Source organism: Verrucomicrobiia bacterium (assembly GCA_035495615.1).
GTDB lineage: Bacteria > Omnitrophota > Omnitrophia > Omnitrophales > Aquincolibacteriaceae > DATJFP01.
The window spans coordinates 1-57,148 of the sequence record DATJFP010000078.1; the positions used below are offsets into that span (position 1 = coordinate 1).

A 57,148-nucleotide genomic window follows, 5' to 3' on the forward strand; every position below is an offset into this window, starting at 1 on the left:
GATGATGGACTGATACTTGGAATCGCGCGGGATTTCCGCGCCCAAACTGAGAAACACGTCGTGCGTGAAGCCCGAGCAGTCCCGGCCGTTGTACTGCCCGCCCCATCCGTAGCGCGCACCCAGCAGCTTGAAAGCCTGGCGGATGATGTTAGCCTGGCTGAAAGCCGGAAACTTGGCCGACACGTCCGCCTGAGGATCAAGATAAGCCTTTTCGAGGGAAACCGCGCCGTCGGATTTACGGAACGGCATCCAGACCGTGCGCGGGGTCAGCTTCGCGCGTGGAAGGACAGTGCCCATGCTCGCGCGGCCGACCGAAGCCGTAAGCTCCGGGTCGGAATAAATTCTCACGCTCTCGCCCGTCACCACAAAATAGTCCGTCGACTTCACATATTCTTTCATCTCGCCGCGCGAAGGAAACAGCGCGATGTCTTTGGCGTGCACCCACCCGCGCGAGTAAGGCGCCTGCAGGTAATACCACTGGCCGTCGGGAGACGTGTGCAGGATGCCGACGGGCGTCCAGGTCTTGATCTGCGTGAACTGGAGCTGGTCGAATTCAATGTCGCCCAATTCCTCGAGCATTTTCACATCGGTCGGCACCGCGCGGACGGACGCGGGCCTGACCGCGACGCCCCATTTCAATTTCACGCGGCTGGGCACGGTTTCCCAGGCCATGACGGGCTTCACTTTCTGTTCAAAAAATTCTTTGGGAATGCGCTGATCATCCACCCCGAACAGAAGGCGGTTGCTGACGGTATTGTAGGTGGATTCCAGGGCCTCGCTGACTTCCGCCCCCCGCCGCGAAGCATCCAGCTTGAAAACGTTTTTGCGTTCCTGAATGGCGTCTTCGATTTCCTCGTTGAATTCGCTGAGTTCCGCGGGCGTCTTGATGGGCGTTTCCGCATTCGGGATGCGCTTGATCCAGTAGTCGGGATTGAGCTGTTCGGGCGTGACGCTGGTCAGCATCAGCGGGCCTTTGGGAAGCGGAGGCAGTTCTTCTTCCGCGCGGCCCAGAGGAGCCATGAGCAGGACGGCCGTCAAAAGAGACAAAGCCTTGAGCGTACGGCGGTTTTTGGTCAAAAATAATTTCATGCGATTTAAGTAAACCCTTTTCCGGGGGTTATCAGAAGCGAGGGAGGCTTCTCAGCGAAAGGAACCCCATTTTACAACGGCTCGCGCGCGGCTGCAATGTCGCGCTTCGATTTTTTTACGCGGCTTTTACTTCCCGCCCGCAGACGCGCCGCTTTCCGGGCGCATACTCGCCTCTATTGAAAGGGGCTCTATGAACATAATGTATCGTTTACTTTACCGCATTCTTGAAGTTCTCGACGGCACCTGGATGAGCTGCGTGCGTTTTTTTCCCCGCAGGCCTTCGGCCAGGATCAAACGGGAGCTTCGCAGGAAAATCATCGCGGCCTGGGAACTTGGATCGGTTTGACGGGCCGGCGGCGGATTTCTTCAAAACGGAAAAGGCGGATTACGCGACCGCGGCGTCCGGCCCGAGCGGGATGCCCATGCTCCCTCCGAACGCAAGCGGGCGGGAAACATTACGAATGCGGAAGCGGTCCCGGGCGGGATCCATGCTTTTACGGTAGTAGACGATTTTTTTGATGCCGGGATTTTCGCGGAGGCAGTATTTCACGAGCCGGCGCACGGCAATGGGAATCTTTCCCTCGGAAGCCACGAACGGAATATAGAGGATGTCCCCTTCCTCTTTTTCCGGCATCTTGTCTTTGCCTTTCTCGTCCCATGCCTTGATCCGGTACGCGCCGAGCACGGCGTTCAGCTGGGACCCCTTCACCGAGCAATAAAGCCAGCGGCGGCGGTGCATATAAAGAAGCGTGCTCATCCACTGGGCAGGCAAAAGATGCGGGCAGGCTTCGGAAGAAAGCACAAGCTCGTAGATTTTGGACAGAAGCTCGTTCTCGGTCATACCGCTCCTTGGGGAAGGCCCGGGTTAATGATAAGTAACGGCGAAAGTTCCCCGGGATAAAGGAAATTTTTACGGGACGGGCGGTCCCTGGCGGGCGGCCTGCTCTAAGTCCTTGGCCAGTTTGGCATAAAGGCCTCCGAGACGGACCAGTTCCTCGTGCGTTCCCCGCTCCACGATGCGGCCCTGGTCCAGGACGAGGATCAGGTCCGCGTTCCGGATGGTGCTGAGGCGGTGGGCAATGGCGATCACGGTCTTGTCGCGCAGCACATGTTCCACGGCTTTTTCCAGGCACTGCTCGGTCACGGAATCCACGGCGCTTGTTGCTTCGTCCAGGATCACGAATTCTCCGGCGCCGGCGACAGCCCTCGCAAAGCAAAGCAGCTGCCCCTGGCCCGAGGAAAGATTCTTTCCATTTTCCGCCACGTGAAAATCGTATTGGCCCGGCAGCCGCCCGATGAACGAGTCCGCGTAAACGTAATGCGCCGCGGACACAATATCGTCCGCACCGATGCCGTGCCGGTCCAGCCCGATGTTGAAGGCCACGGTCTCTTCGAACAGATGCGCGTCCTGCGTCATGATCGCGATTCTCCGGCGCACGCGCGGCGGCGCAACCTGGGCCAGCTCCGCGCCGTTTAGCCGGATCGAGCCTTCGTAACCTTCATACATCTTGCCCAGCAGCCGGATGATCGTGGATTTTCCGGAACCGGTCGGCCCCACGATCGCAATCCTCTGCCCTTTGCGAAGCGTGAACGAAATGCCGTCCAGGACGTCCGGCCCCTGCTTGCGGTAGCGGAAGCGCACGTTCTCGAAGCTCAGCTCGCGGAACGCATCGCCCGGATCGGCCTGGCCGTGACGCGGCTCGGACGGCACCGCATAAGTCTGATCCATGTGCTCGAGCGCGGCGAACGACTTCTGGAGCACCGTGAGATGCCCCGCGAAATCGCGGATCGGCGCGAACGCGCGGTCGACAGAATTCATGAACGCGATCAAAACGCCTACCGTCACGCTGCCCGCGGCAATGCCTTTCGCACCCGCCCACAGGATCAGGACCAGCGCAAAATTGGTCAACCCTTCCACGCCGGAAGCCACGCTGACTTCCGCGAAATTGGCGAGCCGCTGCGCGTTGTAGTAGCGGTGGTTTTTCTGCGCGTAGCGTTCCGCGGCCCGGGCTTCGGCCGTGTAAAGCTGCAGCGTTTTCACGCCTTTCAGGCATTCCTGCAAAAAACCGGTGGATTCGGCCAGCGCCGCGCGCGCGCTGAGATAAATCGCGCGCAGTTTGATCTGCACCCAGCGGATCAGGAAAAATGACGGGACCAGGACCGCGAGCAGGACCAGCGTGAGCGATCCCGCGATGTGGAAGAGAAAAAGAAGCAGCGCCGTGATCTTCAGGACATCCGTCAGCACCCCGACCATGCCGACGCTCAGCGATTCGCCGATGGAATCCGTGTCCGTCGTGAGCCGCGTCAGGATGGCGCCGACCGGATGATGGTCGAAAAAAACGCGCGGCAGGCGAAGCACGTGCCGGTAAAGATCGCTGCGCAGGAAATAAATGCCCGTCTGCCCCACGGCTTGATAGATATAGGCGCACGAGCCGTCCACGGCATAGCTCAAGGCCCAGACGCCCAGCATGGCCGCAACGAGCGCCGGCATTTTTTCCCAGTGCCCAGCCATGAGGCAGGTGTCCACGAACGTCATGAGAAGCCACGGGCCGAGCACCGCGGCCGCGATCGACAGGGGCAGCAGGCCGAACGTGATTTTGACCCACAGGAGTCTCGGCCGCAGCGCGCGCAAGGCCTTCGAAAGGAGCAGGAGTTTCTTTTTCATGTTTCCTCCGCCCCGCCGGGCACGCCCGGCTCCGCGGGTTCCGCGGTCGCTTCTTTCGGAAATTCTTCTTCCCTTTCGGGCGCCGCGTTCTGCAAAAGCCACGTGTCGCGGTAAAAGCCTCCGCGGCGCAGCAGCTCTTCATGCGTTCCCTGGTCCGCGATTTTTCCGTCTTCCAGCACGAGGATGAGGTCCGCTTTTTCGAGCGCCTTCACGCGGTGCGAGACAAGGAGAAGGCTCTGGATGTGCCGCTTTTGATAAATCGTCTCCAGAAGCCGCCGCTCGGTTTCATAATCCACAGCCGAGAGCATGTTATCCAGGATCAGCAGCGAGCACGGCGCAAGCAGCGCGCGGGCCAGGGCCATTCTCTGTTTTTGCCCGCCGGAGAGCATGATGCCTTTTTCGCCCACGAGCGTTTTCTCCTGCTGCGGAAAATGCCTGACTTCATTTTCCAGGGCGCATTCCCGAAAAATCCGCCACAGCTCGTCGTCCCCCAGATGCGCGCCGGAAAGAAATTCCACGTTGTCGCGGACGGTTTCCGAAAAAAGAAAAGGTTCCTGCGTGACGGTCCTGATCTTCGAGCGGAGTTTCGCGAGGTCCATGACCGCCGCGTCTTCCCCGTCCACGAAAATGCGGCCGGGGCCCGGATCGAGGTACCCGTTCAGGCAATTGACGAGCGTCGTCTTTCCCGCGCCGATGCGGCCGAGAATCCCCACGACCTTGCCCGGCGGGGCCTTGAAGGAAACGCCGCGCAGGATCTCACCGTCCGCCCCCGGATACGCGTAATGAAGGTCGCGCACTTCCAGTCCGGGCTCAGGCTTTGCCGGCGCCGCAATGGCGGCCGCTCGGGCCGGAGCGCCTTCGCTCCGGCACTGAGAAGACCCTCCGCGCTCGAAGCGCGGAGCTCGGGCCGGCGGCTTTTCGCTCAGGATCGTCTCGATGCTTTCCAGGCCCAGGATGCCCTGCTGCAGCATGTTCGTCATCCAGTTGAGGCCCATGAGCGGCGCCATGATGAGCGCGATGTAGGCGAGGTAGGCCGTAAGATCGCCGACCGAAAACTCCCCGCGCAGGACCATGCGCGCGCCGAGCGCGAGCACCAGGATTTTCAGCAGGGATTCGAGGCTGCCCAGGAGAGGCCCGAGAAAGCAGTTCCACACCGACATCTTGAGGCCGGTCGTGAGCCAGCCGAGATTGTGCGTTTTAAATTTGCGGCGTGCCCACCGGGCCATGGAAAAGTTTTTGATCACTTCGACCGCGGACAACGACGACGCGCTGAAGGCCGAGAGGTCGCGCATGTGCGCCATCTGCCGGCGTGAAAGGATGCGGACATGCTCCATGCCGGTCCGGTAAACCGCGAACACGACGGCCGCAGCAAACGCGGCCCAGAGCGTGAGCCGGGGCGACAAGCGCCACATCTGGGCCGGGGCCAGGGAAAATGACGACAGGAGATTCACGACCTGGAAAACGCCGAAGCCGCACAAGAGGCGTACGCCGGTGATATCGTTGTTGATCCGGGAGATGACCGCGCCGGAGGAATTGCGGTCGTAATAATTTTTGTCCAGGGAGAGGAGTTTTTCGAGCAGGTCCCCTTTCATCCGGCGCTCGATTTCGCGCGCGGCATTGTAAAAAAGGAACCGGGAAAAGATGCGGGCCGCGGCCATGCCCGCGGCAAGCGCCGCCATCACGGCCAGGTAACGGCGAAGCCGCGAAAAATCCGCGCCGCCGGACGTGATCAGGTCGACACTCAGCTTGATGTAATGCGGCAGCGTCACCGCAATCCAGTTCGTGCCGAGCGTGGCCAGCGCCGCCAAAAGATACTCGGCCTTATGCTGGCCCAGATAATGAAAGAGAAGCCTCATGCGGCGGGTCGCCATGACAGGTCACGCCTCTTCGGGCGGCTTGACGTGGCGGAAGGCCCGATACATGAGAACGTCGTAGACGACCTTGATCGAGGACCCGATGTAGATGCACGCGGGCAGGCTGAGCGCCTTGATCACCGGCGCGGCCACCATGGATGAAAAAGCCCAGGCCAGGTTCCGCGCCAGCGTGGCCGATCCCGCGGCCAGCGTGCGCTCCTCTTCCTTGACGATGGCCACGATATAAGACTGGCGCGTGGGCAGGTCCATTTCTACGAGGGCCTCACGCAGCAGGAACAAGATCACGGCAATCGGAAGCGTCGGTGAAAGCGGCACGAGCATGAGAATGAGACTCGAAGGCAAATGCGTGAAGACCATGGTGTTGACGAGACCGATCCTCTTCGCGAGCCAGGCCGCGCCCAGATGCGAAATCCCGTTGGCCAGGCGCGCCGCGAGAAAGAAAGGGCCGAGGAACGCTTCCGAAACGCCGAAGCGCTGGAAAAACCAGTAACTCAGAAGCGCCGTGCTCAAAAATCCGCCGCCGAAACTGTCCAGACCCGAGATCAAGGCGAACTGGCGGATCAAAGGACGCGACTCCGCGGAAATCTTGCCCTGAGTAATCGCCTTGGCCGCCTGCTCCGGCGCGGACTGCACATGCCCCAATTCCACCCGGCGCGGGATCAAAAGGACGAGCACGCCGGAAAGAAAAACCAGCGCGCCGTAAAAAATCCACGTGGCCTGATACGAACCCAGCAGCGAGAATCCGGCCCTTTCCCGCAGGAGCGCAGGAATGATGCCGAGAAAAGCACCCACGGCATTGCCGGAATCCACGACCAGGCTATACCACGCAAGCGTCTGGGTCCTGTGCCGCGAGTCTGTCACCTGCGCGAGCATGATCTGGTCGAGGGTCATGCTGGCCCCGCGGTCGCGGCCCATGCCGTTCACCATGCCGATGAAAAAGGCCGTGAAGAGGACGGCTTCCGACCTCGAAAGCGCCGCGGCAAGGCCTCCCGCGGCCATGAGCAGCCCGACAAAGGCAACCGAAATTCTTCTTCCGAAGCGGTCCCCGGCAAAAGTCACGATAAACGTGGCCGCGGCGCAGCCGCAAAGCCCGAGCGAAACCGCGAACGCGATCTGGAAAGGAGTGAACCCGGCTTGGGCGAGATAAACGGAAAGAATGACGCTGGAAAGGCTGATGGCCACCGCCCGCAGTCCCGCGGCCCCGAGAATGAGGAAACAAGCCGGGCCCATCAGACGGGGTCCGGAAGGCGGGAAGCGTCGAGCCCTTCGTAAAATTGGCGCACGGCACTGTCGGCAATTATTGAGCGGGCTTCCCATCCGCTCAGGCTCACGCCGCTGCCGTTGCGCGCGCGGCTGAGCGCCACGTAAGCCTGTCCCGGTTCCCACAGCGATTTCAAATCCACGTGCACGCGGTCGAGCGTGGTGCCCTGGATTTTGTGGATCGTGCTGGCGTAGGCAAGGTTCACGGGGAAATTATGCGCGAACGCGACTTCGTGGCCGTCTTCGTCCTGGATGCTGAACGTAAATTTGTTGATCTCCATGCGCCGGCCGCGCACCTGCACGCACAACGTCTCGTCGGTCATGTCCACGACATGCCCGACCGTGCCGTTGATGAAACGCTGCTTGGGATCGTTGACGCGCAGCATGACGAGCGCGCCTTCTTTCAGCTCCAAACTGGGCGGGATCGGCGCTTCTTTCATGAGCCGTTCCATGTAAGGCTGCGCTCCGCCGTATTCGGTATCGTAAAGGCGGGCCGCGAGCGGAATCTCCGCGAGCTTGGCCTTATTGAAAGCCTCGGTCTGGACGCGGCGCGGAAAAAGATGAGGCACGTCGCTTTCGAGCTCCTCTTCCATGGTGAGCCGGCCGTTCAGGAAAGCCTCGGTCTTTTCGGTCAAGGCGCCCCAGCGGATTTCTTCGAGCACTTCGAGAAATGCCGCGTCGCGCGTTCTTTTCACTTCGCGCAGCACCACGGTCTGAAACACGGACCGCTCCCAGGCCGGTCCCTGGAACCCCCACATCCGCTCGGCTCCCCGGCTGATCGGCGGAAGCTGCGCGAAATCCCCCACGGCGATGATGCGGATGCCGCCCCAGGGCTCCTGCGACTGCCGCACGGCGCGCGCAACGGCTTCGGCCGTGTCAAGGGTCTCGGACGAGAGCATGGAAATTTCATCGATGATCAGCGTGCGGGCGTCCCGGAGCCTTTTCTTGAGCCGGCTGTTTCGGACGGCCTTGTCGAACACGGCTTTGGGCCCGCCCTGCATGATGCCCAGGCCGAAGAAGCTGTGAAACGTGCGTCCGCCGACGAGAATGGCCGCGGCGCCGGTGCTGGCAATGACCGGAACGTCGTCCTCGGTGTGGGCCAGATATTCGCGGATCAGGAAGCTTTTGCCCGTGCCCGCGCCTCCGGTGATGAAGATATTGGCGCACGAATCCGTCAGCAGGCGCAGGCCGTGCTGCTGCGAAGGCGTCAATTCATGAGGAGAAGGTTCGGGGGCGGCTTTATGCGTCATTAACGGGAAAAGTTTTTTGTGATATGTTGGTATGGGAAATGGCCGTGACTATCTTATACGAGGCCCCATGAAAGTAAAATCAAAAATCCAGCCGGTCCTGATCATCCACGGCGGCGCGGGCTCGAGCCCGGGCGGCCACCGCAGCGCGGAACTGCGCAAGAAAATAAGGCGCGTGCTTTCGGCCGCGCACAAAAAGCTTTTGGCTTCCAGCGCCGTCGAAGCCGTGACTTACGCGGTCAGGCTCCTGGAAGACGATCCGGCTTTCAATGCCGGCACGGGTTCTGTACTCCAATCTGACGGCAAGGCGCGCCTGACCGCGTCGGTCATGGACGGCGAACGCCTCGTCTTCGCCGCGGTCATCAACGTCGAAAACATGAAGAACCCCGTCCTGATTGCGCGCAAGCTCCTGGAAGAAGAGTCCCGCATCCTCTCGGGCCCGGGCGCGTTTCGGTTCGCGCGCAAAAAAGGATTCAAAAAGCACGACCCGCGCACGCCGCTTTCGATCCGGGCTTGGCGCAAGAAGAAAGCCCTGGGATGCGACACGGTCGGGGCCTGCGCGCTGGACGCCTCGGGCCGCCTGGCCAGCGCGACGTCGACGGGCGGACGCGGCATGGAATTTCCCGGCCGCGTCAGCGACAGCGGCATGCCCGCGGCGAATTACGCGACCGCGGATGGCGCGGTATCCGCGACCGGGCACGGCGAGGAAATCGTGGACGAGGCTTTGGCCGCCAGGATCATCCAGCGGGTGCAGGACGGCATGACCCTGGAACGCGCCTTCGCCAAGACGTTTGCCGAAGTGCGGCGCCGGAAAAAACGCATGGGCGCCATTGGACTCGACAAGCGGGGACGAATCGCGCATCGGACTTCGACGCCGAGCCTGATCTATGGCTGGAAAAAAGGCGGGACGATCAAGACCTTCTAGACGGGCTCCGGAAAGTTCAGGCTGCGGGCCATCTTGAAAAAGACAGGCTGCTGCTGGACGAAAGTGGCTTCTTTGCCGCTGAACGTCACTGAGTAAATCTGCTCATTGCGCACCATCACGTAATTCAAATACATCATGCGCGTTTTGCCTTCCATCTGCTTCCGGAACTTGCCCTTCAGCGTGTAAAGGCAGTATTTGGTCCGGGCCCCGTCGATCTCGGTAAAGCCCTGAAGACGCATGTTCACGGAACCGTACATGGGCGAAAACAAGTCTTCCCATTTGAGGTCTTCGGTTTCCATGCCCGCCCCATCCCGGACGGAGATGTTCACGCTTGCGCCTGAGGTGTATTCCGAAAAAGACGCGGCAACGCCTTCGTATTGGGGAATCTTCGGGGCCCAGCCTTCGGGCACCTCGATCACGAAGCGGCGGTCCGGGTCTTGATAAGGTTCTGCGAGCGGCGCGCGCATTGCCGAGAAAAAAACCGCGATGCCGCAAAGAAGGGCGAAAACCTCAGGTCGTTTCATTTTTCTTTCTTTCTGGGAGCGGCAAAGGCTCCGGAGATTTTTCAACGGCTACTTTGTACTGCGAACGGATCTTGGCCTGGATCTTCAGCGCAGCCTTGGAATGGGCGTCCGACTTGACCATGTCTCCCAGCGCGATGTAAATCCGCGCCAGGTACAAATGCGCGGTCTCGCTTTCGGGGTTCTTCTGCAGCCCTCTCTCGAAATAATCGGCCGCTTCCTTCAGGCGCCGGCGGTCGGTAAAAAAACGGCCCGCCCAAAAATAAGCCTCCGCCTGTTCCGGGAAGGCTTTCGGCATTTCCGCGTAAATTTTTTCCGCATTCGCCCAATCCTGCTGGGCCTCGAACCCCGACGCTTCGTGCTGCATTTCCTGAAGTGTCTTGGCCTGGGCGAGAGCCGGGCCGCTGAGCGCGGCCGCCAGGAACAAGGCGAAGATTTGGGAAGTTGCGGGTCTCATGAGGTGCTTCCGAAAAAAAACTCGGGGAAGATTGCTCTTCCCCGAGTTTCAAAAACTTAGGTTAGGCCGCCTTGTATTCGAAATTGGCGGTCGCGTCGCCGCTTTCGGTGACCGTGATTTCCTGGGTCTGCGTTCCGTATTTTTCATGCCAGGCCTCGATCGTATACTTGCCCGGGGGCAGGTCCTTGATCGTGAACGAGCCGTCGTCGCCGGTCACGCCGAAATACGGGTGCGGCAGAACGCCGACATAAGCGCGCATCCAGGGATGCACGTCGCACTTGATTTTCACCATGATTTCGGGCGTCGTGAATTTCTTTTTGACTTTCATGCCCTTGATCGGCATGCCGAGGTTAAACTCTTTCTCCGCCGTCGGCATCGCGTGCACGTTGTGCAGCGTGCTGTCGCTGTTGATGATTTCGAAGTCCTGATTGACCTGAGCTCCCATGACATGCGGCGTGTAAAGGCATCCGCTCTGGTCGAATTTCACGGGCTCTTTCGGCGTTTCGAAGGTCTTGCCTTCGAGGCCCGTCTTCACGTACACGAACACGTTCTTCAGAGTATTGTTGGAATTCACGATGACTTCGGGGTTCGTGACCGGCGTCGGATGAGCGCTCATGCACGTCGGGTCCGCGTTCATTTTGATGACGTCTGCGGCGGGCGCGGTTCCGGAAAAGTTCACGCTTCCGGTAAGATTGGCCGCCATGGCCTGCGAAGGCAGGATGATGAGGCCGAGAATGACGAAGGCTGACAAAAACGTTTTCATTTTATCCTCCATGGGTTCAGTCCAGTATCATAGCCGTAACCAAAAAAATAGCAAGCCGCCGGGATGTCGGGGTTTTCCCCGAAACTAGCCCTGGGAGGCCGCGGCCGCCGCCTGCGTGACCTTTTGCGCCTCTTCAGGCGTAAACTGCCAGAGGTAGTCCCGGATGGCCTCGATCTGTTTGACGGCGTCGCCCTCGAAAATATTCGGGATCGGCGATTGCCCGTCCGCGAAGAAGGTCGGCATCATCGTGCCCTCAAGAAGGGCCTGGGGGTCTTTGAGCCACTCAGGAACCCAGTCGGCCTGGAGGCGGTGCTTGGCCATGGTGAGGTCCGGCGCCAGGAACGAGGCGGTAAGCCCCGGTTCGGGATTGGATTTGTGGCATTTGATGCACTGCAGGGTCGTGAAAAGCTGACGGCCCGCGTCGATTTTTTCGGGCGTGGATTCCACGGCTTCCGATTTATAGGAAATCTGGGCCTTGTCCAGATTGTGGAAATATTCCACAAGCGTATTGAGCTTGGCCTCGTCGAAGCCGAACGTCGGCATCCGGTATTTCAACCAGGGGCGGATGGTCGTGGGGTTCTGGATGAAATGGTAGAGCCACTCGCCCTGCACTTTTTTGCCCTCTCCTTTCAGGATCGGCGGCGCGTTGCCCGGATCCTCGGCGAGCGTGCGCAAAAGGCCGTCTTTCCCGTCGAGCGTGTGGCAGCCGTTGCAGTTGAAGCGCGCGACAATAAGCCGCCCCTCTTCCACTTTTTTCTCGTTGAGGTCGAGGTTCTTCTTCATGTCCATGGGGATATATGCCTTCTGCAGGCTGAGCAGAAACGTCGTGAGCGCGTCGGCCTGTTCGTCCGTGAAATCGAAATTCGGCATGCGCAGTTTTTCATGGTAGGTTTTGACCTTGCCCTGGTCGAAAAAGCGCGGGTCTTTCATTTTCTGGAAGAACCAGGCCTCGCGCGTGTGCGGCAGGTCGGAAAGCGCGAAGTCCAGCTTCTTGATTTCCTTGGAGCCTTCTTCAGTCAGGTCTGTCCCGATGCGCTTGGCGTCTTCAAAGCCCTTGATGTCGTGGCAACCCATGCAGCCCTGATGGCTGATGCTCTGCTTGCCCACGTATTCGAGTTTTTCTTCGGCGCTCATCTTGTCGAGCGAGGCGCGCGCTTCCTGCTGGCGCATGCGGCCGGTCATGAAGGCCATGGCGAGCGTATCCACGACTTCGGGCGACACGCGCGGCGGCGTGATGCCTTCGAACTTTTCGTTCTTGTCCGCGAGCAGGAAGGCGGTCAGGTCCGCGGCTTCCTGGTCGGAAAGACGCAGGTTCGGCATGCGCGTGTCCGGCCAGTAATGCTTGGGATTTTTCAGCCAGGTGTAAAGCCAGTCGGCCTTGACCTTGCTGCCCAGCCCGACCAGCTCGGGGCCATGCTCGCCGCCCTTGATCTCCCCTTTGGAATGGCAGCCCATGCAGCCCACTTCCTGGAAAATCTTTTTGCCGTTTTCCGCGTCACCCTGCACCGGCGGCGGCGTGAGATCAACCGGGTCGGAATTCTTCGTGAGGTATGCGGCAATGCCCGCGATCGCGGCATTGCTCTTTTCCACACTCTCTTTGTCGGAAGTGTTGCTGAGGTGGAAGATGCGCGGCATCTTGGTAGAAGCCCGGAATTCTTTCGGATTCTGCAGCCAGCGCACGATCCAGTCGGACTCGACCTTGCTTTGGATGTGCGTGAGGTTCGGGCCGACCTTCCATTCGCCGTGCTGCATGTTGTCGACTTTGTGGCAGGCATAGCAGCCGTTCGTCTGGGCCAGGCGCCGCCCCTCGTTCAGCTTGTCGGCGCCGGGGATCGCGAGCTCGCCCTGATGGCATTTGGTGCAGGACGCCTGCACATGATTGAGCGGCAGCATCTTGTCCGCCCAATGATGCATCTCGTGCCAGTGGTATTTCTTTTTCCAGGCCTTGGCCTGGTCTTCGTTTTGGGGCGTATGCGCGGAAGTCGTAAAATTTGCGGAATGCCCGCTGCCGCCGTGGCAGATGGTGCAGCCGATCGTTTCCATGGGATGGGGGGAATTCTGGCCCAGATAAAGGTCGAGGTTCGGATGCGTGCGGAAAGGCTGCGGCGCATCTTCAAAGCCTTTCTGGTCGATGCCCAGGTGGCAGCTCACGCAGCGGTCGACTTTGGGCACTTTCTGAAAATAGTAGTCGTCGTAGAGATGCGAGACCACGATCTGCTGGATCTGGAGCGACGGCGCGATAAAATCCAGCATCGGGGCGTTCAGGATATTTTTGACGAGCGACGGCGAGAGCTTTTTGATCTGCTGCTGGAACTGGTCGACGTCCTTGGTCATCTTGGAAACGTCTTTTTGCAGCTTTTTCTCATGCTCGAGGAGCGCGTCGATCGCCGCCTGCTTCTCGTCGCGTTGGGCCTCAAATCCTTCGAGCTTCTTTTTTAATTCCGCGATCTTGGGCTCACGGTCCTTGAGCATCTTGTCGTAATGCTCGGTCTCTTTTTCCTCGTTGTGTTTTTTGACCTCTTCGTAGAAATAGCGGTTGGAATCCTGGTACTGCTTGAGCGTCTGGTACTGTTTGTTCGCGACCGTGTAGTCCAGGTTGATCTTGTCGCGCTCTTTCTCGAGCGCCTTGATCTCGCCGCGCTTGGCCGCCGCGTCCTTGTCCGCCTGGGCAAGCTCGGCTTTCAGTGTCTCGAGCTGCTTTGCGTCCATGGCCTTTTTCGCGGTCTCGAGCTGAGCCTGGATCTTTTCCCGCTTGTAGGCCATGAATTTTTTCTGCCAGACCTTCCATTCGCGCGTGGAGTCCTGGAGAATCATGCCGGCGAGGCTCAGCAGGAGGACAAACGACGCCACAAAAAACCAGAACGCGGTTTTTTTCAGGTCATAAAGCTTCGGCGATTTGTCTGGAGGCATAATCCGGTCTTGGATTAAATGTTAAAAAAGAACTCGGGTATCGAGACAATGTATTTCAGGTTAAACGCCCATCGTAAATACATCTTGAGCGGCAATGCGAGAAGGGTGAGCGCCAGCATCATGAAAATGCTGTAACGCACCGGCCCGAGCTTGTCATGGAACTTTCTGAGCGACGTCTTGGCAAGGATTGCCGGCGGCGCCATGAGATAGGTCGCCGCGATGATGATGCCCGGCAATTCCCGGATGAACCAGCTGTGCGGCAGGCCGCGCCCCAGCCACTTGATGTAAACAAACTCGGAAAGGTTGACGTTGAGGAGCGGCACGAGCTTGTGCTCGTCCCAAATCTCGAAAGGCCCGAAAAAGTTCCAGTTCGGGCCGCGCAGGAAAGTTCCGAACGCGATCATGAGAATCCACAGCACCCAGAAACCGAAAAGGAAGGTCGAGATGGCCATGCGGCGCTGCTTGAAGCAATAAAACCCGGAGTTCTTGTTGTCCGGGTCCAGGTACGGGATCGCGCAAAGCCCCAGAATAATGAAGGTCGGGAAAAGAACGCCCGCGATCCAGGGATCGAAATAGACGAGCATTTCCTGGAGGCCGAGGAAGTACCACGGCGCCTTCGACGGGTTTGGGGAAATGGTCGGATTGGCCGGATCTTCGAGAGGCGCCTTCAGGAAAATCGACCACAGCACCAGGCCGATGGAATAAAAAAGCGCCACCACGAACTCGATATAAATAAGGTAGGGAAAGACCATGACCTTTTCTTCGGATTCGGTCTTTTCCACCGTGGGCTTGCCCTCTTCGATGAGCTTGTCGTTCACGACGGCTTTTCTGAGCGCGTACCAGGTGAAATACGCGAAGATGAAAAGCATGCCCACGATGGGAACGTTGTCGGGCGTGGTGACGATGGTCCGGAAATGCTCGTCGGTGAGACCGAGGCCGAAAAACGCGAGGCCGAGGGCGGCGAGGATCAGCGCGACGGGCGGCGAGGTGAAAAAAGCGGGAAAGGAGACAAACAACGCAAAGAAAACAATCGTCGACGTGAAAATCGTGGCCGGCGACGAAACGTGGTTCACGGCTTGTTTGATCGTATCGAGCATGACTCTCCCCGCATCAGTCCGGACGCCGGTTTAAAGCGGCGCGCTGATGCCTCCGTCTTTACGGATTCTCCAAAAATGCACGGCCATCAGGATCACGACGGCCACCGGTATGGCAACGCAATGAAGAATATAAAAGCGGAGAAGCGCGGCCTCGCCCACAAAATGGCCGCCGAGGAGCGCAAAGCGCACGTCGCTGCCGGAGTGGATGAGCTGAATATCGCCGAGTTTCAAGAGCGCGGCGCCCGGGCCTTCGTGCCCGAGGAACGGCGTGGCGCGGGCCATGTTGCTGCCGACCGTGATGGCCCACATGGCCAGCTGGTCCCACGGAAGCAGATAGCCGGTAAAGCTGAGAAGCATCGTGAGGACGAGGAGAATGACGCCGATCACCCAGTTGAATTCGCGCGGCGGCTTGTAAGAACCGGTCATGAACACGCGGAACATGTGCAGCCACACCGTGATGATCATGGCATGCGCGCCCCAGCGGTGCAATTCGCGCATGATGCCGAACGGAACGTGTTCGCGCATGGCGATGATGTCGTTGTAGGCGTATTCCACGGTCGGACGGTAATAGAACATGAGCAGGATGCCGCTCACGACCAGCGTCAGAAACACGAAGAACGAAAGCCCGCCCGCGCACCAGGTGAATCCGAATCTCGCGCCGGATTTGCGGACTTTCACGGGATGCAGGTGGAAAAAAACGTTGGTGAGGACCGTCATGGCGCGGTCGCGGTCGTCGTCGGAATAGCCGTGGCGGAACATCGACTTTCCGACCTGAGTCTTCATGCGGAAGTCTTTGAAGCTGAAGGAAGGCAGAAGATTGAACGGGAATTTCTTCTTCGGTGCTGCCGCGGCGGGAGCGGCAGGTTTGGGCGCGGCGGCCGCGGGCGTCACGGGTTTCGGCGGCTGCGCGGCCGACGGCGGAGGCGTGGCCGGGGTCTTGGGCGGTTCGGGTTTCTTGGGACCGGAACCCTGCGGATTTTCCGGTTTCGGACCTTGCTGCTCGGAGCCTTGCTCGTCTGCCATATCCTCACAACCCTGTTTTAGAAATTAAAGGGTGAGAAAACTATCCGGGTTATTCCACTCGCCTTTTTCCTGCTGAAATTTCCGGCTCTTGTCGATCACGATCTGTCCGTCGTCGCCAAGCCGGATCGCGACGCGCTCGAGCGGCCGGGGCGCGGGGCCCTCGAAATTGATGCCGCTCTTGTAGAACCCGCTGCCGTGGCAGGGGCATTTGAATTTCTGTTCGTTTTCCAGCCAGCTCGGCGTGCAGCCCAGGTGCGTGCAGACGCCCAGGAGCGCATAGATGCCGTCGACCGTGCGCACCACCCACACGTTGTATTTTTCTTTCCAGCGCACGTCCACCATGCCGATTTCGTAATCTTCGGGCTTTCCTGCCTTAAAGGAAGACTTGGGCTCGAAAAGGACGTTGGGATACATGAAGCGCAGGCACGTGCCGAGCGCCGTGGCCGTCGAGGCGGCAAAGGCAATCCATGCGAATTTCAGCCAGGAAACCACGAATTCACGGCGGGCGGGCGAGGCAACGACAGCGGGCTTGGCCGCTGCGGGAGCGGCAGGACGGGCAACGGCGGGTTGTTTGGATTCCGGAAGTTTCGAATCGGGTGCCTGATCCGTCACGAAAGACTTTCCCTTTTTGTTGTTTCCAAAACTTCCAGGGCCGCCTGCCTGACTTTCAGGCTGGAGTCCGATTTGGAAAGTTCTTCAAGTATCGGCATTGCGTCCGCGCGCTTAAGAAGTCCGAGGCCTTTGACCGCGTTGACCATGACTTCCTCGACCTTGTCCGCGGGAATTTCCATCGCCGCCAGGGTGCTGCGGTCGGTCATCTTCACCAGCTCGGCGTATCCCGCGTCATTTCCCAGCCTCGCAAGAGCAAGGGCCGCGTTCCAGCGCACGTCCCGCGATTCGTCGTCAACCAGCGGAAGAAGCGCCGGGACCGATTGAGGATCGCCGAGCGCGCCCAGCACGTACGACGCCATTTTCTTCAGGTCTTCCTGCGGCGAAGCCAGGAAGGGCTCGATATCTTTGCGCGCCGGCAGGTATTGTTTCTGCCCCAAGCCCCAGAGGAGATAAAGCTGGACCTCCTCCTCGGTTTCTTCCTTCAAGGCCTCGTAGAGGGCCGCGCCCGCTTCTTCGCTTTCAAAACGGCTGAGCGCGATCGCCATGTAAGAACGGGTGCGCGCATCGTAACCCGCGCGGTCTTTCAGGACGTGGATTACTTCCTTCATGACGGCGCCGGACCGGATCATGGCCGGATCGCGGTTCAATTCGTTCGAAAGCTCGAAGGCCTTCTGCCAGCGCTTGCTTGGAGATCCCGTTTTGATGGCCGTGATCAGTGATTCCGGAGTTTCGGTCTCTCGCGTCAGCAAAACGACCGTGCAGAGGAGGACCGCCATTCCCACGGCGATCAAAAGAGGAAAGACAAAGAGCCCGTAAAATAATTTTCTTCCAGAATTCGGAACGGATGTTTGCGAATCTATCATTTTTTTAAACGGGAATCAATCGTTTGATAACAAATCATGGCATTTGAAAGCATGCCGGAGCCATCTTAACGTCAAAGAGCGCTCGCCGCCAGCGCCTTTTTGGAAGAATTTTTTTTGTATTTCCAGGCCAGTCCGCCCAGAAGCGCGAGATCCGCGGCAATGCCCGCCAAAACATAGATAATTCCCCCGCCGCCGAAGCCGTAGCTGTGAAGGCCCGCGCCGAGCACGAAGTTCACGCCGTACCAGGCCATGAGCACGCCGAGGAAGGCAAAACAGGAACCCAGCGCAATGCCGAAATTCCCGGCCCAGCCCGCGAAGCGCGCGTGCAGCACCACGAGATAGCCGAGCAGCGCGATGAGCGCCCAGGTTTCTTTCGGATCCCATCCCCAGAACCGGCCCCACGAATAATTGGCCCAAACGCCGCCGAGGATCGTACCCGCCGCGAGAAGCACGACGCCGACTTGGAGCGTGCGATAGAGGTATTGCGATAACCGGCGCTGCTTTTCCACGTTTTCGGGAGAAAAAGCAAAAGTGGTCACGGTGCCGTGCCCGAGCGCCCAGGCCAGGAGAAAAGCACCGTAGCTCATGGTGATCGTGAGCACGTGAATCGTCAGCCACATGTTGTTGCGCAGAACGGGGACGAGCGGCGAAATAGCGGGGTTGAGCGCCACGGGAAAAGACTGCGCGAGAAGCAGCGCAAAGCCCGCCACCACGGCCGCGCTGTTACGGATCACCAGATTTTTGTAAAAAAAGTAGAGAATGAGCGAAATAAAGGCCGCGGCCCAGGACACCCAGATCATGGACTCGTACATATTCGTGACCGGAGGCCTTCCGGCCACCATGCAGCGCAGCACAAATCCGAAAGTATGAATCGAGAAGGCCGCGGCGAAAAGGCCGAGCCCGGCATACGTCAGCGCGTTCACAGCGGCCGAAGGCCGCTCCACGCCGTAGGAACCTTTTCTCCGGACCGCGGCGCCGGCAAGCGAGACAATCAGGCTGAGGAAATAAAACATCCACGCCAGGTGGAACGGGCGCAGCCGGAGGTAGGTGATTTCTTTTCCTAATACGGATTTATCCAGGCGTATGCCGCGCGACTCGAACAAGGCGCCCAGCGACTGGGAAAAAGCTTCGGCGGTCCCGGCCGAGACCGCAGCGCCGGAATCCTGGGCGTCCCGGATTTCCTTTAATAAGGCGGCCGTAGCCCCGGTGAGGCGCTCGGAAAGTTCGGGCGAAAAAAACTGCCCCAGGATTTCCTGGCCCTGCACGGAAACAAACGATTGGACGGGCAGCCAGCCCGCGCGCGGATCTTCGGGATGCGCGACAAAGCCGGGCACTGCGTCCTGCGCGATATTTTCGAAAAAGACGGCGCGTTCATAAAGCTCGAGACGCTTTTTTTCCAGGACCGTGAGCTTGTCCTTCCGTTCGCGCTTCATCGCGGCTTCTTTGACGAGCTGTGTGAAAGGCCCGTGCTGCAGCACGACTTCGGCCGAGATGCGGTTGTTGACGAGCATGAGGCCGAATTCTTTGCGCAGCGCATGGTACGAAACCGGGATGATCGGCCGCGAAGCCCACGCCTCGCCCGCGGACATCCATTCCCAGACCAGCGCCGTGGGCGCCTCGCCGCCGAATTTTTGCCTGCCCGTCACGTAGAGAACCGCTTCCTGGGCAAAACTCTGGAAAGGCTTCACGCGCCCGCCCTGCTGCACCGGAATTTCTTCCAGGATTTTCAGCACACCGCGCGAGAAAGCGGCGCCGCCCTTCGCGGGCTCGGCGGCTTTCGCGGCAGGCAGGAAGGCTGCACTCAAAAAAATGGCGAGGATGGCGGCAAAATTTTTCTTCATGTCAGGAACTTTTCGTTTGATACAGCTTGCGCATGGAAAACATCGTGATGATACCACCGATCATGATAACCGCGCCGAGGTATTTCACGGCAACGCCGGGATCTTTTCCGACGGCAAAAACCGAAACCTCGGGCTGGCCCTCGGCCAGGCTGTAGGCGGCCTGATAGATTTTATAGCCCTGGTATTCCAGCGGCTTGTTCATGGAAATCGTGGTGTCGCGCACAACGCCGCGCATGTCGTCTTTCATGGTCACATCGCTCGAAAAGCTGGCGGGCTGGTTGGTGCCGGGATCGTTCTCGATTTTGAAATCGCGCAGCTCGACCTTGAAGCCGAGCGGAATTCTCTTCTGTCCGTAAACGAGATCGTAGGGAAATTGGCCGAGCGTGATCTTCTGGCGCACGCCCTGTTCCAGCCAGAGTGTCTGCGTCTCGCCCCCCGCGGAGATTTCGACCTGCACGGCGGAGGTCAAATCTTCAGCCTCGGAGTTGCTGGGCTGGGGCTCGAAAGCTTTGACAACGGCGGCGTGAGGATAAAATTCATCCACGGTGAATTTCAAATCCATCCAGCCCGTTTCCACGTCCTGGCCCAAAGGCACGGCATCGGAACGCATTTCGGTTCCTTTGCTCACCTGGTACATCAGGCCCTTTTCCGCGTCCATGGCAAAACGCAGTTCGTTGTTCGGCGCTTCGGCGTCAGGCAGCCGGTAATAAACTTTCACGCCCGCGGCGCTGGGCTTCATGCCGTGCACCGTGGGAAAATCGGGAAAACGGGCAAATACCGTATGATTTTCCCGCAAGCCTTCTCCTTCGAGGAGAAATTCGACGGCCGGGTTCGTGGCTTTGTCCTTTTCTTCCGGCTGGTCCACGAGATCGCGCCCGACGACCATGGCGTTTTTCAAAACGCGGCGGAACGTCACCTGGTACGGCGTTCCGGCAAGCGGCTGGGTCTGAGGAATCACCAGCTCTTCCGGCACGGGCAGAAAAACGGAAGGATGGTTTTGAAACGCGAATTCAAGGGTTCCGGCCGCGGAGGGCTTTTCTACGCTTTCCTTTAATAAGGGGCCGGAGAAGATCAGCTTGGCCGGACCGGCCGAAACGCTCTGGCGCTGAGGGTCGTTTTCCACGAGCCACTGGGACTGATTGACGAAAGAATTGTGAAGCGTGACCTTCAGCGCCGCGGGCCCCGCTTCCGCTTTTTGAAGGGTTTCGTGGACGCGCGCTTTCGGGTACAGCTCCCGCATCCGGAGTTCAAAGGGCGCGTCGCGCAGCGCCAGCTTCTGATTTCCTTTCCAGGGAAAGGCCTTGGGAGGGACCTTCACGATCCAGTCCCGCCTGAGGTTCTGGGAGAAAATATAAACTAACGGTTCGGAAAGCGTGATCGCGGAGCCCGTCTCGCCTTCCGCGATCGGCATTTGGCCGTCCACCATGAAATGCCGCGAGAGAAACGCGCCTGTCAGGATGGTGATGATGCCGAGGTGCGTGACCACGAATCCGATGTGTTTTTTCTTCCACGGGAGCCGGTCCAGCGTCGCGGCCAGGACATTAACGCCCAAGCAAAACAAGATCACGCCAAACCACCACGTATCATAGACCAGGATTTTCGCGGCCTCGGCGCCGTGGAGGGATTCCACAATCGTGCCAGCGGCCAGCACCGTCATGAGCGATGCCAGGACAAAGATCGCCAGCTTCAGGGAAGCAAAGAAGCGGAAAAGTTTTTCCAAGAAGACCGGGGCCCGCTTCTGCGCCGGAGCGGCGGTTTTGGCGGCATCCGATGGAGCGGCTTCAGCAAACATCCACTGGTTTGGAACTTTCACGAGGCCTCGGTCTTATAGTATTCCCATGCCGAATGGAGCGGATGGCGATGGGGGCAGCCTAAGCTGCGAAATCGCGGGGGATTCCCGGATTTTCTGAGGAAAAGACCTTTCCAGTATAGGGGGTTTTTTCTAATTGCGGAAGAACATTTTGATCGCCACGAGCGCCAGAAATACGGCGAAAAGCCGGCGCAGGAGAAGCGAGCTGAGCTTCAGAGAAAGACCCGCGCCGATCCAGGCTCCAATGATGGCAAAGGCCGCGACCATGAGCGCTGCCTTCCAGTTCACATGTCCTGAAGCCGCGAAACGCGTGAGCCCGGAAAAAGCGGTGGGCAGGATCACGGCGAGCGAAGTCCCGATCGCCAAATGAACATCGAAGTGAAGCAGGAAGACCAGCAGCGGTACAAAAATGAGTCCACCGCCCACGCCGAAAAGGCCGCTGCAGATTCCGCCGAACGCTCCGATCAGCGCCAGCCACAGCCACGTCATAGCCGCTCCTGTTTAAAAATTAAACCCGCCCTGAGGATTTTGTTTTTTGAAGGGCTTGAGGTCTGGAAATGAGGCGGCCTCGTCGAGCGCCTGGTTCACGAGCCTGTCCACGTAACGGATTTTTTCGTGCGTGCGCGGGACGTGACGGAACGATATTTTGCGGAAGCGCGTCATCTTTTCTTTCGCCTTCAGGAAAAGCTCGAGGATGTGCGGCGTTTTCACGCGGTATTCGCCGCAGATCTGTTTGGCCACCAGCTCGCTGTCGACGTAATATTCGACGTCCTGGATGCCATGGGCCGCGGCCATGTCCAGGCCGGTCAGGACGGCCGTGTATTCGGCGACGTTGTTGGTGGTATTACCGATGACCTCTTTATGGTCTTCGATCATCTCCCCTTTCGGATCGCAGAGAAGGACACCGATCGCGGCCGGGCCGGGATTGCCGCGGGCGCCGCCGTCGGAATAAATTTTGTAGGCCGTAGACATGCGGGCAGTGTAGAGAGAAGCAAAAAGAGTGTCAAGAAAAGCAAGCGAGGCCATGAAAAATTGCGGCGGGACCAGGCCGGAACGTCTTCGTTTCGGCACGGTTGCGAGGGCTCGAAGCCCTCGCTAACCAGAAGGATCGGGGGACCCTGAAGAGCCCTGGGAGGCCGTTTCAGGGTCCCCGATCGGACCGGTCAGATCCTTTTTAGTTGATCTTCACAAACCGGAGCAGGTACAAGAGCCCCAGAACCAGAAAAATCGGCATGAACGGAGTTAATGTTCCGCCATAGTGGAGCCCGATCGTGATTCCGATGAATAACCCTGCCACTAAATGATCATCGAATTTCATAAGCGTGCCCTCCATTCTGGACCCACCAGCTCCCAGAGCCTTCTGTGGGATCCGCATTTAAAGACAAACTCGGTTACAGGATCAGGTGTGACGCAGCGTCTTGACAATCATGAACACGGCTGCGACTACGAGTATGGGCAGGTAGAGCGCGAGGCTCATGTAATATTTCAGCCCAAGAACCACACCTATCAAGATCCCCGTAGTCAACTTTGTATCTAGGTGCATGCTACTCACCCCTTTCGCATCCCCCGGGATACCCAGGGTATAATGCCTCTCTAAGAATGAAAACGCGCGAAGCGGGTGATATTCTCAGGCTAAAAGAACCGTAACACACGTTTTATAGGACGTCAACGCGTTATCGGACTCATGCCTCGTAAGCGGCCAATATGGAATGAGTTAGGATGGCGAGAAAAAGCTATTTTCCGCCGGGTTTGACCTGTTCTTCGAGATCGTCGATCTCTTTTTGGAGGGCACGAATGCGATTCTTGAGAGCCTTGACGGGATCCGGCAAATCGCCGTGTTCGAGGTCGCATCCCCGGACTCTTTGGCCGTCTTTGCGGACGATTTCGGCCGGGACGCCGACCACCGTGCAGTTGTCCGGCACCGGACGGATGACCACCGAACCCGCGCCGACCTTCACGTTATTGCCGATTTTGATGCTTCCAAGGATTTTTGCGCCCGCGCCGACCACCACGTTGTCCCCCAGCGTGGGATGCCGCTTGCCGCGCTCGAGACCGGTACCGCCCAGCGTGACGCCCTGGTAAAGGGTCACGTTTTCCCCGATTTCCGAGGTTTCGCCGATGACCACGCCCATGCCGTGATCAATAAAAATGCCGGGGCCGATTTTCGCACCGGGATGGATCTCGATGCCCGTCCAGAAGCGGGCGATCTGAGAAAACATCCTGGGAAAGAACGGAATGTGCAGGAGCTGCAGGAGATGCGTAAGCCGGTGGATCAGGACCGCATGGAACCCGGAATAAAGGAAAACCACTTCGAGAAAACCCACGGGCGTCCGGGCGGCCGGGTCCCTTTCGAAGCAGGCTTTGAAGTCTCTATAAATAGCGTAAAAGATATTCATGGGCGGGCATTATTTCATAAATGGAAGGTGGAGTAAAGGGGCGGGGTCTACCGGGCAAGGTCCGCCTTGAGGGGATCTCATACCTGCGCCCCCGTGGCGCAGGTACGTAATGGGAGGGCCTCGATGGCCCTCTCCATTACGCCATACTCGAAATAAGTTCGGAGGCTTCGTGACGGTACATGAGTTCGAGGGCGACGGTCGTGATTTCCAGCCGGCCGTTGTTGAACGTGACGATTTCCGGCAGCCACGCGGGGATGCGCCGCAGGAGTTCCGCCGTGATTTGCCGGATGTCTTCATGCGCCAGAGCGGAGGTAAGGAGCAGCGCCACGGGAACCGTGTGCTCGGCGTCCGCGGACGAATGAACGATTCTGGAACCGTATTTTTGTGAATCCGCAAGCGCGGAAAAGCTGTAGATAAGCGCGCGGCCGTTTTCCTTCAAGTAATCATCGAGACGGATCTGCGTCAAGGCATTGTCATGCAGCTCGAAAAAGTGCGCCACTTCGGACTGTTCCACTTTCTGGACAAACTCTTTGGGAAGGCCGCGTTTTTCTTCCGGCGTGAGGAGAATTTGAATGTCGGCCTTCACACGCAAAGGCTCTTTCTTTTTCAGGCGCTCGACCATGTCAATGTATCCGGAAAGCCATTCCACAGCCTTGACCGAACCCTGGGGCTGGAAGCCGAAGCTGAAATCAAGATTGCCCTGCGGGGCCTGGAGATACCGGTCAAAATTGGCTTCTTCCAAACGCAGCATTTCCCGCACAAACCCCGGGAATTCCTGCTCGTGATCAGGATGCCGCGCCCGTAATCTTTCGCGCGCCTCCGAAAGCAGGCGCGCCGCCCGGTCAGTCTTGTGATCGGCCGCGAACAAGGCAAGATACCGCGGCGTTTCACGGGCTTCCACTTCCATGGCGTAGGCCACGCGCGGAAACGAAACGCCTTCGACGGCTTCGAGAAAACGTTCGAGCGTGGAACCGAATCTCATCTCGCTGCGGAGGTTTTCGTCCGCGAGCCCTTCCAGAACCGGCGCCGCAACGGCGCGCAGTTCCGACTGTGTGACATCTTCCGCCTTCAAAGTTTTGAGATCGGTACGGATCGTCGATTCTCCGAGACCCGCCGCATTCTGCGAACCTTCGGGTAAGAGGGCGGCCAAACGTTCGCGGGCTTCACGCGCGAGAATGTCCGGCTTGTCTTTACGGATCTGTCTGAGTGCGTCGCGCCGCGAGGCGGCCGTGACGGCATTGCCTTCGATCACAAGCTTGATCGTTGCCGCTTCCGCCGCAGGCGGAGGAGGCGTTTCCGGTTCGGGGGTCGTAACGGGCAGCTGGGCCTGCGCGGCCACGAGCTGCGGTAAAGGCTCGGCCGTAAGGCCGTTGAAAAATTCTCTTTTGGCATCCAGCCCGGCAACGAGCGCCGGAACGGGTCCGGGGCGCCGCTGGCGCAGCTGCATGACGATCGGATTCCATTCCGCGTGCTGGGCCTTGATCCACTGCGCGACTTCCCGGCTGCGGGCCGGTTCGCCGTGGCCGATCAGGACCTGGCGAAGATTCGGCATCGTGCCGAGGACATGCTCCATCATGTCCGGACCCGAGATGTGGCCCGAAAGCTTAAACTCTTCGATGCGCGCGAGCAGCGGCAGCGGGCCGAGCTTCAGGGTTTCGCGAAGCGGCTCGAGAAGCTCGCCCACGTCCTGCTGGTCGATGCGTTCCCACCGCAGCAGGGCTTTGACGCGCTGGTCCGCGAGGGCGCCGACTTCTTCATGGAAATCAAAATGCGTCGCACCTTCCCGCTTGGCGCGCACGAGCTCGCTGCCTTTTTCCAGAGGATCCATGTACCCGGTCGGGAAAATGCCCGCGTTGGGATCGTTCACAAGGCGCGTCGCGTAAAAAAGCGAGCGGCCGGAAGACATGTTTCCCGGGCTGGCGATGATGACGGTTTTCTGGCCGCCGTCGCGTTCCAGGATCTCCGCGCGCTGGCGGCCCCGCGTCACATAATCGGCGTCGTTGATGATCACCACGCGGTTTCGGAGAAGTTCGCGGTAGGGCGCATAGGCCTGCGCCTTCCACTTCAGGTACGAGTCGATGAACGCCGCGGCCTGGCCGTCCACGTAGATTTTCAGGTCCATGCCGCCGGAAACGAGGCTGGCAAAATTTTCGAGAAGAAGGGAGAGCACGCGGTCCGAACGTCCGTTCGCGAAAACGGGCAGCAGCACGCGGCCGCGGTCTTTGTGCAGTGTTTCCGAAACGGCTTTGACGAGCAGCCTTTCCTGTTCTTCGTCCGGCACGCGGTCGGCCATGCCGTAAGTGGATTCGATTTGCGCCTGGTCGATCTGCGCGGCGATTTCCTGCGGAATCGGCGCAAAGCCCGGCGTGGTTCCTTGGCGCGAATAGGAAACGTCGCCTGAAAGGAACGTCGTGCTGTCGGGCGTGCTCACGATCAAGGAAGCGGCCCCGTGAAGATGTCCGACCGGGCCGTGGAAATAGACTTTCATCTTCGGCGTCACTGAATACCATTTGCCGGTCTCGAGAATAATCACCGATTTCAGGAACTCCTCGGCCTCTTCGCGCGTGAAGCGGGTATTGATCTCTTCGTTGCCGGCGCCCTTTTCCTGCGCGATGCTGTCGGCCAGAAAACTCAGGACCGACGGAAGCAGTTCGTAGGTTCCCTGCGTCACATAAATGGGCACTTTTTTCTTCAGCACGTCCCGCCAGAAAGGCACGACGTGGCCGACGTGGTCAAGGTGGGCGTGCGTGAGAAAAACGCCTCTGAGTTTTCCCGGGAAATGGTCGAGCTGCCGCGGGGTCCGGGGCGGGGTCAGGCGGCCGTCGAGCTTGACGCCCATGTCGACCAGCAGAAGATCTTTTTCTTCCTGGCCGCTTCCCTGGTATTCGACGAGCGTCGAACTTGCGCCGATCCCCTGCACGCCGCCGTAAGGCGTCAGGTATGTGGCTCTTACCTTGGCCTCGGGTGCGGAGACCTGCTGTTTTCTTCTTTCTTCTTCCGAGGCACGCTGCGCGGCTTCGGCCGCGACCGCGGCCTCCCGCTTCTTCCTGAAAAATTCGCGTGCGAAATAACCCTGCGTGGGATGAACCGGCTGGTCGAGCGTCTTGATGAGCCCGTTCCTTCTCGCTTCTTCGGTGTCCAGCCATTGCGCGCCGTTTTCATCGATGACGCCGGGGTGCTCCGCCAGCACGGTTTCGATGTGTCCTTTCACGCTGTGGGCGTGTTCGAGGGTCGTGCCCAGGAAGATTTCTTCCGTCCAGGCCCCCGCCCCCGCTTCCGGCGCATGGACCGCGGGCAGGATAACGGAACTGACAAAGTCTTCGAACTGGTTGGCGAAGCGCGCGCGGTCCGCCGCTTCTTCCGGCGCGTTCACGAGCCATTCCATGTCCATGTCGAAGTAGTCGTTGTGGACGACGAGGTACGTCTGAAGATTGTTGAGCACGCGCTTGGGCTCGCGCGCAAGGGCCTTTGTCAGGGCTTCCGAGCGGGCCACGGCCTTTTCCGGGCCTTCACGCAGGAGGTCGGTGAAGATCATGCGAAGCACGGCATAGTTGAGTTCGTTCGTGTATTTCGTGGAATCCAGCACGTGCGGCAGGATCTGTTTCAGATTCCCAAGGACCGTGATTTTGCGATCCAGGCTCTCCAGCACGTTATCCGGCCCCATGGCTTCGAGGAACTGGCCGAAATAAGTTTGCACCTTCGCCATATCGAGTTCCGTCTTGGCCTTGACCGCGTCTTCGAAAATCCCGCTCAGGGCGGCCCCGAGTTTTTCGCGGCGGCTGGCAAATTCAAACTGTTCCTGCAGGAGCTGCTCGCCGGTTTCCAGATCGAAAAGCACGACGACGGGCATGTCTTTCTGCACGGCCGCGGCGCCTTCCCTGGAGAAAACAAAATTCCGTTTATACCGGATAAAAAGATACGGGTGCTCGGCCTCTACGGTCGTGGTCGTCAGCTGATAGTAGTCTTTTTCCTTGTCGGCGATGGTGGCGTCATGATGGTAAGCATAGTGGCTGGCCGTCGCAAGCCCCATGCCGTCATTGAGGACGCGTCCGGTTTCCGTCCTCAGAAGCGCCGGGACTTCGTAAAACGTCGAGCCGTCACGCGACTTGAAATAAAAGGAGGCATCCGAGCTGTTGCCGTGATATTCGAGGACATTGCGCAGCACGAAACGAAACGCGGTTTCAGAACCCAGCTTGCCGAGCTTGGCGGTGTTCCTGACCCGGTATTGATCCAGCTTACGCGCCACTTTGATGCGCTGCGTCAGGGCCTGGCTGTCTTCGTAAGTCTTGCCGTAACGTTCGAGGTTCGCCGCCGGCCATCCGGTCATCTGTTCCGGTGTATAGCGTTCCGGCATGGCGGGAACTTCGATGTCGGCGTTGAACGTATCCTGTTTCCAGATTTCTTCGAGTTTTCTTTTGTGTTCTTCGATCTGGCGCAGCGGGTCCCGGCTTTCCATGACTTCTTCGAGTTTCGTGAGCGCGGCGGCCGGATTATGAAGCAGCGATCGCGACACGGAAACGGTCCCCTGCGTGAGGTCGATCTGCACGCCGGCATCTTCATCTTCCAGGAGTTCGATCTTGGTGTAGCCGCGGCCGGAGCTCATGCGGGCTTTCAATTGGGCTGCGAGGGCATTCAGCCCCAGGTACTCGACCGCGTCCCGCGGATTCAAATGCGCCACGGCGGGCGCGAGTTCTGTCAGCACTTGCGCATCTGTCGTTCCCGGAACAGCCTTGGGTTCGGGAGCCACCACGACACGGCCCAGATAAGTCAGGGCTTCGGAGCCGACTCCGGGCTGACGCGCATAAAACGTGATCGAATCGCCGCTCTTCTGCACGATGAGGGACTTGTCCTGCCGGCCGCGGATATGCACGGCCAGTTCGCGGGCCGCGAGCGGAAAACGCAGCAGGTCGCTGCCTGTCAGCGGCACGTTGTAAAAACCATCCTCTTCGATTTTACCCGTAACCTTTTTCGTCTGTTCGTCGACGGCGACTTGCTTGACGGCGGACGCTTCCGGCTGAGGCACGATTTCCCACGCGATGCTTCCCTGCGTGCCTTTCATGCCGAAGGGACGCGCAGCGTCTTTGACCGGAATCTGAACCACGGTTTCGGCCGGCGCCACCGCTTCCGGCACTTCAGGCGACTGGTCGGCGGGAGGCTGCGTGTACGGCTCAAACGTCAGCTTGTCCTCGCGAATCGTGAGTTTGACGAGCGTTCCCGGCGCGAGGTGCGAAGCTTTGAAAACCAGGTTCGTGCCGGGAAGCCGGACACCGTTCACTCCGTAAGTGCCGACCCAAACCGCTTCTTTGTCTGTGAAAGGCTTTGCCGTATCATCCGGGTCTTTGATTCCGTACCAAGGATGCTTGGCGAGGTTCATGAAATTGTCCGCGGGAAAAGGTTCGGGGCTGTATTTTCCGAAAGCGCGGGTCCGCATGAGCGCCCTATTGCTGTCCGGATCGGGATGGCGGCCTTCATGCATGAGCCCGACGCGCACCGGAGGTTCGAACTGTACGGATCCGGGAAAGGCGGCCCTGAAAAGCTCCTGCCATTCGTTGAAACTTTCGGGGGCGCCCTCAGGCGCCAGGAACTTTTTGAACGCCTCGAGATCCGGCACGCTGATGCCGTCCGGATGGATGTGAATGAAGTTCATCAGCTCGTCCAAAAGGAACGGGAATCCCATGTCGCGGCGGGTACGCGGCATGCCGGACCAATAGAGGGCGAGAATCGAATCGATCAGCACGCGGGCGGACTGCGGCGTCAGACGGTCGGAGTCTTTCTCGGTTTGCAATTCCTGCGCAAGCCGCGCGAAAAGGCTGTCGCCCCGGGTGAAGAGCGAATAATACCAGAAGAGCAGCGCTTCGGTCGGATTGTCCGAGTAAACGAGGTCCATGTAATCTTTGATTTTCGGATAATGCGAACGCACGTGGTGCCAGAACGAGGCCTCAGCATCCTCCTGAATCATCATCACGTCGCGGACCCAGCTTTCCATGTCCACGCCTCCGGGCGCGTAATAAGACGGCCGGCTGTTCTGCGGCGTCATGCGCTTGCGCATGCCGAGCAGCAGCTCGAAAACGTGCTGGATGTCTTCATTCTGCGTCGTGGTCGCGTGGTCATGCACGCCATGGAGCCATCCCAGGATTTCACTCCAGAGGTGCTGGGGATAGCGCTGCTCCGTGATCGTGTTCGCGGCTTCATCGATGTCGTAATAAGTCGTGCGGTAGACGCCCACCATGGCGCCGGTGCGCACATGCGACGCGGTGGCAAGACGCACGCCTTCGGCGATTTCCCGGACGTCGGGATTCTGCGCGAGCACGGCGTAAGCGTAGCTTTTGAGAAGATTGTTGTGATGCATCACGAGCCCGGGCAGAGGTTCGTAGCCTGAAAATCCCACGATGAAACTGTTCGCTTCCGCGTTGGTAATGCGGCCCAGGCCATCGACGTACATCTTGTCGTCTTCATGCCCATAAGTTCTCTGCCGGCCGTGATACCAGTCGGGCGGCGCCAGGAGTCCGGCGCTCAAAGTCTCCTGATACGTCTTGAGGGTCCTGTCGAAAGCTTCGCGGGAGAGCGGCCCGAACTGCTGCGCCGCAAGAACCGACGGTTCAGGCATGTTGAATTTCAAATTGCCCCTGCGGATGGCCCCGGCAAGAAAATCTTCCGCTTTGAAAGGCGTCGCGGCTCCGCCGATGAAGCGGCCGAGGCGGCTGAGCTGCTCGGTGTCGCGAGTGAATTGGGTGTTTGCCTGCATGGTGCCGAGCAGGGATTGGCGGACTCCCGAAAAATAAAGGAAGTACTGGTCGCGGTATTCGGAAAAGGCGATGAGCGGCAAAATCACGTTGAAGAAAGCCGAGAGGACGGCCTCGGCTTCGCGCTTGTCGCGTTCATTGGCCGCGAGGATTCCGCTCGGAACGCTGAGGCCGGCGGTCACCGGCTTGCTGAACGCTTTGACTTTTCTCCAAGCCTCGGTCGCATCCGTGTTCCTCTGCCAGAGTTTTTTGGCAAGGTATCCGGCCTGGGAAATGACGGGATGCGGTTCGTTCTTGATGTCCAGCTGCAGCCAGTCCGCGAAAAGCGTGTCCGTGGCGATATATGTGTTTCCGGAAATAAATCCCTTGAAGCGCTGGGCCGCGGGATAAAGAAATTTCGCCGTGGAAAGGTCGCTGAATTCGCGGTAGGTCCTTTGGAAACCGACTTCGGAATCCGTTCCGAAAACCGCTTTCGCGAGCTGGTCGGCGAGTTCCGGGGCCTGCCATTCCTGCTGGGACCCGCGCACTCTCTGGGCATAACTGCGCACGCCCGCGGCGAATAAAATCTGCGCGGCGAAATCCTCGTCGTCAAAAACACCGAGGCCGAGATCGATCCTGTGCGCGGCGGGTGTTCCATAATAATAAGAACCGTCCAGCCAACGCTGCTCTTCGAAAGCGTAAAAGGATGAAACCCCCTGCTTGGGCGCGAGAGATTCGAGATGTTTCAAGACCGCCGCGGCGCGGTCTTTTTCCTGGCTGGGCCCCATGCCTTCGATTTTGCCCCGCAGCCGCGCGAAATGCGGCTCGAGAAAATCGCGGGTGAGCTGCTGCATGTCTTTGACAGCCCGGACTCTTTCAGCGGCCTTGCCCTCGCCCCAGAATTCGGCGCTCCCGCGGGAGACCGTGCGCAGCTCCGGCCTTTCGACCGTCAGGATGCGGTAGGGCTGGTCGGGGTCGAGAGAAATCCCCGTGATCGTCCGGTCGGTCTCGTTGATATCGAAGCGGTGATGCGTTGAAGCGTCCCGGACCTTGTAATCGGCGACGGCGCCGGGAAGCGCCTCTTCGCCCGGCAGCTTGACGTAACCAAGCTTTTGCCCTTGCTGGGGCCAGAGGTCCGCGACAAAAATTTTCCATTCGCCGGTCGGTTCCTCCCATCCGAGCGTGACAAAACGTCCGGGATCCTGATTCGCAAGAATCCTGTAGATCGGCCGCGGCAAGCCCGGGTCTCGCGGTTTGACCATGTCCAGCAGTTCCTGAATGCGGTAGGCAACGGAAGCATCCTGCACGGCGTCGATCAGGCGGTCGAAGTTCAAAAGGGTTTCCGCTTCTTCCTGGCTGGCGAAAGGATGGTCGTGCATGCGGTCCGGGTGCTGGTCTCCGCCGGGAATCGGAAAAAGCTGTCCGGAAAATTCGAGCCAGTCGCGCAGGTCGATCATGACGTCTACGCCGAGGTGCGCCATGACGAGAAGAAGGGCCGTGGCCGCCTTGCGCGAGATTCCGCCCGAAGACTTGATGAAAGGAAACTGGTCGAAATTCGAAAAATAAATCGTCGTCCTGTCGCCGTGATGCAGGGCGTGCTCGAGGGCCCCAAGAAGCTCATACACGGGACGCCCCCTGCCCGCTTTCACGAGGTTCTCGAAAACGTCGGGATAATAAGCGCCTTCTGCGCCGACCTCGTGCAGCTTGCGCCTTAGATCCGGATTGTAAGACTCGGTGTTGAATCTCAACTTTTTCCCCTCAGGCCGCGGATCATAGTCTTTGGCCGCCTCAAAAATCCCCGTCCAGGGCTCGTCGATTTCATGCAGGTTCTTCTCGATTTCCTCGGCAATGCCGGGCTTGCGGCGGGGGCTTTTCCACATGCTCCAGCCGTATTCGTCGGAAAAATAAGTCCTGTTTCTCTTGTCCCAGCCTTCGCGCTTGTCGCCGAGGAAGTATTCCCGGAGATACGTTTCCGCCATGTCGATGCGCACTTCGTCGACTCCGAGATCGATGAGTTTTTTCATGCTGCGAATGTAATATTCCCGGACGTCATTGACGAACGGGTTGAGCATGATCTGGTCGACGTTCGGCGCGTAGAGCCCCTGGAGATGCCGCACGAGAATGACGCGCTCTCCGCTTCCGGAACCAATGCGCACCGCGACATGCCCTTCGTTGCGCCGGGCCAGCTCCTTCAGGAATTCGAGCTTGCGGCCTTCGTCGAATCCGACGAACTGCCTGTTTTCGTCGTCGCTGATTTCTTTATAAAACGTCCAATGGTAATTCTCTTCGGTGATCTTGTCCGGCGCGAGCCACGGAATAAAATCCAGCGTCACGCTCATGCCGAGCGCATGCGCCTCGTTGATCAGTTCCCGCAGCAGCTGCTGCGTCTTTTCCGATGAGCCCGCCTGATCACGGGTCGCGGAAAGCTGCGCATTGAATTCTTCCATGCTTCCGGAAAAAGGATTGAGGTCGTCTTCGTGTTGGATCGCCGCGCCCGTCGCGGGATCTTTATAGCTGGCAAGCTTCGTGGGATAATCCCGGACCGTGCCGACGACGCGGCCGTCGCGGCCGGTGGTGTACTGGAGGCTTTTATCCTTGCGGCCGCGGTGCACCTGGCCGTTGAACGGCGTCATCTCATAAAGCCCGCCGTAGAAATAAACCTTGCCGGCGCCGCGCGCGCGCAGCGTGCGGAGAAGCTGCTTGCCCCGGTTCAGGCTGTCTTCGTACCGGATTTTGCCGTCCTTTACGACCGCTCCGATTTCTTTCAGGTTGACGGAGACTTTCAAATGAGAGAGTTTCGGCGCGGCCACGGCTTCTTGACGATGCAGAACCACGCGGTCCTGGCCGTTGCGGCTTTTGCGCAGATCGATCAGCTGGAAACCCAGCGGGTACTCCGGCGTCTTGCCTTTCCATTCGCGGCTCCAGATCGGAATGCCGATTTCCCAGCCCGCCTGCAGCAACTGGCTCCCCTGCACGACGCCGTAGTAACGCTTGCGGATGAGGTCGTAAGGCTCGTATTCCGTGTTCCGGTCAAGGCCCAGACCTTCGCTTCCCTCGCCAAGAGCCGTCACGAAAGTCCAGACTTTCGGGGCGGTGTCCCGCGTGCTGACGTGGTCGGATGTAAGCTGCACGGGAAGAACGAGCCGCTGGTCGCCGAATGTCCGGGACAGGACGAGCGTCGTCTGCTGGTTGCTCGGCTTGGGAAAATCGATTTTGCCGTGTTCGAAAACGTCGCTGTTATGGCGGACCGTGCGGGCCAGAAGGCGGTAGGTATGGATGTCCCAATTGTGCATGAGCCTCAAGAGCGAAGGCGCCAGGAAAGAAACAAGCGCCATGACCGAGGGCAGCGTTTCCTGCGAGAAGAGCCTTGCCGCCGTCTTTTTATCCAGGGACGCGATGGGCATCAGCAGCTCTTTCAAATCTTCTCCCGACTCCTGCGCGGCCTTGATTCTTTCGATGAAAATCTCGAGCGGCACGACGCCCTCCATGGGCTTTTTGTGAATGGCGGAGGAGAGATACGAGATCATCTCGGCTTCGATCTTGTCGAACGTGAGCACCTGGATGCTGGCCGGCGCCGGGACACCCAGCAAAACAGGAGATTTAGAAGCAGAGCCGTCGTAAAACCGGTACCGCCGGTCCTTGTTGGGTTCGTAGGCCTGGAAAAGATACCGGCCGCTCGGCTCGTCGAGGTCTTCCCAGAACTTTTTGAGCTTCGAGTCATAAATAAGATTGCCCCAGGCTTTCTGCGCTCCGGTTTCTCCCGGGAAAGACACGGGAACCCGGCGCAGGTTGATGGCCACGACCATTTGCTTTCCGTCGGCGTCGTACCGGTAGGCATGCATGCCGGCTTCGTCCACCGTCAGCGGCGAGGCCTTGGCATTGCTGTCGAGGAAGCGGATTAAGTGCTTGCGCAGCGCCTTTTGTTCGAAAACTTTTTCGTAGCGCGCCACCTCATCGGGCTGGTCGGACGTCAGCTTTAGATAATGCTCGAAAAATTGGCCGGTAGCCTGGAGCATGAAACGGTCTACAAGATCAAGGGCTCGCAGGTTCATCCGGAGGACCTTATCGCGGTCATCGCTTCCCGCGGCTTCGGCGGCGAGTTCATCGATTCTGTCGCGCAAGGGCTGCGCGGCGTCGGAAAGCGGGGCTAAGAGAGCCTTGATGTACGGGAAAATGCTGCCGCCATTGTGACGTTCTTCCCAGGCGTGGTGCCGGAGCGAGGCGACCGCGTTCTGTCCCCGCAGCAAACCGTCGCCCTGCGACCGGAGACGGCGGAAGCCTTCCATGAGCCCCGGCAGGCCGGGCCTGCCGCGCTGGACGATGTGGCCGCCCAGGATGCGCCAGTCGAACACGGGATTTTGCGGGTTATAAAGCTTTTCGACGTCTTCCAGATTGTAAGAAATGCCGTCCAGGATTTTCTGCTTGCGCTGGCGCACTTCCAGCATCCGCTCCCAAAGCTGGCGATGCGCGCGCGACTGGCCGACCTGCATGTCGACTTTATAAGAAGCGGCGAGGACGTTATACTGCCGCTGACGGCGGACCGCCGGGTCCTTGTAATCGGTTTTCAGGTCGACGAGCGCAAGCGCCAGACTTTCCGCGGACGGGCGCCGATGGCCTTCCGGCTTCAGGTTGCTTTCTTCGCGGCCGGGGCCGGTGCCGTAAGGCAGGAACCACACCACGCGGCCGTTGGTGACTTCCCATTCTTTTCTCGCGATGCGCGCCTGCAGTTCGTCGTGGGTGACGATCGGCTTGCCGTCTTTGTCGAGGACTTCGATTTCCTTGCCGGTTTCCTTGTCGACGATGGACCAGATTTCGAGGTTGGCGCCGCCCACCACGCCAATGATTTCGCCAAGGTTCGTGGCGCCTTTCATCATGCTGGTGGCGGAGGCTTCCAGGAATTCGTCCGCGATCATCACCACGCCGGACATGGCCTGAAACAGAATGGGCGCTTCGCGGATGTTGTAGTTTTCGATGGTCGTAACGCGGTCTTCCAGGCCCATTTCGCGGATCAGGCTCTTGATGGTCTCAAAGGTTTTCAGATCGTCCGGGCCGAACACGCGGCCCCCGATCACGATGCGCGGCGCGTTTTCCTTAAAATATTGCAGCGCGCTCTGGTCCTGCTTCAGGCGCGAGAAGAAATAAAACCACTGGTGCTGGTCTTTCGACCACGGGTTCTGCAGGAACTCGAAGACGTCTTTCCATTTGTCCGGACCTTTGTAAGGCACCTGCCGGCGCACGTTCGAGACGATCGGGTCCTGCATGAGCGTTTCGCGGAGGCGTTCGAATTTCTTGTCGAGCTCCTGCCACTGGGCTTCGGCCGCGCGCGCGTCAGGATTCATCGCGGCGTCGTGAACGAGTTTCACAAACTCTGCGATCTCGCCTTCTTCGGCTTCGGCGCTCACGTCCTCGGGACGGTATTGCTTGAAAGTGCTGTGCAGCCAATCGGACGCGCCGCCCTTGCCCTGCTTTTTACGCAGCCACACGAGAAATTTGGCGACGCTCATGGCGCCGACGTATTCGTTACGGATCTTGAAGGTCTCGAAAGCCTCCGGGATTTTCGCCAGCGCGATGAAGAAATCCTTGTCATCGGTTTCAGGAGCAATGCCGATCCTGGTCTTGGTCGCCTCGATCAGCGAGCGGCGTTCTTCGGCCTGCCAGCGGCGGAGAAAGGCGCCGTTTGTGCTGCGGACATCGTCTTCCCGCAGGCCCTGGAGCGTTTCCAGCTCCGCGGGGAAAATGGATTCCTTGAGTTTCGGCGTGTGCTCGGCAAGGCCAACGCCTGTGATGAGATCGTAGGTCAAGCCGACGTAATCCGCGATGCGGATCCTTTTGTTGTGCACGATGAGCGGGCGCATCCACTCGGGGAAACCCAGCAGCTCGAACGCCTCTTCACCCGGTTCTTCGAGGCCGGGCGTATAAACCGTGTGGTTGATGTGATGCTTTTTCGCGGCCGGCAGAAAATTGGCGGGCAAGCTGACGAACTGTTCATTGTCGATGAGGAGCAGGTCTTTTTTCAGGAGGTTACGCTTTTGAAGCTCGAGAATGAGTTTCTGTCCCGCCTGGCGGTAGATGGCCATGTGCACGTAGCGCCAGTACTGCTTGCCTTTGATGTTCGTGCCGTCGTCGTTGTACACCTCATCGAAAATGCGGACCCGGTTCTCCTCGATGTCCGGCTGGCTTTCGTCCTTGAGGTAATACGCGTCCAGGTAATATTGCGGCGTCTTGTAATAAGTGGCCTCGCTTTTGAAGGCGCGGACTTTGATTTTTTTGTCGAGGATCTGTTTGGCTTTACTGCCGCGCGCAATGACCGCGGCGCGGAAACCGCTTGTGATCGTCAAGTCGACCTGGAAGGAAATGCCCGTGTCCTCCATGCCTTTGCGCAAATACTGTCCCAAGCCGCCCGGCGGCTGAGGCACGTTTTTGATTTCTTCCCAAATCGGCTGGACGGAGATGACGTTGGTGTTGTTGGCCTTCCACGTCTCGAAGAGGTCCGGCATGAGAGCGCCGAGACCGCCGGTCACCGTGCTCTGTGCCACGCGGTCCGCGACTTCTTCGCCGTATTGCTTGGCCACCCATTCCAGAAAATGCGGCGGAAGCCCTGCTTCCATCTGAAAGCTGACGACCGAATGCTCGTCGAGAATCGGGGTGGGTTTTTGGAGACGCAGTTCCGCGCGCGGCGGAGCCTGCTCCTGCGGCTGCGCGGCCCCAGGATGTTCTTCGTCCCGCCGGGTTTGACTTTCGAGGGCGGCTTCGGGCGCGGTTCTCAATTCCGATTGGGCTGACGCGGAAAGTTCGGCCTCGGGCCGGGGCGAGTAACGCACCCGCGTCCAGTCCACGGGAACTGTGGCTTTCGGAGCGGCGATCATGACCGAAGTCCATGACGCGGCCGTCGGCCGGTTCATGGCCTGGAGCAGCGCGTCCGGAGTCAGCTCGCCCTGCGCATGCCGCTCGCGCAGCGCGTCCAGGAAACTTTCGACTCTTTCAAACCACGCCGTGCGGATTTTTTCACGCTCCGCGGGATCCATGCCGCGCACGCCGATCTCGTCGATCGTCGAGGTGCTGCGCGCCGCTTCCGCGAGCCGGTTTTCCCCGGCCAGCTGCCGCAGGACGTTGTCTCTCCAATTTTTCAAAAAAGTTTTTTCGCTTTGCGGGTTGGTTTTCCGGTAAGCCAGGACCAGTTTGTCCGCGGCCGCTTCGCTGAAGGCCTCGGAAACGCGGATCCTGCCGCGGCTGGGCTTGAAATAATTTTTCCAGGAAACCTGGCCCTGCATGTGATTGACGTAATCCGGATTTTCCGGCATGGCCTCGATCTTCGGCGTCACCAGCAGGTACGGCGCGCCCCGCTCTTCGAGCGCCGCCATCAATCCCTCGCTGTGAAAACCGCCGGTCACGATAATCGCGGCCGGCGCTTTTTCTTCGGCCATGCGGCGGCCCATGTTTTCGAGCATGGCCTTTTCGCGCTGCTGCGCCAATTCGTAAAATTTGCGGGACGGGCTATCGGATGACGTGAGAGTTCCGGCAAGCGCCGCGATTCTGGCTTCGAGCGCCCGGGTTTCTTCGAATCCGGCACCCGGAGTTTTCGCCGCGGCTTCCTTCCCTTTTTTCCATTCGTCCCGCGACAATTCGAGCCGCGCGGTTTTTTCCAGGAGGCCGAGCTGCCGCGAAAGCGCGTCGATCTGCTTTTCGAGCGCGGAGCGGAACAGCTTTTCCTTCGCGGCACGGGTGTAGGCCTCGAGCTCGGAAAAGAAATGGCTTCCTTCCATCTGTTTGAGCCAGCGGAAATTTTCAGCGTGGTCCCGCAACGCCTGCGAGAGCGCAAGCTTCACGGACCGGCGGCCCGCGTCATCCATGAGAAACGCAGCGAATTCGCCTGCGGAGATGCGCTCGGTTTCATAGGCCTGGTCTTTTTCGTGGAACTGGCGCAGCGCGTCGGGATCGCGCAGGTCTTTTTCGATTTTCGCCGCCGCGGCACGAAGCTCCGCGCGCAGGCCGAGGAATTCTTTTTCAGAAGGAACTTTCAGGTGGTCGAGAACGTTGCGGAGGTTCGGGTAATCGGATTTGCGGATTTCCGCGCCTTTTTTATGGGACATCTTTTCGATTTTGTACAAAAGCCCGGCAAGCTCGATCTGCCGCGCATCAAAGCCGGTCAGCGTATGATCCAGATCCAAAAGCTCGGTGGAATATTTTTCTTTCTTGAGAGTCTCGAGGGCCGCGCGCGCTTCGCCGAGTTCTTTTTCGCGGGCCGACCTTGCTTCGAGCGCGTCGAGATAGGCGTCGATGTCCTTTTCATAGAAGCGGCTGTCTTCGAGACCGTAATATCGGATGTCTTGGGGACCCAGGATTGCGGTAAGAAGAGCGCCCGAGATTTCGCCGCGGGAAAGGTAATCTTCGAACACGGATTGAAGCGCTCCGCGGTCCGGAAAGGCCCGGAACAATGTGGTGTCCAGAGGGCCGGAAGCGCCTTCCAGTCCCACGAGACGCACGCCGTATTCGCGATGGAAAAATTCGATGATGCCCTGGACGGAACGCTGCGCGTCCGGAATGTCGTGCGCGTCCTGCACAATAATGAAGCCGGGCAAATGGCCTTCGGGCGCAAAGGACTGCTTGAGCTGGCCGAGTTCTGAAGGAAGACGGGCCTGCGAAAAAAGAAGCGCGGCGGATTTCGGCGCGAAAGAAGAATCCTGCTGCGCGATTCCCGCGGGCGCCTGCGCGGAAGCAGGGCCGATTGCATAAAAGGAGAGTAAAGAAAAGACGAGTAGGGATGCAGTTCCCCTTTTCCAATTTTTTTGTTTTGGGCTCATCTTCTTCCTGGGTTATGGGTTAGGAATCTTTAAAACCGGGTCAGCAGTGGGGAAATAATACCTAATGACAAGGCGTTGCGCAACGCCTATGAAAAGCTTTTACTAACAGAATAAATATAACTGCACCAAGGGTTTAGATGCTATATCCTGCTTGCTTTTTTAGGCGGGTAGGCGGGGGTGTTGAAGAGGGTTAGACGTTGAACCTGAAAAGCATCACGTCCCCGTCCGAAACGACGTATTCTTTGCCTTCGATCTTGAGAAGGCCCTTTTCTTTGACCGCGGCGGCGGAGCCGAGCTCGAGAAGGTTGTCGCATTTCATGACTTCCGCGCGGATGAAGCCGCGCTCGAAATCGGAGTGAATGACGCCCGCGGCGCCGGGGGCTTTCGTGCCTTTGCGGATCGTCCACGCGCGCACTTCTTTTTCACCCGCGGTGAAATACGTGATGAGGTCGAGCAGTTTGTAGCCCGCGCGGATGAGAAGATTGAGGCCCGGCTCTTTCAGGTTCAGCGAATCGAGAAATTCTTTCTGGTCGGCTTCGGAAAGGTCGACGAGCTCGGATTCGACTTTGCCGGAGATGACGACGTGGCCAGCGCCTTCTTTCTGCGCGAACTCCTGCACTTTCTTTGCCCACGGCCCGCCTTCCGGCAGGTCGGTCTCGGCGACGTTGCAGCAGTAGAGCACCGGCTTGATCGTCAGGAAATTCATGTCGCGGATGCCGAGCTTTTCTTCGTCGGTAAGCCCAAGGCGGCGCAGCGGCGTTCCGTCTTCGAGCGCCTTCTTCACTTTCTCGTATAGCGGCATTCTCTCTTTGGATTCCTTGTCGCCCGAGCGCGCGAGCTTTTCGACCTTCGTAAACCGCTGGCTCATGCTTTCCAGATCGGTGAGGCAGAGCTCGGTGTCGATCACTTCGATGTCGCGGATCGGGTCCACGCCGCCGGAAACGTGCACGATGTTCTCGTCCTCGAAGCAGCGCACCACGTGGACGATGGCTTCGACTTCGCGGATATGCGCGAGGAATTTGTTGCCGAGTCCTTCGCCTTCGGACGCGCCCTTAACCAAGCCGGCAATGTCATAGATTTCCATGACGGTCGGCGTCGTTTTCTGCGGGGTGTACATGCGGCTCAGCGCATCGAGGCGGGCATCAGGGACACTGACGATTCCTTTATTAGGATCGATCGTACAGAACGGATAATTGGAGGCTTCGACCTTGGCCTTGGCCAGCGCGTTAAATAGCGTCGACTTGCCCACATTCGGAAGACCCACAATCCCGCAGCGAAAACCCATACCCTCTCCTGTTCGTTGGGAAAAAGAGGGGCAACTATATCACGAAATACTTTGGGTTTAAAGAAGGGAGAAGCGGAAATAGCCCGCGATCCGAGACCATTCCGGCTCCTTTGGCGGGCCGCGCGTGGGAATTTCTTGCTCCTCTTGTTGAATACGCAAAAAAATTATGCAAAATCCAAACTCATGAAACGCTCCTTTTCGATTTCATCCCGCGCCCTCGTGATCTTCGCGCTACTTTCCGGCGCGCTGATTCCGCTGGCCTACGCGTTTCACGGATGGGAAAGACCCGCGCAGCCCTCCCAGCCCTCGCAGCTGCAGGACGTGATCCCGCATCCGGTGGATCCGGCCGGGCTCATTCTCGCGTCCAAACACGAAATCCTGACCGGCGGACGTTCCGGCAAATGGGAATCGCTTTGGGACAGACGTTACTCCGATACCTTTCATTCCGTGCTTTCCTTCGAGACGCTGCCGGAATTCATCTTCGCCTTGTCGGACCGGCGGATTCTCTGCGGCCGCGTCTCGGACCGGGATGGGGCGGAAATTTTTCGCGCGGATCCTTCGCGGAACGAACAGGTGCTTTCTTTTGCCGTTCTGCCGGAAGATCCGGATTATTGGCTTGCCGGCACGAGCCGCGGCCTCTTTGAGTCCGACGACCGGGGAAGGACATGGTCACGTTTTCCCGGCTTTCCGATTTCGGGAGAAGACGCATCCGTTGCGGTCCTGAAATTTTACGGGGATCGCCTTTTCGTGGCCACCTCCCGCAAGCTGATGATATCGCGCGACCTCAAACGCTTCGAACCGCTTCTCACGCTCGGCGCTTCGCGCGACGACCAAGAGGCCTTTTCTATCGAAGATGAGAAAACGTCCCAATTCCAGGGCCGCATCCATGCCCTTGTTCCTTCTTCCACGGCGCCGGGACTTTTGTGGCTCGGAACCTCGGCAGGCGTTTTGGAGAGCCGGGATTACGGCGTTTCGTGGAAACCGCTTCCGTCTTCGGGCCTGAAAAGCCGGGACATCCGCAAGCTTCTGGTCCTGCCCAAATCCGGCAGTCTGGCCGCGAGCAGCTCCGATGGAATTTATTTGTATGACTTTGCGCAGGCCCGCTGGAAGGAACTGTTTGGGGGACTGAGCGCGGCGCCTCGCGCGCTGTCGCTGGCCGGCGAAGATCACAATTCGCTGGCCGTCATTTCCGACGACGGCTTTGCCTTTTATCCCCTGGGCGGCGAGGTACAGCCTCCGCCACCCCTTTCGATTCCTTCTCCGGAAAAACTCGAATTGTTCCACCGCCTCCTCAAGCTCGAGCCTTCGGCGCGAGACATCCAGTCCGCGGTCGTGCGGTATTCCAACACCGGCTCTCAAAAAACAAAACGCTGGCAATGGGAGTCCCGGCTGAAGGCCCTCGTGCCGCAATTTTCCGTAGGGAAAAATTATTCGCGGGGAAACAGCGTGGACATCGACCGCGGCAGCACGACCGACGCGGACCGCTACATCCTAGGTCCCGACAATCTCGACCGGGACATCGACGTGGACGTTTCCTGGGATTTGAAAGATTTCATCTGGAGCTCGGACCAGACCTCGATCGATTCCCGGGAAAAACTCATGATCGAGCTGCGCCATGATATGGTTTCCGAGGCCACGCGTCTGTACCATGAGCGGCGGCGCCTCCAAATGGAGATCTTCTTTACGCCCGCGTCCGGTGAAATGGACCATGTGCTCCGGCAAGTCCGCCTGGACGAAATCACGGCGCTGCTCGACGGCATGACGGGCGGCTATCTCTCGCAGGCGCTCGACCGCCTTTACGATGAGAACCCGGCCTTCATGCGCCTGTGGGAATATGAAGGCCCCGCCTCTCCGGCAGCTCTTTCCGCGGCTCCCGCTTCCGCCTGAAAATTTCCTCCAATCCTGGCCCCTTTTTACCGTAAATATAGGGAACCCGCGAGGCTTCCGGATGTTGCCCGAATCGATCTCCTATTATTTTTTCAAAAGGACGCTGCGAAAAAAGCTGGATTCGCTCTACGAAATGAGCGATCCCTGGGGCGCGGAATTTGTCCGTGACTTTTTCGTGCTTTGGATCCGCGATCAGATGAAAGCGATGCCGGAGTCCGCGCTTCGCGCGCCGCTCCTGGACGCGGGCGGCGGCGAAGGCCACTATTACGCGCCGCTCAAAGATCTAATCCGGGAATACCACCTTTTGGACATGAGCGTCCGTGCCCTTTCCCGCGGCCGGGAAAGCATCAAATCCGGAATCGTCCGCACGATTCCCGCCTCGCTCGACCAGCTGGCCGCGCCGGCGGACACCTACGGCACGATCTGGCTCTTCAGCGTCCTGACTTATCTGGGAGAAATTCGCTTTCCCCGCACCTTCCGGCGCACGCTGGAAAAGCTCTGGAAGGCTTTGCGGCCCGGGGGCCGGATCCTCTTGATCCACCCCTATTATTCCGAGGAAGAGCGCAAAAGGATTGTCCGGTACGGAGAGATTTTCGCCGGGTTTGGAGGCAAGCTTATCTCCAATGAAGACAAAAGCTTAGGGCGGCAGCAATTCATCGTACAGGCCGTGGCCAAAGAATGACGGTTTCGCCGTCCCTGAGAAAAAAAATGCAGGACGTTTGTCGTTTGCCCTTTTATCAGATAAAATTGTTAACACCTGCTCAATGAAGCTCTAAAAAGCATCGATAAGTGACAGCCGGTCGATGCGGCGGAGGTCTTTTGTGAAAGTTTTCTTTTTGAACATCCCGTTCCATGAACGCTATTCCCGGGAAAGCCGTTCTCCCGGGGTTGCGCCTTCCGGGACGCTTTATTACCCCATTTACCTCGCGCTCGCCGCCGGCGTGACCCGCAAAGGCGGGCACACCATCGATTTTCTGGATGCCCCAGCCGACCGTTACGACCTCGAACAGACAAAAACCCGCATCAAGGCCTTCAAGCCCGATCTCATCGTGGCCACGACCGTGACCGCGTCGGTTTGCCATGACGTGAAAGTCATGGACGATCTGGCGGAAGCGACGGGCGCCATGACGATGCTGTGCGGAACTCATGCGACGGCACGCCCCACCGAAACGCTGCAGATGTCGCAGCGCCTCGATTTTGTCGCCGTCGGCGAATACGATTTCACCATTCTCGCGGTGGCTGACCATTTCGCTTCCGGCAAAACGCGCGGCCAGCTTTCCGAAGTCCTGGGTCTCGCGTACCGCCACAATGGCCAGTTTTACCGCAATGCCGACCGCCCTATGTGGGAAAAGATGGACGAGATTCCCTGGGCAAGCCTCATCTACAAAGATTTTCTCAAGATTGAAAATTACAGCTACGGTGCGCAGCTGCACCCTGAGATCACGATCGTCGGCGGCCGCGGCTGCCCTTACCAGTGCACCTACTGCGTTTTCCCGCAGACCATCACGGGCCAGCGCTACCGCGCGCGCTCGGTGAAAGACGTCGTGGATGAAATGGAATTCATCGTGAAGACCTGGCCCCATAATAAGGAAGTCATGTTCGAAGACGATACCATGACGCTCGACAAGCAGCGCATGCGCGAGATCTCCGAGGAAATCCTGCGCCGCGGCCTGAAAGTCACCTGGTCCGGCAATGCGCGGGCGGATTTCGACGATGTGGAGCTTCTCAAGATCATGAAGAAGGCGGGCTGCCGTCTTTTCTGCGTGGGCTTCGAGTCCTCGGATCCCGAGCTCCTCAAAAAAATGATGAAAGGCGGCGCCACCGTGAAAATGCAGGAGCGTTTCGTCGAGGCCTGCAAAAAGGCCGGCGTCCTGGTTCACGGCTGTTTTCTTCTGGGCGGCGTGGGTGAAACCAAAGCGACCATGAAAAACACGCTGGAGATCGCCAAGAAATACAATTGCGACACGGCACAGTTTTTCCCGATGATGGTCTATCCCGGCACGCGCGCCTACGAAGAAGCCAAAAAGCGCGGCGATCTCAAGACCGAAAATTACGAAGGCTGGCTCAAGGATTCCGGCTACTACATGTCGCAGGTCAACCGCACGGACTTCACCAACGACGAGCTCACGGCTTTCTGCGACCACGCGCTCAAAGAATTTTATTTCCGGCCGCAGTACCTCTTGTCCAAGATCAAGCAGTTCTTCCTGGAGCCGCGCGAACGCTCGCGCATCGTGAAGGGCGGGCTGTATTTCGTCCAGAAACTCGCGGCCATGCATTCCTCGAAAAACAAATGCTCCGCGGTCCCCGAAACCGGGAACTCCCAGGACCACGACCGTCCGGTTCCCCTGGCCTCCTGACGCCGGGCTTTCCATGCGCGTGGCCGTGACCTCAGCCGTCTACAACGAAGCCCGAAACATCCCGCGTTTTTTGGATGCGCTCCTCTTGCAAACGCGGCTTCCCGACGAAATCGTGCTGGTCGACGACGGTTCTTCCGACGAGACCGGGCGGCTGCTGCTCGAAGCCGCGGAAAAAAATCCCCGTCTCCGCTATTTCCACCAGGAAAACAAAGGCCCGGCCTCGGCGCGTAACAAGGCGTGGAAAAGCGCGAATGCCGACATCTGCCTTTTCACGGACGGAGACTGCGTGCCGGAACCGGACTGGATTGAAAAATTATTGGCGCCCTTCGAAGATCCGCGCGTGGGCGCTTCGGCCGGCGCTTACAAAACGCGGAACCCGGAAAGCCTGCTCGCGCGTTTCATCGGGCTCGAGATCGCGTGGCGCTACCGCAATGTACTCGGAGAAATCGATGCGCACGGCTCCTACAACCTGGCGGTGCGCAAATCCGTTCTCGAGGAAATCGGCGGGTTCAAGGAAGACTATGCTCATCCGAGCGGAGAAGACTGGGACCTGACTTACAAAATCTCGAAAAAATACAAAATCATGTTCGTCCCTGAAGCGCGCGTCGCTCACGACCATCCCACGGATTTCGTCTGGTACATGAAAAACCAGATGCGCCGCGGCTACGACAGGATTCGCGTGTACCAGGACCATCCCGACAAGAAAAATTCCGACACTTACACCGGGCCTTGGGTGAAATACCAGGTCGCGGCCGCCGGGCTCTTGCTGCTTTCCCTCGCTGCACGGGCGTTTTTTTCCACCGGCCTTGTCTCGCTCGCCCTTTTTCTTTTCCTCTTGGCCACGTCGCTGATTCCTTTTCCCTATTTCCTGCGGCGGGACCCGGCAGCGGCTTTTTCGGGGATCGGCATTCAGATGGCGCGCTTTTTCGCGTGGTTCTGGGGTGGAATGGCAGGGCTTTTGAAGTGGGAAGCGCTCATTCCCGGATCCAAAAGAAAATAACTTCCAGCGGAATCATCCCGCCTTTTTCTCTTGTTCCCGGTCCAACCGAAGCTGGCCGCATGCGGCGTTGATGTCTCTTCCCGCCGTCTGGCGGACGATAACGCGGAGTCCCCCGCGTTCGAGGATGGCGACGAAGGCATCCAGCTTTTGCTTGGAAGGCGTTTTGTATTCCATCTCGCGGATCGGATTGTAGGGAATGATGTTGACCTTGGCGTTCAGCGGCTTGGCGATTTTCACCACGCCCCTGGCTTCTTCCGGCGAATCGTTGACGCCGTCGATCAGCGTGAACTCGAAGGTGATGTCCCTTTTGAGATCGCGGTTGATTTTGCCCAGCGTCTCGACGAGCTCTTTCAGCGTGTAGCGTTTGTTGATAGGAACGAGTTCCGTGCGCGTGGCCTCGTTACTCGAATGCAGCGAAACCGACAGACGCACGCGGCCTTCGTTTTTTTCCACGAACTGGACGATCCGGGGCGTGATGCCGGAAGTCGAAACGGTAATACGGCGCGAGCCCAGGGCAAATCCCCACGGGGCCTGCAGGATTTTGAGGGCCTTCATGGTCGCGTCGAAATTGTCCAGCGGCTCGCCCATGCCCATGAAGACGATGTTCGTGATTTTCCTTCCCGTCTCACGCGACACCGCGGCCACCTGCTCGACGATTTCCCCCGCGGTCAGGTTCCGGCCGAACTTTCCCTTGCCGCTCGCACAGAAGCTGCAGCCGACCTTGCATCCCAGCTGCGTCGAAACGCACACGGTCTCGCGGTCGGACTGCGAGATCAGGACCGTTTCCAGCAGCCGTCCGTCATGCGTCGAGAAAAGAAATTTCGTGGATTCGGCGTTCGAAGATTTTTTGACCTCGCTGACTTTCAGAGTCGAAACCGGCACCTCGCGTCCGATGCTTTCGCGCAGGTCTTTCGGAAGCGTCTTGGCTTCGGCGATCTCCCGGATATTTTTCTGATAAATCCATTCCAGGATCTGGCGGCCGCGGTAGGCGGGCGCATGATGCTGCACGGCAAAGGCCTCGGCTTCTTCGATGTCCATGCCATAGAGGGACGAAGGTTGAGGAGCGGCCTTGCCTGCGGCTAAATCCATTTTCGCCACTTCATCCATACCAGCATGCCAACCGACACCACGATCGAAAGCCCGATAGCATAATGATAACCATACGCCCAATCGAGCTCGGGGATATGCTTGAAATTCATGCCGTAGATGCTCGCGATGAGTACCGCGGGCATGGTCAGCGTAGCCATAACGGTCATGTGCTTGATGATTTCGTTTAATTTGTGGGAAGAATAGGAAAAATAGGCTTGAAGCAGGTTGGAGAGCATTTCATGATGCCCTTCCGCGAACTGATAGATGCTCACGAGGTGATCATAGACATCGCGGAAATAAATCATGTGTTCTTGCTTGATATAGGGCGAACTGCTGCGCGTCAAATGGCTCAGGAGTTCGCGCTGGGGAGCGATCATCCTTCGAAGAAAAAAAAGATCGCGCTTAAGCTGGAGAACCGTCGAGATAAAGCGTTCGGGCGCATCTCCAAAAGCCGCGTCCTCGACCTTGTCGATCTTCACGTCATAGTAGTCCAGGCTGGGCTGGTAATCGTCGACGAGGCGGTCGAGAAGGGCATGGACCAGCATGTCGGAGCCTTGCCCGAGAAACCGCTCGTGTTTTTTTTCGACAGCAGCCCGGATCTGGGCAACGGCTGCGATCGGCACTTTGTGGAACGTGACGACATAGTTTTTTCCGAAGAAAATGTTGAGCTCAAGGGCGGCAAGCTTTTCGACGTCTTTTTCCCGGTCATGAGAAATGCTCAGGCTGCTGGCCACCAGAAACAAGTATTCGTCGTAGTCGTCCAGCTTGGGCTCGGACCGGTCGTTGATGCAGTCTTCGATCGCCAGGGGATGGAAATTGAAAAGCTCGATCAGGCATTCGATTTCGAAGTCGTTCGGGCTTTCCAGATCCACCCAAAGGACGCAATCCGGGCTCTTCAGCGCATTGAACATATCCGTGCGCGAGAGATTCGTTTTTAATTCGGCGCTTTTTTTGTAGAGATACGTATTGATCATCGGGGGACTCCTTATTTGCGCAGCTTGAACCCGGTGCGAAAAAGGTAAACCGTGTAAGCGAAAAGCGCGAAGAAAATGACCAGCACAATGCCGGCGCACAACCCCGCGGGCACGTCGGAAGTCCCGAGCATGCTGTAACGCATGCCGTTGATCATGTAAAACATGGGGTTCCACACCGTGAACGCGCGCAGGGCCGGCGGAACCATGTCCGACGAATGGAAGACCCCGCCCAGGAAAACCAGCGGAGTGATGACAAACGTGGTGGCAATGGTCAAGTGCTCCCATTCTTCGGCAAAAAGCGCGACCACCATACCCGCCGCGGAGAAAATGAGCGACACCAGGACGAGAAAAAAAAGCACCGCGACCGGATGCACGACTGGAAACCGGACAAAAAAAAGCGAAACGGCGTAGACGCCGGCGGCCGTCACCGCGCTGCGCACGAGGCCGCCGAGCAGAATGGCCAGGACCATCTCGAAATATGAAAGCGGCGTGACAAGCAGCTCCTCGATGTAATTCGCCCATCGCGAAATAAAAAGAGAGCTCGACGTGTTCGTGTAGGAACCTTCGATGACATGCATCATCACAAGTCCGGGAATCAGGAACTCCAGATAAGAGACACCCTTCACCTGCTGGATCTGGGAGCCGAGCGAGCATCCGAAAATCAGGATGAAGAGGAAGCTGGAAACAAGCGGCGGAATTACCGTCTGGCTGATGACCGACAGGAAGCGGTAAATTTCGCGCCACACCAGCGTCCAGAAACCGGTAAGGGCTTTCATGCGTGGTTTTTCTCCTTTTTTTCCGTCAGCCTGAGAAAGGCGTCTTCAAGGGTCGGGTGCCGGATGTCGATTTTCTCGACTTCCAGTCCCGCGTCATGGAGGATTTTCAGGACGCGCGTCACGCGGTCACCGACCTCTTCGAACCGCAGCATCTTGGCCTCGGCATCGGCAATCACCGAAAGCTCCGCAAGCTTTGGGGCAAGGCGCGCGGGGCTGTCTTTCAAATAAAGTTCCACCAGGTCTCCGCTGATTCTGCGGATCAAATCCCCGGTCGCGTCCATGGCCACGATGCTGCCCTCGTGGATGACGCCGATATGCCGGCAAAGCCTCTCGGCTTCTTCGATGTAGTGCGTGGTCAGGAAAAGCGTCACGCCTTCCTGGTTCAGCCTCTTCAGAAATCCCCAGAGCTGGTGGCGCAGCTCGAGGTCCACGCCGGCCGTGGGTTCGTCCAGAATCAGGATCTTGGGCCGGTGCATCAGGGCCCGCGCGATCAGGAGGCGCCGCTTCATGCCGCCTGACAGCTTTTTGTAATCCACCTTGCGCTTGGCGGTCAGCTCGAAAAGCTCCAGGAGTTCGTGCGCCCGGACAAGCGCCTGGCGCCGGGGAATCCCGAAATATCCGGCCACAAACACCAGGATATTTTCGACGGAAAGATACGGATCGAAATTGAATTCCTGCGGGACGAATCCGACGAGCGCGCGCGTCTTCCGGTATTCGGCGATGACATCATGGCCAAAAATCTTGACGGAGCCCCCGTTGAAATTCGCAAGGCCGGTCATGACGCTGATCGTCGTCGTCTTCCCCGCGCCGTTCGGCCCGAGGAACCCGAAAAAATCCCCCTCCCGGACTTCGAGGGAAACATCATTCAGCGCCTTCAGGTCCTTGTAATATTTGGTCAGCGATTTAATCGCAATGGCTGGCTGTGTCATGTAATTTTGGGGAGACGTCGTACGGTTGGGTTATGGGTTCTGGCGATTGATCGCCTCACGGTTGTGGCGGCCGCCGGATGAGGCCTTCTTTGGTCCCGATCGCGCCGTCATTTTCCCAACGGAAAATGGCGGTCACCGTCCGAGGCCATCCGTGGGCCTCGACGGTGCCGTCACTTTTTGACCAAAAAAGTGGCGGAGAGGGCGAGATTCGAACTCGCGAAACCTTGCGGTTTACTCGCTTTCCAAGCGAGCGCACTAGACCAGGCTATGCGACCTCTCCTGAATCATGAATTCGACGATTACCGGCGATCTTTGCGCAGGGCCTTGAAAAACGCCTGGAGCAGAGACCGCGATTCCTCCGCCAGGATTCCCGGAACAACCTTCAGGCGGTGGTTCAAACGATCGTCCTGCACCACGTTGTACAGGCTGCCGCAGCATCCGGCCCGCGCATCCTGCGAACCATAGACAAGCTGGGAACACTTGGTCACGACCAGCGCGCCCGCGCACATGGCGCACGGCTCCAAAGTCGCGTACAGGACCGCCTTTTCAAGGGAACCCCGGTGGTCTTTCTTGTCTTGAGACAAGGCTTCCGAGGCCTGGGTCAGGGCGATCATTTCGGCATGCGCCGTCGGATCGTGAAGGGTTTCCATCTGGTTATGGGCCCTCGCGATGATCCGGTTTTCAAAAACGACCACAGCGCCGACCGGGATTTCTCCCGCGTCAAAGGCCTTCACGGCCTGCTTGAGCGCTTCGCGCATAAAATGTTCGTGGGAGATGTCCTGCATCGCTTGTCCGTAAAGGACGGTTATTCTACTGGTTTTCCCCGGGCTTTTCTATGGTTGTTTTGGCCGCGCGGCCGCTTAGGCAAAAAAAGCCGCGGGGCGCAATGCCCCGCGGCTTTGATGCGAAAAACCCGGGCGGAGGGTAGGGTTCCGCCGTTTTGAAATTACACCGTTGTCGTGTTGCCGGCCCATTCCTGCCAAGCGTATTCGGGCTTGATGAGCGGACCTTTGTCGTCCTTGGGGAAATCAAAGGGACAGGTCACGGTGTCGATGATGCCGGCGCCGAGGCGGAGAATCGTGCGTCCGAAGCCGCCGAGAAGCCCCACGGTCCAGCCATAGGCCTTGCCTTCTTTATTGCTGGTGACATTGACCGTCCTCGCGATTTCGACCGGCGAAGAAATAATGTTTAAAAGGCCGCGGTTCAGCTTGTCCGACCATTTGTATTCACCGACCGTCAAATCCGCAAAGGCGGGGGTTGCCGACAACAAAAGCATGAGAGCCGTCATTCGCCATACATTCTTCATAATCTAATCTCCTTTTCTGATTCAATGCGATATTACGCCGCAAAAGTTTCTCCGAACGAACCTTTCGAACCGCCATACCTGCGGAAAATTTCGCCTGCGTCGCTGCGCCTTTGTTCATTTTCCACTTTGACGGCGACCAGAATCTGACCTTCCTGGATTTTTTTCTCAAACCGCGCGCCTTCTTCTTCAGACACTCCCCAGATCGAGAGGATCGCGGCAAATCCTTTTTCCGCGGCCTGCGTCGGCGCCTCGAGAAAGAGAGCGAGCAAGTCCCCGTCCGCCCTGAGAGGCCCCAGCCCGGGCAGGAAAAAAGTCTCGATTCCCTCGAAGAGTCCGAAGGCTTCTCCCAGAAGGCCCGCGGGAGCGCCCACGGCCGCGGGTGATCTCGAGCCTTCGAGGACCATCACGGAAACGTCCTGCATGAAAAATTCCGCTTCCAGCAGGTCCCGCACCGCCGGCATCACGTCTTCTTCGTTCACCGTTCCCAAAACCATTTCGTGAGCCATTGCTTAATCCTCCATGTCGAGTCCCAGATCATTGGCCCCGCGGCTTCTCGCAGTCTGCAGCAGCTTCCGTATCCCGGGATTCCAGTGCATGGCAAAATCCACCCAGCGCTTGGAAGAGAGCAGCCAGCCCACAAATCCGGCCGAAACCGCGCTTTCCGCGAAGCCCAGCCCCAGAAGCGCCCAGGCCCGGTGGCCCGGCCCTTCGGCCAGGAAAAAATAAGCCGCGAAGTGAAGCAGGACAATGCCCGCGAAAAAGAAGAGAAGCCCGAACAGCACGAAAAACAAAGTCATGAATCCGCTGCGCACACTTTGCACGGCCTTCAGGTAATAAATCGCGCCCTGAATCCGGGCCATGGTGACGGCTCCCTTCTGGTATTCCTTGAAAACGTTTCCCAGGCCCAGGATGCCCAGCTCCATCAAGCGGTTGGAAAGATGCGGCTTTTTCACTTTTCGTCCCCGTTGTTGTCCTGAGGGATCGCCGGCTGGCGGACCCGCGGCGCCGAGGCCTTGCGTCCGAACCTGACGCCGAAAAGAAAGGAAACGAACGCGACGGCGCCGACAAACGCCCACGGATTTTCGTGTGCCTGCTTGTCGACTTCCTTGGCCCTTTCGAAAATCTTCTCTTCTTCGTCCTGCAGTGCCTTGAAGAGCTGCTTTTTGGCGCTCTCCACGGCATGAAGGCCGTTTTCGGCTTTTTCCTGGATCGCTTCCGCGATTTGCCCGTATTTTTCGCCGATGAGTCCGTAAAGCTCTTCCTTCTTTTCCTTTGCGGCTTCATTCAAAAGGTCCACCACTTCATGCAGCTTGTCGTTCTTAAATCGCGTTCTCATGAGATCCTCCGTTTTTTCTTTTGCATCAGGCGGCTTCTTTGTGCGGCGACGCGGCATGGACCAGTTCCGGCTTTTTGACCGGCGGCAGCTCCATGGCCTGCTTTTTGGACGGCCGCGCGGGCGGAGGCAGAATCTCCAGCCGCACGGGCAATCCGGACTCCGCGGAACGGTACAACGCTTCGATGATTCGAACGTCGGCCAGGCCTTCGTACCCGGAAGGCTCGGGCTGCCGGTCGCGAAGTACGCAATCGGAAAAATAAAGCAGCTCCGGCCCGAACTGGTCCTTCATGGGAAACTTTTTTTCGGAGGTCTTGCTTCCGGCGATCACGCGCTGGCGCCGCGGCTGCGCGTATTCGTATCCGCCTTCCATGATGAGCTGCCCTTTAGAGCCGACCAGCCTGTAATCAGAAGTGTCCGCCGCGCCGAAGCTGGTCACGAAGGCCGCCAGCTTCTGTTTGGGGAAGCGCAGGATCGCGGAGGTCATTTCGTCGACCTGCTCGAAGCGTTTCTCGCCGTTGTTGGCGCTGAAGGCCGTGACCTCCACGGGCTCCGAACGGAAAAAATAGCGCGCGGCGTTGATGCAATAGATCCCGATGTCATAAAGCGTCCCGCCGCCCAGTTTTTTCTGGAGGCGGATGTCGCCGGACTTGACCTGCATGGAAAAAACGGAGTTAAACATGCGGAGATCGCCCAATTTTCCGGATTCCGCGATCTGGACGGCGGCCATGTTGGCCTTGTCGAAGTGAAGCCGGTAAGCGATCATCAGCTTCACCCGGTTTTGCTCCGCGGCCCGGATCATGGCTTCGCAGTCCGCGGACGTGACGGCCATGGGCTTTTCGCAGAGAATGTGGATGCCTGCCTTGGCGGCGCGCACTGTGTATTCCCGGTGCATGCTGTTGGGAAGCGCGATATAAACGGCGTCGATCTCGCCGCTCGCCATATAGGAATCGTAGAGGTCGTAGGTCAGGACGTATTTGCTGCGGTATTGCCGGCTGAGTTTCTTGAGCTTGGCCGCATCGTCGGAAACAAGCGCGACAAGCTCGGAGTTTTTTCTCGCATGCTCGAAGGCGGGGAGCACGGCATTCTGGGAAATGTAACCAAGCCCGACGACCGCATACCGGATCTTCCGGGACTTCTTTTTCCGCGGCTTGGCCATGTTTTTCCCTTTCTTAAGACCCGGCTCCGGCAGCTGCTGCCGGAGCCGGTAAACTGTTATCCCGCTTTACGCTGCTCGCGGTTTTCATCCTCAGGACGGTATCCGCCCTGCTTTTGCTGCTGTTGCGGATCATCGAAATCTTCGGCGTCTTCTTCGTCGGTCTCGCTCGTGTCACGCGGGCGGCGAGCTTCCTTTTCTTCTTCGAGATCCTCTTCGAACTCATCCTCGGCCTCAGAAGACAGCTGAGGATTGTCCGCCATGCGCCCCTTGCCGGCGGCGGCGGAAGCATCCTCTTCATAAGGCTGCTCACGCCCCGATCGATCCTGGGGCTCCCCGGCCTGTTCATTTTTACGTTTTTTTTTGGGATCCATACCGCATCTCCCTTCGGTAAAAGTTTAGATGAAGCTAAAAACTTTGCGTGCTATTTGCCTTTATGATGGCCCTTTTTCGAGTGATTTTTCATGACGGTGCGCGCCGCCACTTCCTCGGCTCTTTTGCCGTACCGGCCCGATTTTTTAGCGCTGTTTTTAATGTGCTCGTATTGACGCTGTTCCTTGGAACCGACCCCCCTGAGATGTTTTTTACCTGGCATAAGAGTCTCCTTTCCTGATTCCGCCGACAGCATAAGCGCGATCGCAAAAAGGCATAATCGGGGAAACGATCCTTTTTCTTTAAGGGGTCGTCTGACGGAGGCGGCCCGGTTTTTTGCCCGGATAAGGATACAAGGAATTCCCCGATAGCCGGGGCCGAGCTGGTTTTTTATGATGCCAGCCATTCGAAAGCGGAGGATCATCTGCTTTCATAACAATTAAAAATGAGGTGCTATCATGAAAACAAATGACCGTTGTTTTTTTGCGGCGGTGCTTTCGCTCCTGACGGGCCTGGTCTTCGTTTCTATGCCGGCCCGCGCGGAACAAAGCGTGCTTACAAACCTGCAGAACAAAGCCGCCGAGGCATGGGAAAAGCTGACGCCCGACGTCGAGGTGAACCGGGACGCTTATGTCCGCGTGACCGGCGACCGCCTGAATGCCTTGAAGCAGGGCATCCAGGAGCTCAAGAGCTCCCCCAGAAATGATTTCGAAGGCGAATCCTGGGAAGAAATCTCGACAGGCCTGGACCGGATGGAAACCGAGGCGGAATCGCAATACAATCGCCTGCAGACGGCCGTGGGTGACAGCTGGCGCGATAAGCGCTCGGATGTGGACAAGGCCCTGAAAGCGGCTCGCTCGGATCTCGACAAGGCCGCGGACAAAGTGCTTCCGGAAAGGGACGCTTATGCAGTGAAAACGGGGCAGCGTCTGGCGGAAATGAATGCACGCCTGCAGAAGCTGGAAGCCAAGCGCGCCGAAACCACGGATCAGGCCGAGCAGGCCAAACTCGACGGCCAGATCAAAGAGCTGAAAGACAGGCATGACGGCGCGCAGCAGCACCTGGATCAGCTCAAGACCGACAAGACCGAAACATGGAAGACACATCGTGACGCCATCGAGGCGCTTTTGAAATAATTCTGCGGAAGGTCAAACGACAGCCGCGGGAATTTCTCCCGCGGCTGTTTTTTTTGCTTAAAACGGCCTGACAGAAGGCGGTTCGGAGGGAGACGCCGGAGGTTCCGAAGGAGGTTCGACGCTCGGCGGCTCCTGAGGCAGGGCGGGCGCAGGTGCCGGGGGGCGCAGTGGCGCGGGCTCGCGGGCCGGAGCCGGTTCTTTTTCGGGTTCGACTTCGGGCTTGCCGCCTTTTTTTTCGGCGGCCGTTTGGCCCGGAATGCGAAAATGCGAATTCATGACTGCCGCCTTTCCGGGGATGTCTGGCTTAATAGACCACGGAACCTTTTTCGATCTGGTCCTTGCGGATTTCATACTCCCGCTGGTCGATCTTGCCGGCTTTATAATCGTCTTCGATTTGCTGCAATTGCTGCCTGGCGCGGAGCTCGTAAGCTGTCGCCGTGCCGCCTGCCCCGGCTCCTGTGCCGCCCCAAAACCAGCCGCTGCAACCCGCGGAAAATAAACAGATCGATACTAATGCCATGGCTGTTCTTAATTTCGTCATACATCCCTCGCTGTTTTTCTCGTTCGACGTTGTTGAAACTCACCGGTATTCCAGCACTCGCGGGGCAGACCGGCTATCGGGGATCGTCTTGATTTGGTTTCGGGGGATGCTGGCAAAGCCCTATCGAATGTTCAGCGTGTCCCCTATGGCAGGCGAAAGCGTTGCGGTCCAGTATGGTCGCGGGCATCTGCCCAGGAGGCATCTCATGAACGCAACCATCTTTACTCGAATCTTGGGCCTTACCTTTATTCTCGTCGGCATCGCGGGCACCGTGACAGGCACACACGCCCACAATCTGGTGATCTTCGGGATCAATATGCCGCACAACCTGGTCCACGTGATCTCCGGCGTCTTCGCCGTTTTTGCTTCGGGCCTGGGGCCGCGTGCGTCGCGGACCTTTTGCCGTATTTTCGGCGTTGTCTACGGCCTTGTCACGATCGCCGGTTTTGCGAGGATCGCGCCAGTGGTGTCCTATCTGAATATCAATGCCGCCGACAACTGGCTTCACCTGGCCATTTCCGTCTCCTGCCTCATCGCGGGCTTCGGAAACCGTAAGCATCGCCGCAAAGAACATCGGCCTTATCGCGAAGAAGCCCTGGCTGCCTAGCGGCCTAACCCTAAGCAGGGAGGCGTCATGGATTCCGAACGCCCTTCAAAAAAAAATTCTCCGGGCGACCCGAATGTGCCCGTGGATTTTTCCGACATCCTCAAAAAAACGGTCGTCATCCGCCGGCCCGTTTCCGAAGTTTATGCGTACTGGCGGGATCTGGAACATCTCCCGGGCCTCATGCCCTATCTCAATCTGGTGCAAGAGCTCGATCGCCGCAGGTCGCGCTGGCGCACGGAAGGGCCGGCCGGCGATGTCGAGTGGACAGCCGAGATCACCAATGACATCGAGAACAAACTGATCAGCTGGCGGACCCTCGATGGTTCCGATATCGAACACGCAGGCTCGGTGCAGTTCACGCCGGTTCCCGAAAGCCGCACCACGGAAGTGCTGGTGACTTTCGCATACAATCCTCCGGCGGGAAAAGCGGGAAAACTCGCGGCGAAAATTCTTCGGAAGGACCCGGAAAAAGAGATCGAGGACGCGCTCGACCGCTTCAAAGGAATGCTCGAAGCCGGCCCGGACGCAGAGATGGCAGCTTAGCCGCGGCATTTGCAAGATTGGCTTTCCTTCAGAACTCCTCTTTACAGCTGCAACCGCACCTCGAGAGGGATTCGCAGCAGAATTTCCCTATTTTATTTTTTCGGTCACGGCGACGACGATAAGCGGTGAGGTTCTGGCCTGTCAGAGGGTGGGCGGCATTCTTTTGCGCGGGGGCGTCATGATTTCCGGACAAAAAGTTCTGCGCTGAGCGGGGATAAGCTTTTTCAGATTCTCGAATCTGAGGGGCTCATCGTGGGGTTTTTCTTTCAGCATAAGACATCCTTTCTTTAGCCCCGTTATTTCGAATTGGAACATTTTAAACTTACGGTTTTTTTTCGCCATCGGGGCGAAGCCAGAAAAAGATTACGGGGTTCCCTTATAGGAGTTCGTTCACTTCGACTCTGGCGGGCAAAAAAAGAGCGGCAGATTGCCTGCCGCTTATTAGAACGCGCCCTAAAAACGAGTCGGCCACTACGGCTCGCGGGGCGAGCCTGCGTCGCCTCACCTCGCTCGCTGACGCGGGCCTTCGGCTTACCGCTTTTCCGGCCATAAGGCCGGCGCTCACTCGCTTCAACTCCTGGCGGACAAAAAAAGAGCGGCAGATTGCCTGCCGCTTATTAGAACGCGCCCGCCAGGAGTCGAACCTGGAACCTTCTGATCCGTAGTCTCCTTTAAAGCGGACAAGTGACTTTGAAGCAAAATACTCCCGCTACTACGGTTAAATCAATAATTTTTGCTCGCCCTTAAAAGGACGGTGTCAAAAAGGTGTCAGACTGTCGCGAGTGCGGGGACAAGCCGATCACCGCGGCGGACCAAAATGGCTCCTTCTGGCGGATTCGGATCGTAATCGGCCGCATCAAGGAAATGTGCCTTGTTGTCGGCATCAACCCAAAACAAAGTAATACGATCGCCGCAAAGATTGTTTAGGACAAACTGATTTTTTTCGGCGTAAGCGTGCACTTCCGCACCCAAGGCATCCTC

The 57,148-nt window shown here is 58.4% G+C and carries 45 protein-coding genes and 1 tRNA gene; 9 read left to right on the forward strand and 37 right to left on the reverse strand.

Annotated elements, in window-relative coordinates; all coding sequences use genetic code 11:
• Positions 1–1,077 (reverse strand): SH3 domain-containing protein (locus VL688_09940; protein ID HTL48363.1); only part of this gene is annotated, 1,077 nt, incomplete at its 3' end.
• A 202-nt stretch (positions 1,078–1,279) separates the two neighbouring features.
• Between VL688_09940 and VL688_09945 the strand changes: the two genes are divergently transcribed.
• A complete protein-coding gene (locus VL688_09945; GenBank protein HTL48364.1) occupies positions 1,280–1,435 on the forward strand; it encodes a hypothetical protein in 156 nt (51 codons plus the stop codon).
• A gap of 39 nt (positions 1,436–1,474) precedes the next feature.
• On the opposite strand, the gene VL688_09950 is transcribed toward VL688_09945, so the two are convergent.
• The 5 genes from VL688_09950 to VL688_09970 form a co-directional block, all read right to left on the reverse strand.
• Complete coding sequence (locus VL688_09950; GenBank protein HTL48365.1) at positions 1,475–1,930, reverse strand: hypothetical protein; 456 nt, start codon at positions 1,928–1,930, stop codon at positions 1,475–1,477.
• Between the two features lie 69 nt (positions 1,931–1,999).
• On the reverse strand, positions 2,000–3,754 hold the full coding sequence (locus tag VL688_09955; protein HTL48366.1) for an ABC transporter ATP-binding protein: 1,755 nt from the start codon (positions 3,752–3,754) through the stop codon (positions 2,000–2,002).
• Positions 3,751–5,625: an ABC transporter ATP-binding protein gene (locus VL688_09960; GenBank protein HTL48367.1), complete on the reverse strand. Its 1,875-nt coding sequence runs from the start codon at positions 5,623–5,625 to the stop codon at positions 3,751–3,753. The genes VL688_09955 and VL688_09960 overlap by 4 nt, the downstream gene beginning before the upstream one ends.
• A gap of 6 nt (positions 5,626–5,631) precedes the next feature.
• On the reverse strand, positions 5,632–6,858 hold the full coding sequence (locus VL688_09965) for an MFS transporter (protein ID HTL48368.1): 1,227 nt from the start codon (positions 6,856–6,858) through the stop codon (positions 5,632–5,634).
• Positions 6,858–8,138 (reverse strand): PIF1 family ATP-dependent DNA helicase, encoded by a 1,281-nt coding sequence (locus tag VL688_09970; GenBank protein HTL48369.1) that lies wholly within the window; start codon positions 8,136–8,138, stop codon positions 6,858–6,860. The genes VL688_09965 and VL688_09970 overlap by 1 nt, the downstream gene beginning before the upstream one ends.
• 67 nt (positions 8,139–8,205) lie before the next feature.
• Between VL688_09970 and VL688_09975 the strand changes: the two genes are divergently transcribed.
• Positions 8,206–9,060, forward strand: a complete 855-nt coding sequence (locus VL688_09975; GenBank protein HTL48370.1) for an isoaspartyl peptidase/L-asparaginase — start codon at positions 8,206–8,208, stop codon at positions 9,058–9,060.
• Here VL688_09975 and VL688_09980 read toward each other — a convergent pair.
• From VL688_09980 to ychF, 15 genes are all read right to left on the reverse strand, one after another.
• Positions 9,057–9,584 (reverse strand): hypothetical protein, encoded by a 528-nt coding sequence (locus VL688_09980; GenBank protein ID HTL48371.1) that lies wholly within the window; start codon positions 9,582–9,584, stop codon positions 9,057–9,059. The genes VL688_09975 and VL688_09980 overlap by 4 nt on opposite strands.
• Positions 9,571–10,038, reverse strand: a complete 468-nt coding sequence (locus VL688_09985; protein HTL48372.1) for a tetratricopeptide repeat protein — start codon at positions 10,036–10,038, stop codon at positions 9,571–9,573. Before VL688_09985 ends, VL688_09980 begins: the two co-directional genes overlap by 14 nt.
• Positions 10,039–10,099: 61 nt before the next feature.
• Positions 10,100–10,801 carry a carboxypeptidase regulatory-like domain-containing protein gene (locus VL688_09990; protein ID HTL48373.1) on the reverse strand — a complete coding sequence of 234 codons (702 nt, stop codon included), beginning with the start codon at positions 10,799–10,801 and terminating at the stop codon, positions 10,100–10,102.
• Between the two features lie 84 nt (positions 10,802–10,885).
• Positions 10,886–13,711 carry a c-type cytochrome gene (locus VL688_09995; protein ID HTL48374.1) on the reverse strand — a complete coding sequence of 942 codons (2,826 nt, stop codon included), beginning with the start codon at positions 13,709–13,711 and terminating at the stop codon, positions 10,886–10,888.
• Positions 13,712–13,725: 14 nt separating this feature from the next.
• Complete coding sequence (locus VL688_10000) at positions 13,726–14,808, reverse strand: hypothetical protein (protein HTL48375.1); 1,083 nt, start codon at positions 14,806–14,808, stop codon at positions 13,726–13,728.
• A 30-nt stretch (positions 14,809–14,838) separates the two neighbouring features.
• Positions 14,839–15,591 (reverse strand): cytochrome b N-terminal domain-containing protein, encoded by a 753-nt coding sequence (locus VL688_10005; protein HTL48376.1) that lies wholly within the window; start codon positions 15,589–15,591, stop codon positions 14,839–14,841.
• Between the two features lie 264 nt (positions 15,592–15,855).
• A complete protein-coding gene (locus VL688_10010; protein ID HTL48377.1) occupies positions 15,856–16,443 on the reverse strand; it encodes a ubiquinol-cytochrome c reductase iron-sulfur subunit in 588 nt (195 codons plus the stop codon).
• Entirely contained in the window at positions 16,440–17,219 is a 780-nt protein-coding gene (locus tag VL688_10015) for a HEAT repeat domain-containing protein (protein ID HTL48378.1), read from the reverse strand. The genes VL688_10010 and VL688_10015 overlap by 4 nt, the downstream gene beginning before the upstream one ends.
• Positions 17,220–17,377: 158 nt before the next feature.
• Complete coding sequence (gene ccsA, locus VL688_10020; protein HTL48379.1) at positions 17,378–19,147, reverse strand: cytochrome c biogenesis protein CcsA; 1,770 nt, start codon at positions 19,145–19,147, stop codon at positions 17,378–17,380.
• A 1-nt stretch (position 19,148) separates the two neighbouring features.
• A complete protein-coding gene (locus VL688_10025) occupies positions 19,149–20,960 on the reverse strand; it encodes a cytochrome c biogenesis protein ResB (protein HTL48380.1) in 1,812 nt (603 codons plus the stop codon).
• A gap of 129 nt (positions 20,961–21,089) precedes the next feature.
• Positions 21,090–21,446, reverse strand: a complete 357-nt coding sequence (locus VL688_10030; protein ID HTL48381.1) for a sulfite exporter TauE/SafE family protein — start codon at positions 21,444–21,446, stop codon at positions 21,090–21,092.
• Between the two features lie 12 nt (positions 21,447–21,458).
• Positions 21,459–21,929 (reverse strand): ribonuclease HI family protein, encoded by a 471-nt coding sequence (locus tag VL688_10035; protein HTL48382.1) that lies wholly within the window; start codon positions 21,927–21,929, stop codon positions 21,459–21,461.
• Between the two features lie 761 nt (positions 21,930–22,690).
• Positions 22,691–23,353 carry a serine O-acetyltransferase gene (gene cysE, locus VL688_10040; protein ID HTL48383.1) on the reverse strand — a complete coding sequence of 221 codons (663 nt, stop codon included), beginning with the start codon at positions 23,351–23,353 and terminating at the stop codon, positions 22,691–22,693.
• Positions 23,354–23,489: 136 nt separating this feature from the next.
• Positions 23,490–38,876 (reverse strand): MBL fold metallo-hydrolase, encoded by a 15,387-nt coding sequence (locus VL688_10045; protein HTL48384.1) that lies wholly within the window; start codon positions 38,874–38,876, stop codon positions 23,490–23,492.
• A 190-nt stretch (positions 38,877–39,066) separates the two neighbouring features.
• Complete coding sequence (gene ychF / locus VL688_10050) at positions 39,067–40,161, reverse strand: redox-regulated ATPase YchF (protein HTL48385.1); 1,095 nt, start codon at positions 40,159–40,161, stop codon at positions 39,067–39,069.
• 183 nt (positions 40,162–40,344) lie between these two features.
• Here ychF and VL688_10055 point away from each other — a divergent pair, with 183 nt between their 5' ends.
• The 4 genes from VL688_10055 to VL688_10070 all read left to right on the forward strand — a co-directional run bounded on the left by VL688_10055 (position 40,345) and on the right by VL688_10070 (position 45,405).
• Positions 40,345–42,048, forward strand: a complete 1,704-nt coding sequence (locus tag VL688_10055) for a hypothetical protein (GenBank protein HTL48386.1) — start codon at positions 40,345–40,347, stop codon at positions 42,046–42,048.
• Positions 42,049–42,109: 61 nt separating this feature from the next.
• Positions 42,110–42,730: a methyltransferase gene (locus VL688_10060; protein HTL48387.1), complete on the forward strand. Its 621-nt coding sequence runs from the start codon at positions 42,110–42,112 to the stop codon at positions 42,728–42,730.
• A 139-nt stretch (positions 42,731–42,869) separates the two neighbouring features.
• Positions 42,870–44,405, forward strand: a complete 1,536-nt coding sequence (locus VL688_10065) for a radical SAM protein (protein HTL48388.1) — start codon at positions 42,870–42,872, stop codon at positions 44,403–44,405.
• 13 nt (positions 44,406–44,418) lie between these two features.
• Complete coding sequence (locus tag VL688_10070) at positions 44,419–45,405, forward strand: glycosyltransferase family 2 protein (GenBank protein ID HTL48389.1); 987 nt, start codon at positions 44,419–44,421, stop codon at positions 45,403–45,405.
• Between the two features lie 12 nt (positions 45,406–45,417).
• On the opposite strand, the gene rlmN is transcribed toward VL688_10070, so the two are convergent.
• The 13 genes from rlmN to VL688_10135 form a co-directional block, all read right to left on the reverse strand.
• Positions 45,418–46,494, reverse strand: coding sequence for a 23S rRNA (adenine(2503)-C(2))-methyltransferase RlmN (rlmN, locus tag VL688_10075; protein ID HTL48390.1), 1,077 nt, complete (start codon positions 46,492–46,494; stop codon positions 45,418–45,420).
• Positions 46,485–47,468 (reverse strand): magnesium/cobalt transporter CorA, encoded by a 984-nt coding sequence (gene corA / locus VL688_10080; GenBank protein HTL48391.1) that lies wholly within the window; start codon positions 47,466–47,468, stop codon positions 46,485–46,487. The genes rlmN and corA overlap by 10 nt, the downstream gene beginning before the upstream one ends.
• An 11-nt stretch (positions 47,469–47,479) precedes the next feature.
• Positions 47,480–48,244 (reverse strand): ABC transporter permease, encoded by a 765-nt coding sequence (locus VL688_10085; GenBank protein ID HTL48392.1) that lies wholly within the window; start codon positions 48,242–48,244, stop codon positions 47,480–47,482.
• Positions 48,241–49,173, reverse strand: coding sequence for an ABC transporter ATP-binding protein (locus VL688_10090; protein ID HTL48393.1), 933 nt, complete (start codon positions 49,171–49,173; stop codon positions 48,241–48,243). Before VL688_10090 ends, VL688_10085 begins: the two co-directional genes overlap by 4 nt.
• 190 nt (positions 49,174–49,363) lie before the next feature.
• Positions 49,364–49,453 (reverse strand) — tRNA-Ser (locus tag VL688_10095).
• Positions 49,454–49,472: 19 nt separating this feature from the next.
• Positions 49,473–49,958 carry a tRNA adenosine(34) deaminase TadA gene (tadA, locus tag VL688_10100; GenBank protein ID HTL48394.1) on the reverse strand — a complete coding sequence of 162 codons (486 nt, stop codon included), beginning with the start codon at positions 49,956–49,958 and terminating at the stop codon, positions 49,473–49,475.
• A gap of 161 nt (positions 49,959–50,119) precedes the next feature.
• The gene (locus VL688_10105; protein HTL48395.1) at positions 50,120–50,479 is read right to left on the reverse strand and encodes an exosortase system-associated protein, TIGR04073 family; all 360 of its coding nucleotides are present in this window, start codon (positions 50,477–50,479) and stop codon (positions 50,120–50,122) included.
• Between the two features lie 32 nt (positions 50,480–50,511).
• Entirely contained in the window at positions 50,512–50,985 is a 474-nt protein-coding gene (locus VL688_10110) for a hypothetical protein (protein HTL48396.1), read from the reverse strand.
• A 3-nt stretch (positions 50,986–50,988) separates the two neighbouring features.
• Entirely contained in the window at positions 50,989–51,432 is a 444-nt protein-coding gene (locus VL688_10115) for a hypothetical protein (GenBank protein HTL48397.1), read from the reverse strand.
• Entirely contained in the window at positions 51,429–51,815 is a 387-nt protein-coding gene (locus VL688_10120) for a hypothetical protein (protein ID HTL48398.1), read from the reverse strand. The genes VL688_10115 and VL688_10120 overlap by 4 nt, the downstream gene beginning before the upstream one ends.
• Before the next feature lie 25 nt (positions 51,816–51,840).
• Complete coding sequence (locus VL688_10125; GenBank protein HTL48399.1) at positions 51,841–52,971, reverse strand: Gfo/Idh/MocA family oxidoreductase; 1,131 nt, start codon at positions 52,969–52,971, stop codon at positions 51,841–51,843.
• 56 nt (positions 52,972–53,027) lie between these two features.
• Positions 53,028–53,342: a hypothetical protein gene (locus tag VL688_10130; protein ID HTL48400.1), complete on the reverse strand. Its 315-nt coding sequence runs from the start codon at positions 53,340–53,342 to the stop codon at positions 53,028–53,030.
• A gap of 50 nt (positions 53,343–53,392) precedes the next feature.
• Positions 53,393–53,563, reverse strand: a complete 171-nt coding sequence (locus tag VL688_10135; GenBank protein HTL48401.1) for a hypothetical protein — start codon at positions 53,561–53,563, stop codon at positions 53,393–53,395.
• A 235-nt stretch (positions 53,564–53,798) separates the two neighbouring features.
• Here VL688_10135 and VL688_10140 point away from each other — a divergent pair, with 235 nt between their 5' ends.
• Positions 53,799–54,476 carry a hypothetical protein gene (locus tag VL688_10140; protein HTL48402.1) on the forward strand — a complete coding sequence of 226 codons (678 nt, stop codon included), beginning with the start codon at positions 53,799–53,801 and terminating at the stop codon, positions 54,474–54,476.
• A 57-nt stretch (positions 54,477–54,533) separates the two neighbouring features.
• Here the strand turns inward: VL688_10140 and VL688_10145 are convergent, their stop codons facing one another.
• Entirely contained in the window at positions 54,534–54,752 is a 219-nt protein-coding gene (locus VL688_10145) for a hypothetical protein (protein ID HTL48403.1), read from the reverse strand.
• Positions 54,753–54,780: 28 nt separating this feature from the next.
• On the reverse strand, positions 54,781–54,996 hold the full coding sequence (locus tag VL688_10150) for a hypothetical protein (GenBank protein HTL48404.1): 216 nt from the start codon (positions 54,994–54,996) through the stop codon (positions 54,781–54,783).
• Positions 54,997–55,222: 226 nt separating this feature from the next.
• Here VL688_10150 and VL688_10155 point away from each other — a divergent pair, with 226 nt between their 5' ends.
• Both VL688_10155 and VL688_10160 read left to right on the forward strand, forming a co-directional pair.
• Positions 55,223–55,624, forward strand: coding sequence for a DUF4383 domain-containing protein (locus VL688_10155; GenBank protein HTL48405.1), 402 nt, complete (start codon positions 55,223–55,225; stop codon positions 55,622–55,624).
• A 27-nt stretch (positions 55,625–55,651) separates the two neighbouring features.
• Positions 55,652–56,167, forward strand: a complete 516-nt coding sequence (locus VL688_10160) for an SRPBCC family protein (GenBank protein HTL48406.1) — start codon at positions 55,652–55,654, stop codon at positions 56,165–56,167.
• A gap of 768 nt (positions 56,168–56,935) precedes the next feature.
• Here the strand turns inward: VL688_10160 and VL688_10165 are convergent.
• On the reverse strand, positions 56,936–57,148 hold a 213-nt coding region (locus VL688_10165; GenBank protein HTL48407.1), incomplete at its 5' end, for a hypothetical protein.

Bases quoted from the DNA above. Each gene is read 5' to 3' on its own strand.
- VL688_10015 (HTL48378.1), bottom strand. From the start codon at position 17,219: ATGGCGGTCCTCCTCTGCACGGTCGTTTTGCTGACGCGAGAGACCGAA.
- VL688_10130 (HTL48400.1), bottom strand. From the start codon at position 53,342: ATGGATCCCAAAAAAAAACGTAAAAATGAACAGGCCGGGGAGCCCCAG.
- VL688_09995 (HTL48374.1), bottom strand. From the start codon at position 13,711: ATGCCTCCAGACAAATCGCCGAAGCTTTATGACCTGAAAAAAACCGCG.
- VL688_10145 (HTL48403.1), bottom strand. From the start codon at position 54,752: ATGAATTCGCATTTTCGCATTCCGGGCCAAACGGCCGCCGAAAAAAAA.
- VL688_09945 (HTL48364.1), top strand. From the start codon at position 1,280: ATGAACATAATGTATCGTTTACTTTACCGCATTCTTGAAGTTCTCGAC.
- VL688_09965 (HTL48368.1), bottom strand. From the start codon at position 6,858: ATGGGCCCGGCTTGTTTCCTCATTCTCGGGGCCGCGGGACTGCGGGCG.
- VL688_10140 (HTL48402.1), top strand. From the start codon at position 53,799: ATGAAAACAAATGACCGTTGTTTTTTTGCGGCGGTGCTTTCGCTCCTG.
- rlmN (HTL48390.1), bottom strand. From the start codon at position 46,494: ATGGATTTAGCCGCAGGCAAGGCCGCTCCTCAACCTTCGTCCCTCTAT.
- VL688_10085 (HTL48392.1), bottom strand. From the start codon at position 48,244: ATGAAAGCCCTTACCGGTTTCTGGACGCTGGTGTGGCGCGAAATTTAC.
- VL688_10150 (HTL48404.1), bottom strand. From the start codon at position 54,996: ATGGCATTAGTATCGATCTGTTTATTTTCCGCGGGTTGCAGCGGCTGG.
- VL688_10030 (HTL48381.1), bottom strand. From the start codon at position 21,446: ATGACGTGGCTGTGGCTGGCGCTGATCGGAGCGTTCGGCGGAATCTGC.
- VL688_09950 (HTL48365.1), bottom strand. From the start codon at position 1,930: ATGACCGAGAACGAGCTTCTGTCCAAAATCTACGAGCTTGTGCTTTCT.
- VL688_09985 (HTL48372.1), bottom strand. From the start codon at position 10,038: ATGAGACCCGCAACTTCCCAAATCTTCGCCTTGTTCCTGGCGGCCGCG.
- VL688_10090 (HTL48393.1), bottom strand. From the start codon at position 49,173: ATGACACAGCCAGCCATTGCGATTAAATCGCTGACCAAATATTACAAG.
- VL688_09970 (HTL48369.1), bottom strand. From the start codon at position 8,138: ATGACGCATAAAGCCGCCCCCGAACCTTCTCCTCATGAATTGACGCCT.
- VL688_10135 (HTL48401.1), bottom strand. From the start codon at position 53,563: ATGCCAGGTAAAAAACATCTCAGGGGGGTCGGTTCCAAGGAACAGCGT.
- VL688_10060 (HTL48387.1), top strand. From the start codon at position 42,110: ATGTTGCCCGAATCGATCTCCTATTATTTTTTCAAAAGGACGCTGCGA.
- corA (HTL48391.1), bottom strand. From the start codon at position 47,468: ATGATCAATACGTATCTCTACAAAAAAAGCGCCGAATTAAAAACGAAT.
- VL688_09980 (HTL48371.1), bottom strand. From the start codon at position 9,584: ATGAAACGACCTGAGGTTTTCGCCCTTCTTTGCGGCATCGCGGTTTTT.
- VL688_10110 (HTL48396.1), bottom strand. From the start codon at position 50,985: ATGGCTCACGAAATGGTTTTGGGAACGGTGAACGAAGAAGACGTGATG.
- VL688_10005 (HTL48376.1), bottom strand. From the start codon at position 15,591: ATGAAGACTCAGGTCGGAAAGTCGATGTTCCGCCACGGCTATTCCGAC.
- VL688_10125 (HTL48399.1), bottom strand. From the start codon at position 52,971: ATGGCCAAGCCGCGGAAAAAGAAGTCCCGGAAGATCCGGTATGCGGTC.
- VL688_10070 (HTL48389.1), top strand. From the start codon at position 44,419: ATGCGCGTGGCCGTGACCTCAGCCGTCTACAACGAAGCCCGAAACATC.
- VL688_10035 (HTL48382.1), bottom strand. From the start codon at position 21,929: ATGTCTACGGCCTACAAAATTTATTCCGACGGCGGCGCCCGCGGCAAT.
- VL688_09960 (HTL48367.1), bottom strand. From the start codon at position 5,625: ATGGCGACCCGCCGCATGAGGCTTCTCTTTCATTATCTGGGCCAGCAT.
- VL688_10045 (HTL48384.1), bottom strand. From the start codon at position 38,876: ATGAGCCCAAAACAAAAAAATTGGAAAAGGGGAACTGCATCCCTACTC.
- VL688_10160 (HTL48406.1), top strand. From the start codon at position 55,652: ATGGATTCCGAACGCCCTTCAAAAAAAAATTCTCCGGGCGACCCGAAT.
- ychF (HTL48385.1), bottom strand. From the start codon at position 40,161: ATGGGTTTTCGCTGCGGGATTGTGGGTCTTCCGAATGTGGGCAAGTCG.
- VL688_09975 (HTL48370.1), top strand. From the start codon at position 8,206: ATGAAAGTAAAATCAAAAATCCAGCCGGTCCTGATCATCCACGGCGGC.
- VL688_10105 (HTL48395.1), bottom strand. From the start codon at position 50,479: ATGAAGAATGTATGGCGAATGACGGCTCTCATGCTTTTGTTGTCGGCA.
- VL688_10055 (HTL48386.1), top strand. From the start codon at position 40,345: ATGAAACGCTCCTTTTCGATTTCATCCCGCGCCCTCGTGATCTTCGCG.
- tadA (HTL48394.1), bottom strand. From the start codon at position 49,958: ATGCAGGACATCTCCCACGAACATTTTATGCGCGAAGCGCTCAAGCAG.
- VL688_10000 (HTL48375.1), bottom strand. From the start codon at position 14,808: ATGCTCGATACGATCAAACAAGCCGTGAACCACGTTTCGTCGCCGGCC.
- ccsA (HTL48379.1), bottom strand. From the start codon at position 19,147: ATGAAGAAAAATTTTGCCGCCATCCTCGCCATTTTTTTGAGTGCAGCC.
- VL688_10155 (HTL48405.1), top strand. From the start codon at position 55,223: ATGAACGCAACCATCTTTACTCGAATCTTGGGCCTTACCTTTATTCTC.
- VL688_10120 (HTL48398.1), bottom strand. From the start codon at position 51,815: ATGAGAACGCGATTTAAGAACGACAAGCTGCATGAAGTGGTGGACCTT.
- VL688_09990 (HTL48373.1), bottom strand. From the start codon at position 10,801: ATGAAAACGTTTTTGTCAGCCTTCGTCATTCTCGGCCTCATCATCCTG.
- cysE (HTL48383.1), bottom strand. From the start codon at position 23,353: ATGAATATCTTTTACGCTATTTATAGAGACTTCAAAGCCTGCTTCGAA.
- VL688_09955 (HTL48366.1), bottom strand. From the start codon at position 3,754: ATGAAAAAGAAACTCCTGCTCCTTTCGAAGGCCTTGCGCGCGCTGCGG.